Origin of the sequence: Luteimicrobium sp. NPDC057192, assembly GCF_042670205.1 — a bacterium.
Lineage (GTDB): Bacteria > Actinomycetota > Actinomycetes > Actinomycetales > Cellulomonadaceae > Luteimicrobium.
This window is the reverse complement of the sequence record NZ_JBHUWD010000025.1, coordinates 1-55,651: the sequence shown is the minus strand read 5'-3', so window position 1 is coordinate 55,651 and position 55,651 is coordinate 1. Positions and strand designations below refer to the sequence as shown.

Sequence of the window (55,651 nt, the reverse complement as noted above, 5' to 3'; positions counted from 1 at the left end):
ACCGGGATCGGCCGGGTCGGGCGGCTGGCCGAGCCTGCGCCGTTGCGCGTGCTCGCCGAGCGCGTCGCGGCGGCGCTGCCCGCCACCGCCCAGGGCGTCCGGGTGTCGGGCGACCTGGACGCGGTGGTCGAGCGGGTCGCCGTCGTCGGGGGAGCGGGCGACTCGCTGTTCGACGCGGTGCGCTCGTCGGGCGCCGACGTCTACGTGACCGCGGACCTGCGTCACCACCCGGCGTCCGAGCTGCGCGAGCGCGCCGAGCACGAGGCACGCGCCGCGGGTGCGGGCGCGGCGCGCCCCTTCCTCGTCGACGTCGCGCACTTCGCGTCGGAGTGGCCGTGGCTCGAGCACGCCGCGCACGACCTCGTCCGCCTGGTCGGCGAGACCGCCGACGCCCCGCACGCGGGTAAGTTGGACGTGCGCGTCAGCACGCGCCCGACGGACCCGTGGACCGCCCGGTTCCCGTCGCCCTGATCTGTCCCGAAAGGACCGTTGTGGCCACTGCTCCTGCGTCCGACCAGCTCCGCCTCCTCGACGTCCAGGCCCTCGACACGCGCCTCCAGCAGCTCGCGCACCGCCGGTCGTCGTCGCCTGCGATCGCCAAGGTCTCCGAGGTGGACGGCCGGCTCGCCGACGTGCACACCTCGCTCGTCCAGTCCCGGACGGCCGCCGAGGACCTGCGCCGCGAGGTCGCGAAGGCCGAGCAGGACGTCGAGCAGGTCCGCACGCGCGCCGCCCGCGACCAGCAGCGCCTCGACTCCGGTGCCGTGGGCGCGAAGGACGCGCAGGCGCTCGTCGCGGAGCTCGCGAGCCTCGCGCGGCGCCAGGGGGCGCTCGAGGAGGTCGAGCTCGACGTCATGGAGCGGCTCGAGGCGCACGAGTCGGCGCTCGCCGAGCTCGAGTCCGCGCACGCGCAGCTCGTCGCCGAGAAGGAGCAGGCCGAGTCGGAGCGCGACGCGGAGCTGGGGGACATCGACGGCACCGTCTCGGAGGTCCGCGCGGAGCGCGAGAAGGCGGCCGACGGGATCGACGCCGGGCTCCTCGCGCTGTACGACCGTGTCCGCGCGCAGGCCGGCGGCCTCGGCGCGGCGGCGCTGCGCGGGCGGCGCTGCGAGGGCTGCCGCCTCGAGCTCAACCCGGGCGACCTGCGAGCCATCGCCACGAAGGGCCCCGACGAGATCGTGCGCTGCGAGGAGTGCGGCCGGATCCTCGTCCGCGTGGAACCCGCCGGGCAGGCCGCGTGAGCGCCGCGGTGGGGGACGCCGAGCAGCCTGCGGTTCGGCGTCCCTCGGGCGTGACCGTCCGCTTCGACGACGCCGAGCCGCTCACCGTGGTGCTCGTGCGGCACGGAGTGACCGAGATGACCGTGGCGGGAGCGTTCTCGGGCTCGGGCGAGCCGGGGCCGTCGCTCACGGCCGCGGGCCGGGTGCAGGCGGCGCAGGCCGCGGATCTCGTGCACCGGATCGGCCGGACGGCGTGGACCGACCTGCCGCGCGCCTCGGCCGTCGTCGCGTCCCCGATCGTCCGCACGCAGGAGACCGCGGCCGCCGTCGGACGCCGGCTCGGCGTGCCCGTGAGGACGGACGCACGCTTCGCGGAGATCCACTTCGGCGACTACGAGGGCCTGCGCTTCCCGGAGGTCGAGGAGCGCGAGCCGGGCTGGCTCCGACGGTTCTACCAGGGCGGTGACGTCGCTGCGCCGGGCGGCGAGTCGCTCGCGGGCGTCGGCGAGCGCGTCTGGGACGGCCTGCGCGCGCTCCGCGACGAGGGCACGGGCCGGACCGTCGCCGTCGTCACGCACGCCATGGCGGTGCGAGCCGCGGTCGGGCGGGCGTTCGGGTCGCCGCCCGCGCAGTGGACGAAGATCCGGATCACCCCGGCCTCCGTGACGATCCTGCGCCTCTGGCCCGACGACGAGACCGAGGTGACCGTCGTGGGGTGCCCGCCCGACCTCTGATCAGCACCCTGTCAGAAGCTCGCGGCAGCAGAGTGCCGTGAGGTTCTGACAAGCCTCGTGGTGGGGCGTGCTGTCAGAAGCTGGCGGCAGCGGAGTGCCGTGAGGTTCTGCAGGTCAGGGGGCGTCGACGACGACGAGCTCGAGGGTCGCCGTCCCGGCCCTGCGGCCGGGTACAAGCTCCGCGGCGACGATCCGCCGCCGGTCCACCGTCGTCCCGACGAGCTCGCGGGCGGCGTCGAGGAGGTCCTCGGGCGTCGTCGGGGGCTCGCCCTCGCGTCGCAGCAGATGGCCGACGAGCACGCCGCGTGTGTGCTTCGCGTGGTGCGACACGACCGTGCGCTTGCCGGCGTGCTCGCGGAGCACGGTGACGGGCACGTGCGCCGCGGACGTCGGCGGCTTCCACGCGGCCGCGTACGTCGCGGAGCGGCAGTCGACGACGACGTCGCCCTCCGCCCGCGCGTCGAGCGCCTTCGCGAGCGGCTCGCGCCAGGACCGGGCGAGCGGCCCGACGCCGGGCAGGTCCACGCCCATCGACAGCCGGTACGCCGGGATGAGGTCGGACGGCGTCACGACGCCCCAGAGCGCGCTCACGACGCGGACGTCGTCGAGGCGGGTGCGCAGGCGCTCCGCCACGTCCGCAGCGGCGCCGTTCGTGCCGGCGGACGTGGCGTCGTCGTGCGCGGAGGCGAGCCCCGCGGCCGCGTACAGGACCCCCGTGTAGACGTGGGCGGCGGGGGCGGCGCGCTGTTCGCGGACGGTCGCGCCGCGGCGCACCTCCTCGGCCAGTGACGCCCCGACGTGCAGGACGTCGAGTGCGTCCGGCCGGGCGCTGACCTCCGCCAGCGCGTCCAGCACGCGTTCGCGGTGCTCCGTCAGCTCCGGCGAGGTGAGCGCGGCGAGGTCGACGGCGTCGCCCGCGACGGGCGCGGTCTTCCCCTCGGACGGTGGGAGCAGGACGAGCACCCGGCAAGCCTAGGTGGTGGGTGGCGCCGGGCAGCAATCAGGGCACCTACGCTGGGCCCGTGACCTCGAGCGAGCAGCGACCCGACCCGGTGGGACGACACCGCCGTCGTCCGGGCGAACCGTTCGCGCCCGCCGAACGCACGCGCCGTCGTGATGCGGCGCGCCGAGAGCTCGTCGAGCCCTGGCGTGCGCTGTGGCGTCTCGTCCGTCGGCGTGGTCGAGACTCCTGACCTCCCGCTCGGCTAGGGTCGCTCGATGGCCCAGGTGAAGGTGTACGGACGGCGCTCCGCGTGGGCGCACCGCCGCGACGAGCTCTCGGACGCGCTGCACGACGCTCTCGTGCGCACGTGGCAGCTGCCCGCCGAGAAGCGGTTCCACCGGTTCCTGTGGCTCGACGACGCCGACCTCGTGGCGCCGCGCGGCGATGCCTACCTCGTCGTCGAGGTCGTGTGCTTCACCGGTCGCAGCGACGAAGCCAAGCGCGCGCTCGTCCGCGCGCTGTTCGACGACGTCGCCCCGCGGTTCGACCTGCCGACCGACGACCTCGAGGTGGTGATCCTCGAGTCGCCCCAGGTCAACTGGGGGATCCGCGGCCGGGCGGGCGACGAGCTGGCGCTCAGCTACCGCGTCGACGTCTGACCTCGCGTACGCGCCCCAGCCTTCGTGAGTGCGTAGTTCTTGCGCGACACGCCCGGCGTGCCGCGCAAGAACTACGCACTCACGGGAGGGGCTGGCGAGCCGGTAGGCTGGACAGGCGGACGAGTCGGTCGGACGGCCGCGTCACCGCCCCGGCGGTGCCGAGGAACGTCCGGGCTCCGAAGGGCAAGGTGGTGGGTAACGCCCACCCGGGGTGACCCGCGGGACAGTGCCACAGAAAGCAGACCGCCACGCACGGCTTCGGCCGCGCGAGGTAAGGGTGAAACGGTGGTGTAAGAGACCACCAGCGTGCCGGGTGACCGGTGCGGCTCGGTAAACCCCACCTGGAGCAAGGTCAGACAGACTGTGTTTGAGGGCGGCCCGCTCGATTCTCTGGCGAGAAGCACAGTCGGGTAGACCGCTGGAGGCGCACGGCAACGTGCGTCCTAGATGGATGGCCGTCGCCCGCGCGGGGGCAACCGCGCGCGGGGACAGAACCCGGCGTACAGACCGACTCGTCCGCACCCCTCCTCCCCGGGCGCCGCCGACGCCCTGCATCGTCTCCCTCACGGTCGGGCCGGCTCCGGGCGGCGCCCCGGGCTCGTCCGGGCTAGCCTCGTCCTCGTGCGCCGACGGGGCGCGCGGGCCAGGAACGGCCCGCGGCGGGCGCACGTCCCACGAGCGGGTACGACAGAGGTAGGTCTTCGGTGGTCGGAACAGGCGGAACTGCGGCGGGGACGATCTCCGTGGTCGAGGAACCGGGACGCACGGTGGTGCTGCTCGCCGGCGAGATCGACGTGGCGTTGCGCGCGCACGCGAGCCTGGCGCTGTCGACGGCGCTGCGACGCGACCTCCCCGTCGTGGTCGACGCCGCCGGGGTGACGTTCGCCGACTCCGGTGGCATCGCGTTCCTGATCCAGTTCCGCGCCCTGGGGAGCGAGGGTCTCGACGTCACCTTCCGCGCGCTGCCGCCGGCGATCGTCGACGTCCTGGACATCCTCGGCGTGCGCGACGAGTTCGCCTGCGCCGCCTGACCCCGCAGCAGCAGGCCGCGGGCGCCCATGTTGCCAGCGTGTTCCCAGGCCCGCGTCAGGTTGCCCCCATGTGACGCGAGGACGCTCATCTGTGTCGGGACGGTAAAGAATCCGCCACGGTGATTACACATCAGGCCGCATCTGGGTTAGCCTCGTCGCACGCACCGGTCAGGGCGTGGGATCAGGGGACTCACGGCCGGTGGACGCAACGAGGCGTCGTGCACAGGGAGTGAGGTCGGGTCTGCGTGGTCGGAACGAGCGGCGTGGTGGCGACAGGGGCGATCGCCCTGGTCGAGGAGCCGGAGCGGACGATCGTCGCGCTGAAGGGCGAGATCGACGTCGCCCTGCGTGCTGAGGCGAGCGCGGCGCTCGCGAACACTCTCGAGCGTGACCTCCCGGTCGTCATCGACGCGTCCGAGGTCACGTTCGCGGACTCGACGGGTATCGCGTTCCTCGTGCAGTTCGTGACCATCGGTCATGACGAGGGTCTGGACGTGACGCTGCGCAACCCGCCGCAGGTCATCGTCGAGGTCCTCGACATGCTCGGCGTGCGCGACCTCTTCGTCCGCGCGGTCTGAGCCGGTCCGTCCGAGGCGGGCCGGGCGCGGCCCGGCATCCCGCCGAGCCGCGCCGACGCGACGCCCGGCCGGACTACGCCTGCGGCTCCTCCTGGGAGGCGAGCCATGCGGCGCCCACGATTCCGGCGCGGTTGCGGAGCGCCGCGGGGACGATCGGGGCGCGCAGGTGCAGCAGGGGCAGGAACTTCTCCCAGCTCTTCGACACCCCACCGCCGACCACGATGAGGTCGGGGGAGAGCAGGTTCTCCACCACGGAGAAGTAGCGCTGCAGCCGGACCGACCACTCCTCGTAGCTGAGCCCCTCGCGCTCGCGAGCCAGGGTGGATGCGCGGGACTCGGCGTCGTGCCCGTCGATCTCGAGGTGGCCGAGCTCGGTGTTGGGCAGCAGTATCCCGTCGACGAACAGAGCCGACCCGATGCCGGTGCCGAGCGGTGCGACGAGCACCACGCCCTCGGTGCTGCGGGCGGCGCCGAAGTGCAGCTCGCCGTAACCCGCGGCGTCGGCGTCGTTGACGGCGGCCACGGTGCGGCCCGTCGCCTCGTGCATGACCGTCACGAGGTTGGTGCCGGTCCACGACTCGTCGAGGTTGGCGATGAAGGTCACCACGCCGTGCTTGATCGGCCCGGGGAACGCGACGCCGACGGGGGCGTCCGGAAGGTCGAAGGAGTCGACGATCTTCGCGACGATCTCGGCGACGGCGTCCGGGGTCGAGTTCTCGGGCGTCGGGATGCGGACGCGGTCGGCGGCGAACTCGCCGGTCGACAGGTCGACGGGCGCACCCTTGATGCCGGTGCCGCCGACGTCGATGCCGATCGCGATCTCGGGAGTCTTGTTCGTGGGGCTCATGGCAGGGTCAGGATCTCCGCTCCGGTGTCGGTGACGACGAGGGTGTGCTCGAACTGCGCGGTGCGCGACCGGTCGGCGGTGACGACGGTCCAGCCGTCGTCCCAGGCCTCCCAGGCGTAGGTGCCGAGGGTGAGCATCGGCTCGATGGTGAAGACCATGCCCGCCTCGATGACCGTCGAGTAGTCGGGCGCGGCGTCGTAGTGAGGGATCACGAGCCCGGAGTGGAACGACTCGCCGACGCCGTGCCCGGTGTAGTCACGGACGACCCCGTACCCGAACCGTGCCGCGTACTTCTCGATGACCCGCCCGATCACGTTGACCTCGCGCCCGGGAGCCACCGCCTTGATGCCGCGGGCGAGCGCCTCGCGCGTGCGCTCGACGAGGAGCCGCGAGTCGTCGTCGACGTCGCCCACGAGGAAGGTCGCGTTGGTGTCGCCGTGGACACCCCCGACGAAGGCCGTGATGTCGACGTTGACGATGTCGCCGTCGAGCAGCTCGGTGGTGTCGGGGATCCCGTGGCAGATGACCTCGTTGACCGACGTGCACAGCGACTTGGGGAACCCGCGGTAACCGAGCGTCGACGGGTACGCGCCGTGGTCGAGAACGAACTCGTGGCCCACGCGGTCGAGCTCGTCCGTCGTGACGCCGGGCGCAACGTGCCGCCCGACCTCCTCCAGGGCGCGCGCGGCGATGCGGCTCGCCGTCCGGATCCGCTCGATCGTCTCCGGCGTCTTGATCTCGCTGCCCTGGAACGGCTGCGGCGCGGGCCGGCCGACGTACTCCGGCCGGGCGACGGAGGCGGGGACGGCTCGAGGCGGCCCGACCGTCCCGGGGACGAGCGGGTCGGTGGTCGTGGCCCGCGACGTCGCGGGGCGTGGGACGGACGACGTCGCAGCAGGCGGGACGGGCATGTCCCCGAGTGTACGGACGCACGTGCCGCGCTCGCGTGCCGACGTCGGTGCGGCAGGGCAGAATCCACCCATGAGCACCGACGCCGAGTACTACTTCAACACCCAGACCGGCGAGGTGGAGGAGGGCAAGCCGTCGTCCTGGACCCACCGGATGGGCCCCTACGCCACGCGCGAGGAGGCCGCCCACGCGCTCGAGCGCGCCAAGGAGCGCAACGAGACGTGGGACGGCCAGGACGCCAAGCAGCCGGGCGCGTTCGACGACGAGGACGACTGAGGGACGTCAGCTCTCGAACGAGTGCTCGGCCTGCGGGAAGGCGCCCGAGGTCACCTCGTCGACGTACGACGCCGCGGCGGCGGCCAGCGCCGCACCGACCTGCCCGAACCGCTTGGCGAAGCGCGGCGACCAGTCGCCCATGCCCGCCATGTCGGTCCACACGAGCACCTGGCCGTCGACGTCGGGCCCGGCGCCGATACCGATCGTCGGGATCGCGAGGATCTCCGTGACGCGCGCGGCCACGGGCGCCGGAACCATCTCGAGCACGACGGCGCTCGCTCCGGACTCGGCGAGCGCGAGCGCGTCGTCGCACAGCACGTCGGCCGCCTCGTCGCCCCGGCCCTGGACGCGGTGTCCGCCGAGGATGTTCTCGGACTGCGGCGTGAAGCCCAGGTGCCCGATCACGGGGATGCCGGAGTCCGTGAGGAGCTTGACGTGCGCGGCGACCCGGCGGCCGCCCTCGAGCTTCACGGCGTCGGCCCCGGTCTCCTTCATGAGGCGCACGGCGGTCGCGAACGCGTGCTGCGGGGAGTCCTCGTACGAGCCGAAGGGCAGGTCGACGACGACGAACGCCCGCTTCGCGGTGCGAGCCACGGCGCGGGCCGGGGGGATCATCTCGTCGACCGTCACGGGGATCGTGTTCGCGTGCCCGAGCATGTTGTCGCCGATCGAGTCGCCGACGAGCAGCATGTCGACGCCCGCCGCGTCGAAGACGCGGGCCACGACCGCGTCGTACGCGGTGAGCATCGTGAGCTTGCGGCCCTGCGCCTTGGCCTCGGCGAGGTGCTGCACGCGCACACGCTTGCGGGCGGGCGCGCCGCCGGCCTGAGAGGTGGACGCTGCGGGCTGGGTCATGACGGGCTTCCTTCCTGGGGCTCGCGCCAGCGGGACGTGATCGGCAGACGCCGGTCCCGGCCGAACGCGAGTGCGGTGACCTTGGTGCCGAGGGGGTACTGACGGCGCTTCCACTCCGCGCGGTCGACGAGCGTGACGACCTTGTCCACGACCTCGGGGTCGAAGCCCCGGGCGAGCAGCTCGGCCCGCCCCTCGGCGTGCTCGATGTACGCGTCGAGGACCTCGTCGAGGACGTCGTACGGCGGCAGGGAGTCCTGGTCGAGCTGGCCGGGGCGCAGCTCCGCGGACGGCGGCTTGGTGATGGACGACTCGGGGATGGGCGGGATCTCGCCCGCGTCGATCGCGTGGTTGTTGCGCCACCGCGCGAGACGCCAGACCTGGGACTTGTCGACGTCCTTGATGGGGGCGTACCCGCCGATCGAGCCGGCGTCGTAGATGGTCGCGTACCCGGTCGCGAGCTCGGACTTGTTCCCGGGCGCGATCACGAGATGGCCCTCGCGGTTGGAGATGGCCATGAGGAGCACCCCGCGGACGCGCGCCTGCAGGTTCTCCTCCGCGACGCCCTCGAGGTGGAGCTCGCCCTGGAACGCCTCGACCATCGGCGCGATCGGTTGGACGCGGTAGTCGGCGCCGAGGCGCGCGGCGAGGTCCGCGGCGTCGTCCTTGCTGTGCTCGGACGAGTACGCCGACGGCATCGACACCCCGACGACGTTCTCGCCACCGATCGCGTCCGCGGCGATGGCCGCGGTGAGGGCCGAGTCGATGCCTCCCGACACGCCGAGGACGACGGACCGGAACCCGTTCTTGCGCACGTAGCCGGCCAGCCCGGCGACGCAGGCCCGGTAGACCTCCTCGTCGGGGTCGAGCGGGGGAGCGACCTCGCCGCGGGCCAGCACCTCGCCGCGGGCGGGCAGGTCCCACACGAGCAGATGCTCCACGAACTGGGGTGCGAGGGAGAGCGGGGAGTCCGAGCCGGGCGCGACGACGAACGAGCCGCCGTCGAACACCAGGTCGTCCTGGCCGCCGACCTGGTTGACGTACAGCAGCGGCGCGCCGACCTCGGACGCGCGCCGCGCCGCGAGCTCGGTGCGCTGGTGGCCCTTGCCCTCCTCGAACGGCGACGCGTTGACGACGAGCAGCGCGTCGAGGTCCTCGCCCGCGAGCTGGGCAACAGGTCCGCCGTCCTGCCAGATGTCCTCGCAGACGACAAGCCCGACGCGGCGGCCGTCGACGTCGAGCACGCACGTGCTGTCGCCGGGCGTGAAGACGCGGAACTCGTCGAACACCCCGTAGTTGGGCAGGTGGTGCTTGTCGTAGGAGGCGACCACGCGGCCGTCGCGCAGGGCGATCGCCCGGTTGGTGGGGCGCGACGGCGACCCGAGGGCCGTCATCGGGCGCTCCTTGATCGGACGCGCCCCGACCGTCCCGACGACGACCGTCACGTCCCCGAGGCCCTCCTCGGCGAGCGTCCGGGCGAGGTCGTCGCCCGCCTGGTACGCGGCGCGCCGGAACGACGCCCGCAGCGCGAGGTCCTCGATCGGGTAGCCCGTCAGGGTCATCTCGGGGAAGGCGACGAGGCGGGCGCCCCGGGCGGCCGCCTCGCGGGTCCGTGCGAGGACGGTCGCGGCGTTCCCTGCGACGTCGCCGACGCACGTGTCCACCTGGGCGAGCGCGATCCGCAGCGGCGGGGTCGTGGGCTCCATGGGGCCAGCCTAGGAGGTCCTACGAGGCTGTCCGGGACACTCGGCCCGCCACGCCCGCGGGAAGGGGGAGCGAAGGTGTCCACAACGGGCCTCCGCGTCGGGCAGGATGGGGGCATGGACAGGCAACAGGAGTTCGTGCTGCGCACCGTCGAGGAGCGCGACATCCGGTTCATCCGGCTGTGGTTCACCGACGTGCTCGGGATGCTCAAGTCGGTCGCGGTCGCGCCCGCGGAGCTCGAGTCGGCGTTCTCCGAGGGCATCGGCTTCGACGGCAGCTCGATCGAGGGCTTCACGCGCGTCTACGAGGCCGACATGATCGCCAAGCCCGACCCGACGACCTTCCAGGTCCTGCCCTGGCGCGGCGAGCAGCAGGGCACCGCCCGGATGTTCTGCGACATCCTCACCCCCGACGGCGAGCCCTCGCTCGCCGACTCGCGTTACGTCCTCAAGCGGGCGCTCGAGCGTGCGAGCGACAAGGGCTTCACGTTCTACACGCACCCCGAGGTCGAGTTCTACCTGTTCCAGGCCCTCGACCTCGGCCCCGACGAGCGGACCCCGCGCCTCGTCCCCGTCGACCGCGGCGGCTACTTCGACCACGTGCCGCGCGGGTCGGCGCACGACTTCCGCCGCGCCGCCATCACCATGCTCGAGTCGATGGGCATCTCGGTCGAGTTCTCCCACCACGAGGCAGGCCCCGGCCAGAACGAGATCGACCTGCGCTACGCGGACGCCCTCACGACCGCCGACAACCTCATGACGTTCCGGACCGTCGTCAAGGAGGTGGCGCTCGAGCAGGGCGTGTACGCCTCGTTCATGCCGAAGCCGCTCGCCGACCAGCCCGGCTCGGGCATGCACACCCACATGTCCCTGTTCGAGGGTGACCGCAACGCGTTCCACGAGCCGGGCTCGCAGTACGAGCTGAGCAAGGTCGCGCGCCAGTTCATCGCGGGGCTCCTGCACCACGCGGCCGAGATCACGGCCGTCACGAACCAGTACGTCAACTCGTACAAGCGCTTGTGGGGCGGCTCCGAGGCCCCGAGCTTCGTGAGCTGGGGCCACAACAACCGCTCGGCGCTCGTCCGCGTGCCCATGTACAAGCCGGGCAAGGGCAACTCGAGCCGCATCGAGTACCGCGCGCTCGACTCCGCCGCGAACCCCTACCTCTCCTTCGCGCTCCTGCTCGCCGCCGGCCTCAAGGGCATCGAGGAGGGTTACGAGCTGCCCGAGGAGACGTCCGACGACGTCTGGGAGCTGACGCCCACCGAGCGGCGCGCGCTCGACATCCGCCCCCTGCCGCAGGACCTCGACGAGGCGATCGGGATCATGGAGCGGTCCGAGCTCGTCGCCGAGACGCTGGGCGAGCACGTCTTCGACTACGTGCTCCGCAACAAGCGCGAGGAGTGGACGGCGTACCGCACGCAGGTCACGCCGTTCGAGCTGGAGCGCTTCTTCTCGATCCTGTGACCCCGCCCGTGACCCGCCGCCCCCAGACCCTCGTCGGGCGTCTGACGCGCCTCGGCTTCACGGACGTCGCCCGGGCGGAGTCGTTCGTGGGCGACCCGGCGCTCGCGGCCGTCGTCGGGCAGCTCGACGCCACGTCGCCGCTGCTCGACGCGCTGGGCGCGGTCGCCGACCCGGACCTCGCGCTCCTCGCGCTCGTCCGGCTGGCGGAGGCGGCGCAGCGGTGCGCGCCGGACGCCGACGGTGCGCCCCTCGCGTTCCTGCGGCGCGTGCTGACGGCGGTGTTCGACGACGACGGCGTCCCTGCGGTGGGGTCCCCGCGCGGCCGGTCTCGACCTGGACCTGAGGGTCAAGGGCGCGCCGGAGGGGTCCCTGACGCCGACCCTCGACCTGAGGTCGAGGGTCAGCCCGCCGTGCCCGTCGTCGTCGTCCGGCAGCGGCTGCTCGCGGTGCTGGGCGCGTCCGCGGCCCTGGGCGACGAGCTCGTGCGGCACCCCGAGCTCCTCGAGGTGCTCGCCGACCCGGAGCCCGCCCTCGGCCGCGCCGCGGCTGAGGTGCGCGCCGAGCTGCTTACCGCGGTCGGCGCGGACCCCGGGGCACGTGTCCCGGTGGCCGGTGTCGCCGGGAGCGAGGGCGTCGACGCCCTGCGCCACACCTACCGCGCGCGGCTGCTGCGGATCGCCGCCGCCGACCTGTGCTGCGGTGAGCCCCTGACCCGGCTGCCCGGCGTCGCGGCGGCCCTCGCGGACCTGGCGTCCGCCGCGCTCGAGGCAGCCCTCGCCGTCTCGCGGGCCGAGCTCGACGACCACGGTTCCGGCGTGCGTCTCGCCGTCATCGGCATGGGCAAGACCGGCGGACGCGAGCTCAACTACGTGTCCGACGTCGACGTCGTCTACGTCGTCGAACCCGAGCCGGGGTACGACGAGGAGTACGCGACGCGCGTCGGCACGCGCCTCGCGACCGGCCTCACCCGTGCCTGCGGCGCGCCGTCGGGGGAGCCGCCGCTGTGGGCCGTCGACGCGGCGCTGCGCCCCGAGGGCAAGCAGGGGCCTCTCGTCCGGACGCTCGCGAGCCACCTCGCCTACTACGAGCGGTGGGCCAAGACCTGGGAGTTCCAGGCGCTGCTCAAGGCGCGCCCCGTCGCGGGCGACGTGGAGCTCGGCCGCGCGTACCGCGAGGCCGTCGACCCGTTCGTGTGGCGGGCGGTCGAGCGGGAGAACTTCGTCGAGGACTCGCAGGCCATGCGTCGCCGGGTCGAGGACCACGTCCCCCCGGCGGAGGCCGACCGCCAGATCAAGCTCGGCAAGGGCGGCCTGCGCGACGTCGAGTTCACCGTCCAGCTCCTGCAGCTCGTCCACGGCCGCGCGGACGAGTCGATCCGCAGCCCCAACACGCTCACCGCGCTCGCCGCCCTGTCCGACGCCGGGTACGTCGGACGCGCGCACGCGGCGCGGCTCGCGGTCTGCTACCGGTTCCTGCGCGCGCTCGAGCACCGCGTCCAGCTCTACCGGCTGCGCCGCACGCACCTCATGCCCACCTCCGACGCCGACCTGCGGCGGCTGGCCCGGTCGCTCGGCATGCACGCCGGCGGCGACGACGGCATGGTCGAGCGCTGGCGCGCGACCCGCCGCGAGGTGCGCACGCTGCACGAGGAGCTCTTCTACCGCCCGCTGCTCCCCGCGACGGCCCAGCTGTCGGAGGAGGAGGCGAGCCTCGCGCCCGACGCGGCCCGCGCGCGCCTCGCGGCGATCGGCTACCGCGACCCCGCCGGCGCGATGCGCCACATCCAGGCGCTCACGGACGGCGTGAGCCGCCGGGCGGCCATCCAGCGTCAGCTCCTGCCCGTCATGCTCGGCTGGTTCGCCGAAGGAGCCGACCCGGACCGCGGGCTCCTCGCGTTCCGCAAGCTGTCCGACGAGCTGGGCACGACCCCCTGGTACCTCAAGCTCCTGCGCGACTCCGGCTTCGCGGCGCGGCGGCTCGCGACCCTGCTCGCGAACTCCCAGTACGTCGCGGACGCGCTCGCGCGCTCACCCGAGTCCGTCGCGTGGCTCGACGACGACGCCGACCTCGCGCCGCGCGACCTCGGCCGGCTCGACGCCGAGGTCGACGCCGTGCTCACGCGCGCGGACCGGACCCAGCCGGCCACCACGACGCTGCGGGCCGTGCGGCGGCGTGAGCTCGCGCGGACCGCCGCGGCCGAGCTCCTCGGCCTCACCGGCACCGTCCGTGCGATGGAGGCGATCTCGGCCGCTGCAGACGTCGTCCTCGTGGGGGCGCTGCGGATCGCGGCGTTCGACGCCCGCGCCGAGCTCGGCTACGGCCCGGCCGCGGAGGACTCGCCGACCCGGCTGCTCGTCGTCGGGATGGGTCGGCTCGGCGGCCGGGAGATGGGCTACGGGTCCGACGCCGACGTGCTGTTCGTGCACGACCCGCTGCCCGGCGTCGACCCGGGCGCGGCCCAGGCGTTCGCGCTGTCCGTCGCGACGCGGCTCCGGACCATCTGCTCCGCGCTGGGCGGCGAACCCGCGCTCGCCGTCGACGCCGACCTGCGGCCGGAGGGCCGCAGCGGTCCCCTGGTGCGGACCCTCGCCTCGTACGCCGAGTACTACGGCCGCTGGTCGTCGCCGTGGGAGGCGCAGGCGCTCCTGCGGGCTCGCCCCGTCGCGGGCGACCAGGGCCTCGCGGAGCGGTTCGGCGAGCTCGTCGACCCGCTCCGGTATCCCGACGGTGGGATCGACCTGGCAACGGTCCGCGAGATCCGCCGGATCAAGGCCCGGGTCGAGGCGGAGCGCCTGCCCCGCGGCGTCGAGCCGACCCGGCACCTCAAGCTCGGGCGCGGCGGCATCTCGGACGTCGAGTGGACGGCGCAGCTCCTCCAGCTCGAGCACGCCCACCGTGTGCCCGGGCTGCGCACGACGGAGACGGTCGAGGCGCTCCGGGCCGCGGCCGGCGCCGGGCTCGTCGATCCCGGCGACGTGGAGGAGCTCGCCGAGGCGTGGCTCCTCGCGTCCCGGCTGCGGGCGGCCAACGTGCTCTGGTCCGGCCGCTCGACCGGCCAGGCCGTCGACGTCCTGCCGCACGTCAGCCACGACCTGTCGGGCCTCGCCGCGGTCCTCCGGTTCGACGGGTCGGGCGTCGACCTCGAGGATCACTACCTGCGGACGGCGCGCCGGGCGCGGGCCGTCGTCGACCGCGTGTTCTACGGCGAGGACTGAGTGCTCCGGTCGCGACGGGGTCGCACCGTGGCCGGACGCACCGACGGCGCCCTCCCCGAGGGGAGAGCGCCGTCGGCACTCGTACTGCGACGTACCGATCAGACGTCGTAGTACAGCTCGAACTCGTGCGGGGTCGGCCGCAGACGGACCGGGTCGATCTCGTGGGCGCGCTTGTACGCGATCCACGTCTCGATGAGGTCCGGCGTGAAGACGTCACCCTGCGTGAGGAAGTCGTGGTCGGCCTCGAGGCGGTCCAGCACGGCGTCGAGCGAGCCGGGGACCTGCTGGATCTGCGCGTGCTCCTCGGGGGGCAGCTCGTACAGGTCCTTGTCGACGGGCTCCGGCGGCTCGATCCGGTTCTGGATGCCGTCGATGCCCGCCATGAGCATCGCAGCGAACGCCAGGTACGGGTTGCTCGACGGGTCCGGCACGCGGAACTCCACGCGCTTCGCCTTGGGCGAGCTGCCCGTGACGGGGATGCGGATGCACGCGGAGCGGTTGCGCGCCGAGTACACGAGGTTGACCGGGGCCTCGTAGCCCGGGACGAGGCGGCGGTAGGAGTTCACCGACGGGTTCGTGAACGCCAGGAGCGACGGCGCGTGCTTGAGCAGGCCGCCGATGTACCAGCGCGCGAGGTCCGAGAGGCCGCCGTAGCCCTTCTCGTCGAAGAACAGCGGCTCGCCGTCCTTCCAGAGGGACTGGTGCGAGTGCATGCCCGAGCCGTTGTCGCCGAAGATCGGCTTCGGCATGAAGGTCGCCGTCTTGCCGGCGTTCCACGCGACGTTCTTGATGACGTACTTGAACTTCATCAGGTCGTCGGCCGCGTGCTGCAGCGTGTTGAAGCGGTAGTTGATCTCCTGCTGGCCCGCGGTGCCCACCTCGTGGTGCGCGCGCTCCACCTGCAGGCCCACCTGGTCGAGCATGGCGACCATGTCGTCACGCAGGTCGGCCATCTGGTCGTTGGGGGAGACGGGGAAGTAGCCGCCCTTGTAGCGCGTCTTGTAGCCGAGGTTCCCGCCCTCCTCGTCGCGGCCGGTGTTCCACGCGGCCTCCTGCGAGTCGAGGGAGTAGAACGACTCGTGCTGGTTCGTGGAGAACCGCACGTCGTCGAAGATGTAGAACTCGGCCTCGGGGGCGAAGAACGCGGTGTCCGCGATTCCGGTCGAGCGGAGGTACGCCTCCGCCTTGGCGGCGATGTTGCGCGGGTCGCGCGAGTAGGCCTCGTCCGTGAACGGGTCGACGATCGAGAAGTTGACGACGAGCGTCTTGTGCTTCCGGAACGGGTCGACGAACGCGGTCTCGACGTCGGGGATGAGCTTCATGTCCGACTCGTGGATGGCCTGGAAGCCACGGATCGACGAGCCGTCGAACATCATGCCGTCGGTGAACGCGGCGTCCTCGAACTCCGAGATCGGGATGTTGAAGTGCTGCTGGACGCCCGGCAGGTCGCAGAAACGCACGTCGACGAACTCGACATCCTGCTCCCGCGTGAAGGCGATCGCCTCTTCCGCGCTCTTGAACATGCGATGAACTCCTTGATCGGTGGAGCCCCGTCTCGGGGCGTCTCGAACCTAGGGCGAGGCGGTTTCGCCGCCGTGTAGGTCGTGTTTCAGGCACGTTACGCGTGCGTCCACCGTGTGACGAGTTCGTCTCACGATGGTGACGGACAGGCGTCCCGACGGCGTCCTGTGCTCAGGCGGCCCCCGTACCCTGGTCCCGTGGTGTCACGCGACGAGATCGGCTCCTGGCTCGAGGGCACGCCCGGCGGCCCGTCCACCCGCGGCGCGCGGCTCGGCCTGCCCCCGGACGGCCCTGGCTCGCTCGCGCCCCTCGGCCGCCGGATCCTCGCGCTGATCATCGACTGGGCGCTGTGCTGGGCCGTGAGCGCGGGCTTCTTCGGCGGCAACTCGTGGGCCACGCTCCTGATCTTCCTCGGTGAGAACGTCGTCCTCGTCGGGACGGCCGGGTTCACCGTCGGGCACCGTGTGCTCGGTCTCCGCGTCCGGCGCCTGGTGGCCGACGCGCCCGACGTGCCCCCCGGTCCGCTGCGCGCCCTCGTGCGGTCGGTCCTCGTGTGCCTGGTCATCCCCGCCGTCGTGTGGGACGGCGACGGCCGTGGCCTGCACGACCGCGCCGCCGGGACGGCGATCGTCCGACGCTGAGCGCCGCGCCGTCAGGGAACGTGCGCCGAGGTAGCGCTTCTCGCTCGAGGTAGCGCGGAGTCCCTGCTACCTCGAGCGAACAGTGCTACGTCAGGAGGGCGCGTTGGCGCCCGCACCGTCGTCAGGCGCCGTGCTGCACGAGCCGTGACGCGACGAAGCCCCGTGCCCGACGACGTCGGGCACGGGGCTTCTGCGCGTCCGCGGTCAGCGGCCGCGCAGGCTCTTGCGGTCCGGGCGGACGCGCGTCGGGTCGATGCCCTTGGGGATCGGGAGCTTCGCGCCGCCGAGCGCGCGCAGGCGCTTCGAGACCTCGGCGACCTCCGCCTTCGTGAGCGTCGGCTTCATCTTCTGGACCGTCTTCACGAGCTTGCGGAGCGGGACCTGGCCCTCGCCGTTGCCGCACTCGAGCGTGGTGATCGGGACGCCGGCGACGACGCGCGCCGTGCGCTTGCGCTCGGCCTCGAGCAGCCGGGTCGCGCGGCCCGACGGGGCCTCGCCGACCAGCAGCACGCCCGCGCGCCCGACGCCGCGGAACACGAGGTCCTGGCTGCGGGCCTCGAACGCGACGGGCTCCTCGTCGAAGCTCCAGCCGCCGCGGCGGACCGACCCGAGCGCGGCGCGCGTGGCGCCCGGCTTGCCCTCGATCTGCTGGTAGGCCGCGGCCTCCGCGCGACGCGTCAGCACGAACATGCCGCCGAGCAGGCCGAACGGTACGCCGACGATGAGCCCGGAGATCCAGTGCCCGCCGAACAGGAAGCCGATCAGTGTCGCGACGGCGGCGACGCCGACGAACACGCCGAGGACCCACCACGTGACCGCGGGGTCGCTGCGACGCGTCATCGTGTACGCGGACCACACCTGGTGGTACCAGCGCTGCTTCTTCTGCTGGGGCGCGCTCGCCGTCTCGGTGCCGGCGCCCTTCGAGGTGTCCTTGGTGCGGGCCATAATCCGGCAGTCTACCGGGGCGCGGGACGAGCGAGGCGCCGTCGCCGGGTGACGACGGCGCCTCGCTCGACGGCCGGCGGACGGGCCCGGCCGCGCCTCAGCGCGCGAGCAGCGACGCGGCCTCCTGGCGCGACGTCGTCGGCTCCGCGAGGTGCGCGAGCGCGGCGGGGATCGTCTCGCCGCGGCGCGTCATCGCCTGCCCCCACAGGCGGCCGGCGCGGTACGACGAGCGCACCAGCGGGCCGGACATGACCCCGAGGAACCCGATCCGCTCGGCCTCGTCCGACAGCTCCACGAACTCCTCCGGCTTGACCCAGCGGTCGATCGGGTGGTGGCGCAGCGACGGGCGCAGGTACTGGGTGATCGTGATGAGGTCGCAGCCGGCGTCGTGCAGGTCCTGGAGGGCCGACTTCGCCTCGTCGATCGTCTCGCCCATGCCGAGGATGAGGTTCGACTTGGTCACGAGCCCGGCCTCGCGCGCCTGCGTGAGCACGGACAGCGACCGGTCGTAGCGGAAGCCGGGGCGGATCTGCTTGAAGATGCGGGGGACGGTCTCGAGGTTGTGCGCGAGGACCTCGGGGCGCGACCCGAAGACCTCGTCGAGCAGCTCGGGGATCGCGTTGAAGTCCGGGATGAGGAGCTCGACGCCCGTGCCGGGGTTCATCGCGTGGATCTGGCGGACGGTCTCCGCGTACAGCCAGGCGCCGCCGTCGGCCAGGTCGTCGCGCGCGACGCCCGTGACGGTCGAGTAGCGCAGCCCCATCGCCTGGACCGACTCGGCGACGCGACGTGGCTCGTCAGCGTCGAAGTCGGCGGGCTTGCCCGTGTCGATCTGGCAGAAGTCGCAGCGCCGCGTGCACTGGTCGCCACCGATGAGGAACGTCGCTTCGCGGTCCTCCCAGCACTCGAAGATGTTGGGACAGCCCGCTTCCTCGCACACCGTGTGCAGTCCCTCCGAGCGCACCAGGCCCTTGAGCTCGGTGTACTCGGGACCCATCGTGGCGCGCGTCTTGATCCAGGACGGCTTCTTCTCGATGGGGGTCGCGGCGTTGCGGGCCTCGATGCGCAGCATGCGACGGCCCTCGGGTGCGATGGTCACGCTGTCTCCCAGGTGGTGGTCGCCGGCCCCGGTCGGGGGCGGCATGGGGTGTCGTTCAGCCTACGGCAGCGCGGGCGCGCCGGTCCCGCGGAGCGCGGGCGTCTCGGGGCTGGGCGTGGAGGCCGTCGGCGGGTCCGCCACGACCGTGGCGAGCGCCCGGGTGAGGGAGCGCTCGAGCAGGGGGAGGACGTCCTGGATCGTCACCGTGCGGCCGAGCTCGGCCGACAGCGACGTCACGTCGGCGTCGGTGATGCCGCACGGCACGATCCGGCCGTACTCCCCGAGGTCCGGGTTGCAGTTGAGGGCGAGCCCGTGCATGGTCACGCCCTTCGCGACGCGCACGCCGATCGCGCAGACCTTGCGCTCGCGCCGCGCGCCGTCGGCGGCGAACCAGACCCCCGACCGCCCCTCGACGCGGACGGTCGCGAGCCCGAGCTCGGCGCACACGTCGATCACGGCCTGCTCGAGGCACCGCACATAGGCGACCACGTCGATCGGGGCACGCAGCCGCACGATGGGATACGCGACGAGCTGGCCCGGGCCGTGCCACGTGACCTTGCCGCCGCGGTCCACGTCGACGACGGGTGTGCCGTCGTCGGGACGCTCGTCGCGGTGGGTGCGCCGCCCGGCCGTGTAGACGGGCTCGTGCTCGACCAGGAGCACGGTGTCCTGACGTTCGCCCGCCGCGACCTCGGCATGGATGCTGCGCTGCAGCTCCCACGTCGGCTGATAGGGGGAGTGGACCGTGCCGAGCCCGAGCGGAGCGAAGCGCATGCGACCCAGGCTAGCCCCCGTCCGAGGATGCTCCGGCAGGCGTCCGCCCTCGCTGTGGACAACCGACGTACGAGCACCCGGTTTCCTGTTCGATGGGCCCATGACAGGTCCGAGCGAACCCGCCGGACGCCGGCCGGACGACACGGGCGCCGTCGTCGACGTCCCGGGCGGGCCGGTGCGCGAGGCGCTCCAGGCCGCCGGGTACACCGGGGCCGCGCGCGCCGGCCGCGCCTGGGCGGTCCGCGCTCCCGACGGCGCCCCCTGCACCCTCCACGTCCTTCGCCGCGCCGCGTTGCCGGCAGGGACCGACGAGCGGCTCGCACGGCTGCGGACCGTCGAGCACGCGCACCTGGCTCGCGTCGCGACCGTCGTCGAAGCCGGGGGCGAGGTCGCCGTCGTGCTGCGGGGCCCGTCGGGCACGACCCTGCGGGACGTGCTCGCCCGGCGGGGTGCGCTGCGGGCCGGCGAGGCCGTGACGATCGTCACAGGGCTCGGGCACGCCCTCGGCGCGCTGCACGGGGCCGGGCTCACGCAGGGGAGCCTCACTCCGGACGACGTGGTCGTCGACGACGACGGCGGGGCCCACCTGCGCCCGACCGTGCGGGCGCCCGACGCGGCCTCGTCGCCCGCCGGGGACGTGCGGGCGCTCGCAGCCCTCGCCCGAGGCGTCGTCGCGGACGGCGCCGACCCGGCGGACGGACCCTCCGCGGACCCGTCGCACGTCCCCGACGCCCGGCGCGCCACCGAGGTCGCGGCCCTCGCCGCGCTCCTCGACGGCGCCGCGAGCGGTACCGCGCCCGACGCGCCCCGCACCGCCGAGGAGCTCGCGCAGCGTGCCGCCGTCACCGTCACGCCCGAGCCGGTCACCGTCCCCGACCTGGGCGCGCTCGCCGCCGTCGCCTTCGGCCGGTCGGCCAGGCCGCGTGAGGTGGTCACCTCGTCGAGCAGCCCGCAGACCGACGCGGCCGACGGCGCCGCGCGCGGTGCGGGGCGCGAGCCGGACGGGTCGTCGGGTCAGGTCGCTCGCACGGGACAGCCGGTCGAGCCCGTCGCCGGCGACGCGGCGGTCCGCGCGTCAGGACCGGGGCCGGGGGAGGCGGCACCACCCCGTCCGGTCCGGGGCGTCGTGCGCCGGCCGGTCTCCGAGGTGCCGCGGCGGCGCGTGGTCCCGCCTCGCACCGCCGACCCGCTCGAGGACACCCTCGTCCGTGCCCGCGCGCTCGCCGCCCCCGGCAGGCCGCGACGCGCTCACGTCGACGCCGGAGGTCGCCGGGAGCGTGCCGCCGCACGCCTGCGCCGCCGGCGGACCCGCACCGTGGCGGCGGGAGCCGCGGCGGGGGTCGTGCTGGTCACGGGAACGCTGCTCGTCCTGCGGCCCTGGGCGCCGGACGCCGGGCCGGCCGGGCAGGGGCGCGGCGTCGAGGCGGCCGGCCCCGCGACCGCGGCCGCCCCGACCGACGCCACGCTCGAGCGCGACCGGCCCGACCTCGCGGCGCGCGAGCTGACCGAGCGGCGGGGCGCGATGCTCGCCGGCGCGACGGCGAGCGACGCGGTCACGCTGGCGGGATCGCCGGCCCGCGCCGCCGACGACGCCCTGGTCGCGCGGGTCGCTGAGCGCGGGGTGATCGTCAGTGCGCCGCCCGTCGACGTCGCGAGGACCACCGTGACGGCGTCGGGGGAGACGGCCGCCACGGTCGACGTGACCTACGCGATCGGCGCGTACACGCTGCGCGCGAAGGACGGGTCCCAGACCACCGTGCCGGCGGCCGCCGAGCGCACCGACAGGCTCGCCCTGGCGTGGACCGCGCACGGCTGGCGCGTACGCGTCGTCGAGGCCGGCTGACCGGGCGTCGACCGCCCCGCGTCCGCGCGCGACGGGTCAGGGCCGGACGGCGTCGCCGCCGTCGACCAGCCACGCGACGGCGTCGTCGAGCCGTGCGTGGTCCCAGTGGAAACCGTCCGCCTCCAGGACTCGCGGCACGAGCCGCGCGGACGCGAGGACGTCGCCCGCGAAGCCCCCGAGCGCGAGCCGTAGCGCCGGTGCCGGCACGCGCAGGACCGCCGGTCGGTGCAGGGCGCGAGCCAGGGCACGGACGAGCTCCGCGTTGCGGACCGGGTCGGGCGTCGCGAGGTTCACGGGTCCGTGGACGCCGGACGCCGCCAGGTGGCGGATCGCGCGCACGTGGTCATGGAGGGTGATCCAGCTCCAGTACGCGCGTCCGTCGCCGAGCGGCCCGCCGAGCCCGAGGCGCAGGAGCGGAAGCAGGCGTCCGAGCGCACCGCCCGCCGGGGTGAGCACGAGCGACGTGCGGAGGAGGACGACCCGCACCCCGGCGTCCCGGGCGGGATCCGTGGCGGCCTCCCAGTCCGTCACGAGGTCGGCGAGGAAGCCGTCGCCCCGGTGGGCGGTCTCCGGGAGCGGTTCGTCGCCGCGGTCGCCGTAGACGCCCATCGCCGACGCCTGGACGAGCGCCGGGGCGCCGGGGCCGCGCCTCGCGAGCTCGCGGGCCAGCAGGCCTGTCCCGGCGAGCCGCGAGCTCCGGAGGACCGCGCGGTACCGCTGGGTCCAGCGCCGCTCCCCGATGCCCGCGCCGCCGAGGTTCACGACGACGTCGACGTCGTCGAGCGCGTCCGGTGCCAGGACACCGCGGTCGGGATCCCACGGCACCGGGGTGACACCGTCGCGCCGGTCGCGGTCTGCGGTGCCGGGCCGGACCAGGCGGCGCACCCGGACGCCGTCGGCGACCAGCGACGTCACGAGGCGGGCACCGATCAGGCCGCCTGCGCCGGCGACGACGACCGTGCGGACGCGGGGGTCTTCCATACCTGTCGACGCTAGCCCATGACCTTCGGCGCGGTTGTCAGAACCTCACGGCGGTATACGGCGGTGAGGTTCTGGCAGACGGGGACGACGACGGCGCCCCCGTCCGTGGACGAGGGCGCCGTCGTGCGGTCAGCGCCGGAGGCCGGTCAGGGCCTCGGGGAGCGGAGCCGTCAGAGGCCGACCTCGGCCTCGAAGGCGCCCTCCTCGATGCGGGCCTTGATGGCGGTGAGGAACCGCGCCGCGTCCGCGCCGTCGACGAGACGGTGGTCGTAGGACAGGAAGATGTAGCAGAGCGACCGGATACCGATCACGTCGTTCCCGTCCGCGTCCTTGATCACCGCAGGGCGCTTGACGATCGTGCCCGTGCCGAGGATCGCGGACGTGCCGCCCGGGACGATCGGCGTGTCGATGAGCGCGCCGCCCGACCCGGTGTTCGTGATCGTGAAGGTCGCGCCGGTGAGCTCGTCGGGGCCGACCTTGTTGTCACGGGTCCGGCCGGCGAGGTCGACGATCTTCCGCGCGATCCCGCCGATGTTGAGGTCGCCCGCGTCCTTGATGACCGGGACGACGAGGCCGCGCGGCGTGTCGACCGCGATGCCCACGTTCTCGTGCGCCGGGTAGGTGATGGTCTCGCCGTCGAACGACGCGTTGACCTTCGGGTACGCCTTGAGCGCCTCGATCGCCGCGAGGGTGAAGAACGGCAGGAACGTGAGGTTCGCGCCCTCGCGCGCCTTGAAGCCCTCCTTCGCCCGGGCGCGGAGCGCCGCGACCTTCGTCACGTCGACCTCGACGACCGTGGTCAGCTGCGCCTGCGTCTGCAGGGCCTCGACCATGCGCTCCGCCACGATCTTGCGCAGGCGGGTCGCCTTCTCGGTGGTCCCGCGCAGCGGCGAGGTCTCGAGCGCCGTCTTCGGCGCGGCGGCCGGGGTCGGCGCCGCTGCAGCGGCAGGAGCGGGCGCCGCGGCAGCCTCCTCGGCCTTGCGGGCGGCCTCGAGGACGTCCTCCTTGCGGATGCGCCCACCCACGCCGGTGCCGGTGACCGCCGACAGGTCCACGCCCTTGTCCGCGGCGAGCTTGCGCACCAGCGGCGTGAGGTAGGACTTGCCACCGGTCGCGGGCGCAGCGGCGGGAGCCGGTGCCGGGGCCGCCGCAGGGGCCGGCGTCGCGGGCGCGGCGGGCTCCTGGACGGACGCAGGCTCGGGCGCGGGGGCCGGTGCGGGTTCCGCAGCCGGGGCGGGCGCGGGCTCGGGCGCGGCGGCAGGCTCAGGGGCGGCGGCGGGCGCCGGGGCCTCGGGAGCGGCAGCACCCGAGCCGACGACGGCGAGCACGGCACCGACCTCGACGGTCTCGTCCTCCTGGACGAGGATCTGCTGCAGCGTGCCGGCGACGGGGGACGGGATCTCGGTGTCGACCTTGTCGGTCGAGACCTCGAGCAGCGGCTCGTCGACCTCGACGGCGTCGCCGACCTGCTTGAGCCAGCGGGTCACGGTGCCCTCGGTGACGGACTCGCCGAGCGCGGGGAGCTTGATCTCCTCGCCGCCACCCTGCGGCGCGGCCGGGGCCGCCGCCGGAGCGGGCTCGGGCTCGGCGGGCGCCTCCGGCGCGGGGGCAGGGGCGGACTCGGGCTGGGCGGGGGCCGGCTCGGGCTCGGGCTCGGCGGCCGCCGCGGGCGCCTCGTCGGCGGCGGGGGCCGCGGCACCGGCACCGGAGCCGTCGCCGATCACGGCGAGGACGGCGCCGACCTCGACGGTCTCGTCCTCCTGGACGAGGATCTGCTCGAGCTTGCCCGCGACGGGGGACGGGATCTCGGTGTCGACCTTGTCGGTCGAGACCTCGAGCAGGGGCTCGTCGACGGCGATGTCGTCGCCGACCTGCTTGAGCCAGCGCGTGACGGTGCCCTCGGTGACGGACTCGCCGAGAGCCGGCATCTGCACGTTTTCGGACATGACCTGGGGGTCTCCTTCGATTGTGTCGTCAGTTGTGGGCGTGCAGAGGCTTGCCGGCCAGGGCGAGGTGTGCCTCGCCCAGGGCTTCGTTCTGCGTGGGATGGGCGTGGACCAGGGCGGCGACGTCCTCGGGATGCGCCTCCCAGTTCACGATGAGCTGGGCCTCGCCGACGAGCTCGCCGACGCGGGCCCCGACGAGGTGGACGCCGACGACGGGGCCGTCCTTGCGGCGCACGAGCTTGACGAAGCCCTGCGTCGCGAGGATCTTGCTCCGGCCGTTGCCGGCGAGGTTGTAGTCGAGCGTCTCGACGGTCTCGGCGCCGAACCGGTCACGGGCGGCGGCCTCGGTGAGCCCGACGGACGCGATCTCCGGGTCCGAGTAGGTGACGCGCGGGATGCCGGACTCGTCGATCGGGGCGGGGTCGAGGCCGGCGATCTGCTCGGCGACGTAGATGCCCTGCGCGAAGCCGCGGTGCGCGAGCTGGAGGCCCGGCACGATGTCACCCGTCGCGTACACGTTGCCGACGCCCGTGCGGAGCCGCTCGTCGACGAGCACGAACCCGCGGTCGAGCCGCACGCCCTGCTCCTCGAACCCGAGCCCCGCGGTCCGGGGGCCGCGCCCGACGGCGACGAGGAGGACCTCGGCGTCGAGCGCCTTGCCGGACTCGAGCGTCATGCGGACGCCGGAGTCGGTCTCGGCGAGGGAGGCGAAGCGGTCGCCGAGCGTGAAGCCGATCCCGCGCTTGCGGAACGCCCGCTCGAGCGCCTTGGAGACGGCCTCGTCCTCGGCGGGAACCAGGTGGTCGAGCGCCTCGACGACGTGCACGTCGGCCCCGAACGAGCGCCACACGGACGCGAACTCGACGCCGATCACGCCGCCGCCGAGGACGAGCGCGGACCGGGGGACGTAGTCGAGCTCGAGCGCCTGCTCGGACGTGATGACGCGGCCGCCGATCTCGATGCCCGGCAGCGTGCGGGAGTAGGAGCCGGTCGCGAGGACGACGTTGCGCCCGGTGTAGCGCTCGCCGTCGACCTCGACGGTGTCGGGGGAGACGAGCGTGCCGTGGCCCGCGACGAGCGTGATGCCGCGCGACGAGACGAGACCCTGCAGGCCCTTGTAGAGGCCCGCGACGACGCCGTCCTTGTACGACGCGAGGGCGGCCATGTCGATGCCGTCGAACGTGGCGCGCACGCCGAACGCCTCGGACTCGCGGGCGGCGTCGGCGACCTCGGCCGCGTGCAGCAGCGCCTTGGTGGGGATGCAGCCGCGGTGCAGGCAGGTGCCGCCGAGCTTGTCCTCCTCGACCAGGGCGACCGTGAGGCCCAGCTGCGCGGCTCGCAGCGCCGTCGCGTACCCGCCGCTCCCGCCGCCCAGCACGACGACGTCGAACGTGCGGGTCTCGGCCACGTGCTCCTCCTGCGATGTTCGTCCGACGGGTCAAGGCCCGGGCGTGCGGGCTCCAGGCCCACCGACCCATCTTGGCACCAACGCCCCGCGTGCCCCAATCGGCGCAGGTGTGAGCGTGCTCGCACCCGGGTTGCACCCCGGCGGCCCGGCTACGCTACGCGCATGTCCCGGCTGCGCCGCCTGTTCTCCCGACCGTCCGGCTCGTCGTCGCGCCCCGCGGCCGGCGGTCCGCCCTCCCAGGCCGACGCGCGCCGCGCCACGACCGAGCACTTCCGGACGTTCGTCACCACGCGGGTCGGCGTCGAGGCTTACCTCGAGCCCGCGACGGGCGACATGCCGTCGACGCTCCTCCTCATCGCCACGACGGGGGAGTGGACGCGCCGCCGCGTGCCCGACGAGAAGGCCGCGCGGGGCCTCGCGGACGAGCTCGGCATCCCCCTGTACGACGTGCGCCGCACGGGCTACCCGCAGCGCATGCGGGAGTGGAACACGCGCCGTCGTCGCGGCGAGGCCTGAGGCGAGACGCGACGGGCCGGGCCACGGCGGCCGCCGCGGCCCGGCCCGCGCGGCGCGGTGGTCAGCCGCGGTTCCCGCGCGACTCGACCAGCTCGAGGAGCGTGCGCACCGCGACGCCCGTGCCGCCGACGGGCGTGTAGCCGAACGCCGACGACTCGTTGAACGCGGGCCCGGCGATGTCGAGGTGCGCCCACGGCGTCTGGCCGACGAAGTCCTTGAGGAACAGGCCCGCGACGAGCATCCCGCCGTGGCGCTCGCCGATGTTCGCGATGTCCGCGACCTTCGACGCGAGCGACTCGCGCAGCTCCGCCGGCAGAGGCATCGGCCAGAACTGCTCGCCCGCGCGCCCCGCCGCGGCCACGACCTCGTCACGGACGTCGTCGGACCCCATGACCGCGGACACGCGCGCCCCCAGCGCGACCATCTGCGCGCCCGTGAGCGTCGCGACGTCGAGGACGACGTCCGGTCCCTCCTCGAGCGCCGCGACGAGGCCGTCCGCGAGGACGAGCCGGCCCTCGGCGTCGGTGTTGAGCACCTCGACCGTCTTGCCGCCGCGGATCGTGATGACGTCGCTCGGCCGCTGCGCGGTGCCCGACGGCATGTTCTCGGCGAGGCACAGCCACCCGGTCACGGCGACCGGCAGCTTGAGCCGGGCCGCGGCCAGGACCGTCCCCAGCACCGCGGCGGCGCCCGCCATGTCGGACTTCATCGCGACCATCGAGGTCGGCGGCTTGAGCGAGATGCCGCCCGAGTCGAACGTGATGCCCTTGCCGACGAGCGCGACCTTCGCGGCCGGCTTCGACGGCGACCACGCGACCTTGACGAGGCGCGGGCCGCGCACCGAGCCCTGGCCGACGGCGACCAGGCCGCCGTAGCCACCCGAGGCGAGCGCCTTGTCGTCGAGCACGGTCACCTTGACGCCCGTGCCCTTGGCCGCGTCCTTTGCGGCGCCCGCGAAGGCCTCGGGGTACAGGTCGTTCGGTGCGGCGTTGACGAGGTCGCGGACCAGGTGCACCGACGTGGCGAGCACGCGCGCCCGCTCGACGGCGTCGCGCGCGGCCTTCGCGTCCGGCACGACGACCTGCACCGCGCCGACGGCGGCCGGCTTCTCGGGGTCGGTCGTGTAGCGGTCGAACGCGTACGCGCCGAGCGCGGAGCCCTCGAGCACGGCCGACACGGCGGCGTCGGACGCGACGGGCAGCGCGACGGCGACCGACGCCGTCCCCGCGAGGGTGCGGACCGCGGCGCCCGCGCCACGGCGCAGGGCCTCGGCGTCGTCAGGGTCGGAGCCCAGCCCCGTCACGACGACCACGCGCGCCGCGACGCCGTCGGGCGCGGGGAAGCGGTGGACGTCGTCGGGCGCGCCGGTGATGCCGAGCGCGGGGGCGAGCGAGGCGAGCCGGGTCGCGGCTGCGGCCGGCAGGGCGTCCGCGAGGACGCGCGGCCCGAGCTCGGTACGGACGGCGCCGACGACGAGGGCGTCGACGTCGAGGGAGGCGGGGGAGGTGCTGGTCACGGTGAGGTCGGTCACCCGGCGATGCTAACGCCCAGCCGTCGGCCGGGCTCCGGGGCGGATCGGGCACGCCCGGTAGGCTGCGGGGCGTGACCCTCCCCCTCACCGTGCTCGTGGTCGCCGCGAGCCTGGCGCTCGCCGCGTGGGCGGGATGGTTCGTGTACCGGGACCGCCCGGTGGTCCTGCGCCAGCTCTGGGGCGCATCGGTCGTCGAGGGGCTGCTCGTCGTCGAGGCGGTCGTCGCGGGCGTCCTGCTCACCGGCTCCGAGAGCGTGAGCAGCCCGGGCCTGTTCTGGGGGTACGTCGCGGCCTCGCTGCTCGTGCTCCCGTTCGCGGCCGCGGTCGCGTTCGCCGAGCGCACCCGCTGGAGCTCCGTGGTGCTGCTGCTCGCCGCCGTGACGGTCGCGTTCCTGCAGCTGCGCATGACCCAGGTCTGGGCGGGCTGACGTGCCCCGCCTCGAGCCGACCGACACCGAGGAGACCGCCGTGACCGCCGAGCACCACGACCCGACGCACGACGAGGCGCCGCCCACCCGGGCCGGGTTCGGGCGCGTGCTCGTGGCCGTGTACGGGATCCTGGCGCTCGCGGCGACGGGACGCGCGAGCTACGAGCTCGCGACGAAGTTCTCGGACGCGCCCGTCGCGTACCTGCTGTCCCTGCTGGCCGCCGTCGTGTACGTGCTCGCGACCGTCGCCCTGTGGCGCGGCGGGGCCTGGCGCGGCGTCGCCTGGGTGTCCTGTTCGGTCGAGCTCGTGGGGGTCCTGGCCGTCGGGATCGCGTCCCTCGCCGACCCCGACGCGTTCCCCGCGTCGACCGTGTGGTCGAGCTTCGGGTCCGGGTACGGCTACATCCCGCTGGTCCTGCCGTTCGTCGGTCTGTGGTGGCTGTGGCACACGCGCCCGCGTGCTGCCCGGGAAGGAATGTCTGCGTGAAGGTCTACGACGCCCTGTTCCAGGGCTTCTTCCGGCACCTCGACCCCGAGCGCGCCCACCACCTCGCGTTCCCGGTGATCCGTGCGGTAGGCGTCGTGCCCGGCGTGCGGACGGTCGTGCGCCGTACGCTCGCGCCCTTCGCGGAGAGCACGACGCGCGGTCCGGGCTCCGTGCAGGCCCTCGGTCGCTCGTTCCCCGCCCCGCTGGGGCTCGCGGGCGGGTTCGACAAGGACGCGCTCGCCGTCCGCGGTCTCGCGACGATCGGGTTCGCGTTCGTGGAGATCGGCACCGTCACGGCCCACGCGCAACCCGGCAACGACAAGCCGCGTCTGTTCCGCGTGCTCGACCAGCGCGCCATCCGCAACCGGATGGGCTTCAACAACCGGGGCGCCGCCGCTGCGGCCGAGCGACTGCGCAAGCTGCGCACGACCTCGGGCGGGCGTGCCGTCGTCGTCGGGGCGAACATCGGCAAGACGAAGGTCACACCCGCCGAGGATGCCGCCGCCGACTACGCGACGAGCGCCGGGCTGCTCGCGCCGCACGCCGACTACCTCGTGGTCAACGTGTCGTCGCCGAACACCCCCGGGCTGCGTGACCTGCAGTCCGTGGAGTCCCTTCGCCCCATCCTCGTCGCCGTCCGCGAGGCCGCGGACGCCGCGACCGCCGGCTCGCGCGCGCCGCGGGTCCCGCTGCTCGTGAAGATCGCGCCCGACCTCGCGGACGACGACGTCGACGCCGTCGCGGACCTCGTCCTCGAGCTCGGGCTGGACGGCGTGGTCGCGGTCAACACGACGATCTCGCACGACCTCGGCCCCGGTGGGCTCTCGGGGCCGCCGCTGCTGCCGCGCGGGCTCGACGTCGTGAGGCGGCTGCGCGCGCGGCTCGGCCAGGGACCGGTCATCATCGGCGTGGGCGGCATCACCACCGTGGACGACGCGCGGGCGTACCTCGAGGCGGGCGCCGACCTGCTCCAGGGCTACACGGCGTTCATCTACGAGGGTCCGTTCTGGGCGTCGCGGATCAACCGCGCGCTGACGTCGGCCGAGCCGGCACGCTGAGGGGGAGGACGTAGATGATCAGGCCGCAGTGGACCTGGCGGTTCGTCGACGGCGACGGGCGCGAGCTCGCCGACCCGGTGAGCCCGCTGTTCACCAACCAGTACGACGCAGAGCAGTGGCTCGGGGAGACGTGGCGCACGCTCGCCGAGCAGGGTGTCGCGTCGGCGACCGTGCTGCACGAGGGTGAAGCGGCGGCGCCGGTCGTCCCGCTGCGCGTGGGCTGACCGGCTCGACCGGACTGGACCGCCGCGCTCCGGGCGGGCGCGGCGGACGGACGTCACTCCGGGTAGACGCCGTGCTTGGCGTGCACCGGCTTCGGCATCCGCGACCGGCGGAGCTGGAACGCGCGCATGACCGAGTAGAACGCGGTGCCCTTGGGGACCTCGCCGAACTTGGTGCGGATGCGCTTCTTGAGCCCGAACCACATGATCACGGCGTCGACGACGGCGACCAGCACGAGCGCGTAGAGCGCGACGAGGATGACGAACGAGGTCGCGGTGTTGCGGCCGGTCGTGACGATCATCACGACGAAGAACACGAGCGCGACCGGCAGGAAGTACTCGGCGATGTTCCAGCGCGCGTCCACGTAGTCGCGCGCGTAGCGGCGGACGGGGCCCTTGTCCTTGGCGGGCAGGTAGCGCTCGTCGCCCGCCTTCATGGCCTGGTACTGGCGGGCGCGCGCCTCGCGCTGCGCCGTCTTCGCGTCGCGACCGGCGGCACGGCGGTCGGTCGGGACGAGCGGGCGCTTGTTCGCGGCCTCGGAGTCCTTGCGCTTGGGCGTCGCGCGACCCTTGCCGTCGACGGGCAGCGGCTCGGGCGCCGGGGTCGGCTCGGGGGTCTCGGACTGCTTGTTGCGAAGGAGGGCCACGGGTCGAGGATAGTCGAGGCTCCTGGGCGTTCCCTGCGCGCCCGCCATGTCGCGTGCCGACGTCAGCGGGGGGCGACGTCCACGGCGCGCGCCCAGGCGGCGACGTCGTCGGGCAGCTCGGGCTCCTCGACCGCGCGGCCGTGCAGGGACGCGAGGAAGGCGATCACGTCGGGCGCGGGGACGCGGGTGCCGTCGCGGTGCAGGAACCGCCCGGCGACGAGACCGCGAGCACTCAGGTCGTCGCCCCGCCAGAACGACTGCTCCATGTAGACGACGCGGTCGTCCCAGCCGAGCACACGGGTGCGGATCTCGAACCGCTCTCCGAGCTTGAGCGAGCGCCGGTACTTCATTGTCGACGCGGCGACGACGGCGTACCAGCCGCGCTCCTTGAGCGCGCCGAGGGCGTCGATGTCCGCCATGTAGTTCGTACGCGCGACGTCCATCATCTGGAGGTACGTGCCGTTGTTGACGTGCCAGTAGTAGTCGAGGTCGCCCGGGTGGACGCGCATCCGGGTGATCGACGGGCCGAGGACGGGGACGGACGGGTCGGCCTGGCGCGGGCGCACGGCGGCGAGCGCGAGCTGGATCTGGCGGGTCACCCGGCCAGGCTACTACCCGAGACTCGAGGTCTCGGGTAGTTCTCGGCCTCGTCGATCTCGGCGCCCGGTCAGATGCCGGGGAGCGCGAGCATCTGGTCGAGCGCCACGCGCGCCCAGTGGGCGTCGTCGGCGTCCACCACGATCCGGTTCACGACACGGCCCTCGACGAGCTGCTCCATCGCCCACACGAGGTGCGGCAGGTCGATCCGGTTCATGGTCGAGCAGAAGCACACCGTGGAGTCGAGGTAGTGGACCTGGAGCTCCGGGTGCTGGGCCGCGAGGCGGCGCACCAGGTTGAGCTCCGTGCCGATCGCCCACGACGACCCGGGCTCCGCGGCGTCGAGCGCCTTGATGATGAACTCGGTCGAGCCCACCTCGTCCGCTGCCGTGACGACCTCGTGCTTGCACTCGGGGTGGACCATGACGGTCACGTCCGGCACGGCCGCGCGGATCGCCTCGACGTTGCCGGCCGAGAAGCGGCCGTGCACGGAGCAGTGCCCGCGCCACAGGATCACGCGGGCCGCCGCGAGCTCGGCCTCGGTCAGGCCGCCGTCGGGCTTGCGCGGGTCGTAGACGACGCACGCCTCGAGCGGGATGCCCAGCCGCAGCACGGCGGTGTTGCGGCCCAGGTGCTGGTCGGGGAGGAAGAGGATCTTGCCCGAGCCGTCGCCCGCGCCCTGTGCGGCGCCCGCGGCGTCGGCCTGCTCGAACGCCCAGCGCAGCGCGACCTCGGCGTTCGACGACGTGCAGACCGTGCCGCCGTGTCGCCCCGTGAACGCCTTGATCGCGGCCGACGAGTTCATGTAGGTCACCGGGACCGTACGGCCCGCGAGCCCGAGGTCCTCGAGGACGTCCCACGCCTCGTCGACCTGGTCGATCGCGGCCATGTCCGCCATCGAGCAGCCCGCCGCGAGGTCCGGCAGGACGACCTGCTGGGCGTCCGAGGTCAGGATGTCGGCGGACTCCGCCATGAAGTGGACGCCGCAGAAGAGCACGAACTCCGCGTCCGGACGAGCAGCGGCCTCGCGCGCGAGCTTGAAGGAGTCGCCCGTGACGTCCGCGAAGCGGATCACCTCGTCGCGCTGGTAGTGGTGCCCGAGCACGAACGCCCGGTCCCCGAGCGCGGCGCGCGCGGCGACGGCCCGCTCGACGAGGTCGGGGTCGGAGGCGGCCGGGAGCGCCCCGGCACACTCGACGCCCCGCTCGGAGGCGAGGTCGCGACCCTGGCCCAGGAGGAGCAGGGGAGAGGGGGCGGGCTCCTGGAAGCCGGCTCCGCCGAACGTCTCGAGCAGCGTGGTCACGGGTCGATCATCGCACGGTGCCGGAGGCCGCTCGCGGGCCCGTCCGTCGGTCGGCCCGCACGCCGCGCGGGCCGTCGCCGGGGCGTACGCTGATTGGGACGGCGCCCCCGCGGCGTCGTCGGACCTGGGCCGGGACGACCGGCTCGGGCGTCCGTCGGAGGTGCCCGGCTCGGCCGGGAACAGGATCGCGCCACGCGCGGTTGACGCTGGCGGAGGCGCCTGAGCACGCGACCGAGTCGGCGCCAAGACCCGGGGCCCTGCCCCTCGCGACCAGCGGAGAACCAACATGAGCGAGACGACCGAGACCGCCACCCACGGCGTGGCCCTGACCGACGTCGCCGCGGACAAGGTCCGCAGCCTCCTCGAGCAGGAGGGCCGTGACGACCTGCGCCTGCGCGTCGCCGTCCAGCCCGGCGGCTGCTCCGGCCTCATCTACCAGCTCTACTTCGACGAGCGCGTGCTCGACGGCGACGCGCTGCGCGACTACGACGGCGTCGAGGTCGTCGTGGACCGCATGAGCGTCCCCTACCTCGAGGGCGCGACGATCGACTTCGCGGACACGATCGAGAAGCAGGGCTTCACGATCGACAACCCGAACGCCGGCAGCTCCTGCGCGTGCGGCGGCTCGTTCAGCTGACCCACGCCGCCCGGCGCGCCGGGCATACGGCTCAGGCCGCCGGCACCTGGCCTCTCACCTCGACAGTGAGGGACCAGGTGCCGGCGGCCTCGTCGTATCCGGACCCGACGAAGGCGTGACCGCGCATCCGCGCCCACGCCGGCACGTCGTGCTCGGCCGCGGGGTCGGTGGCCAGGACCGTCAGGCGGGAGCCGGGCGGGACGTCGCGGGCCGCGGCGGCGAGCCGGATCACCGGGAGGGGGCAGCGCAGCCCGCGCGCGTCCACGACGGTCGCGTCGTCGGTCACAGCGCCTGCGCCCCGAGCATCGCCCGCACCCGCGCGACGGCGCCGGGCAGCACGTCGAGGAACCGGTCGACGTCGTCTGTCGTGACCTCGCGATCGAGGCCGAGCCGCACGTTCCCGTGCGTCAGGACCCCCATGGCCGCGAGCACGTGGGACGGCTCGAGCGAGCTCGAGGTGCACGCCGAGCCCGACCCGACCGCGAACCCCGCGCGGTCGAGCTCGGTGACGAGCGCCTCGCCGTCCACGTAGAGGCACGAGAACGTCACGACGTGGGGGAGACGGAGGTCCGGGTCGCCGACGACCTCGACGTCGGGCACCTCCGCCGCGACCCGCGCGCGCACCCGGTCGACGAGCGCGCGACGCCGGCGGTCCGCCTCGGCGCGGTCCGCCAGCACCGCCTCGAGGGACGCCGCGGCCGCGAACGCCGCCGGCACGGACGGGCCGCCGGGAAAGTACCGGTCCTCGTCCTCGGGCGCGACCGGGCGCCAGCGCACGCCACGTCGCACGACGAGCACGCCCGCGCCGGGGACGGAGCCCCAGTCGCGCGGGTCGAGCGCGAGCAGGTCCCACGCAGGGCCGACGTCCACGTGCCCGACGCTCGCGCCGCCGTCGACGAGGAGCGGCACGCCCCGCGCGGTCGTGGCGGCGTGCGCCGCCTCCGCGGGTTGGAGCGTGCCGACCTCGCCGTTCGCGTGCTGCAGCGCGGCGAGCGCCGTGGGGTCCTCGTCGAGCGCCGCCGTGAACGCGTCGGGGTCCACCGCGCCCGTGCGCGCCACGGGCACGCGCACGACGTCGAGCCCGGCGTGCTCGCCCGCGTGCAGCACCGCAGCCCGCTCGACGGCGCTCGCGACGGCGCGGGTTCCGGCACGGCGCCGTCCGGCCGCGGTTCCCAGCACCGCCGCGTGGAGCGCTGCCGTGTGCGACGGCGCCACGTGGACCTCCTCGGTGCGCGCGCCGACGGCCGCCGCGAGGGCCTCGCGGGTCCCGTCGAGGAGCGCGCGAGCCCGCCGGCCCTCGGTGCTCAGGCGCCGCGGGTCGGCCCAGCCGTCGTCGAGCGCCTGCTCGAACGCGCGTCGCGCGACCGGGTGGACCCGGGCCGCGCCGGAGGCGTCGAGCCACGCGCGCGCGGGGGCCGCCGCGGGCGCGTCCGTCGTCGTCAGGGGTGCGGGGGACGGGGTGGGATCGGTCACAACGACCACCCTAGACGCGCCGATCGATCTGACAGATCGGAGGGGTTCGCCAGCAAGGAGGGGCTCTTCCGCGGAATCAGGCGGGCCGGGCACGGAGCCGCCCGATCTGCGCTGATCGTCCGGGGCGGCGCGGGCGCGGACCCGGGGGAACGCGCGCTAGGCTTCGTGTGTCGAGAACGAAGGTCTTGCGGAGGACTCGTGGAGCCACGGGTCAGCCCTGACGTGACGTGAAAGGCCCCCCTTGCACCCGCACACCCCCCGCCGCCGCCGGCGGCAGCTCGTCGTCGGAGCGGCCGTCGCCGTCTCGGTCGCGCTGCTCGCGTCCGGCTGCTCGAGCGACAAAGTGAAGCGCGGCTTCCTGCCCGGCTACGAGGACGGACAGGTCACCGACCAGACCGCCCGGATCACCCACCTCTGGAACGGTTCCTGGATCGCGGCGCTCGTCGTCGGCCTGATCACATGGGGCCTGATGATCTGGTGCATCGCCGCGTACCGGAAGCGCAAGGGCGACGAGGCCCTGCCGATCCAGACCCGCTACCACATGCCCCTCGAGATCATGTACACGGTCGTGCCGATCGTCATGGTCCTCGTGCTGTTCTTTTACACGAACCGCGACGTCACCGAGATCAAGAAGGTCAGCGGCAACCCCGACGTCACCATCGGCGTCGTCGGCAAGCAGTGGAGCTGGGACTTCAACTACGTGAACGAGGACGTCCACGAGGTGGGCGTCATGGCGCAGGACGTCGGCTCGCTCACCAAGGACGACCTCGTCGACGGCGCCAAGGGCACGGACAAGGCCATGCCGACCCTGTACCTGCCGGTCGGCAAGACGATCAAGTTCGACCTGACGACGCGCGACGTCGCCCACTCGTTCTGGGTGCCCGCCTTCCTCTACAAGGAGGACGTGATCCCGGGTCACCCCAACGCGTTCGAGCTCAAGCCGCTCCGCGAGGGGACGTACGCCGGCAAGTGCGCCGAGCTCTGCGGCGAGTGGCACTCGAGCATGCTCTTCAACGTCAAGGTCGTCTCCGAGCAGGAGTACCAGCAGCACATCGAGGACCTGCGCGCCAAGGGCCAGACGGGTCTGCTGTCGGACGCCTACGACCGCTCGCAGAACGACGGCGAGACGGCGGGCAACATGCCGGCCACGGAAGGTGAGGGTCAGTGATGGTGGCGCAAGCCGAGACGATCCCGGGTCTGCGGACCGGACGTCAGACGCTCGGGCGGACCGTGGTCAAGTGGGTGACCTCGACCGACCACAAGACGATCGGGTACCTGTACCTCATCAGCTCGTTCGTGTTCTTCCTCGTCGGCGGCGTCATGGCGCTGCTGATCCGCGCGGAGCTCTTCGAGCCCGGGCTGCAGGTCGTGCAGAGCCGCGAGCAGTACAACCAGCTCTTCACGATGCACGGCACGATCATGCTGCTGATGTTCGCGACGCCGCTGTTCGCGGGCTTCACGAACGTCATCATGCCGCTGCAGATCGGCGCCCCCGACGTCGCGTTCCCGCGCCTCAACATGGTCGCGTACTGGTTCTACCTGTTCGGCTCGCTCATCGCGGTCGGTGGCTTCCTCACCCCGCAGGGTGCCGCGTCGTTCGGCTGGACGGCCTACGCGCCGCTGTCGGACACGACGTTCTCACCAGGCGTCGGCGGCGACATGTGGGTGTTCGGGCTGGCACTCAGCGGTTTCGGCACGATCCTCGGTGCGGTCAACTTCATCACCACGATCATGACCATGCGCGCTCCTGGCATGACCATGTTCCGCATGCCGATCTTCACGTGGAACGCGCTCATCACGAGCATCCTCGTGCTCATGGCGTTCCCGCCCCTGGCGGCGGCGCTCCTCGGCCTCGGCGCGGACCGTCGGCTCGGCGCACAGATCTTCAACCCGGACAACGGGGGAGCGGTGCTCTGGCAGCACCTGTTCTGGTTCTTCGGGCACCCCGAGGTGTACATCATCGCGCTGCCGTTCTTCGGCATCATCTCGGAGATCCTGCCGGTCTTCAGCCGCAAGCCGATCTTCGGCTACAAGGGCCTCGTGTACGCGACGATCTCGATCGCGGCGCTCTCGGTGACGGTGTGGGCGCACCACATGTACGTCACGGGCGCGGTCCTGCTGCCCTTCTTCTCGATCATGACGATGTTCATCGCGGTCCCGACCGGCGTGAAGTTCTTCAACTGGATCGGCACGATGTGGCGCGGCAAGCTCACGTTCGACACACCGATGCTGTGGTCGATCGGGTTCCTCGTCACGTTCCTCTTCGGTGGCCTGACCGGTGTCATCCTCGCGAGCCCGGCCCTGGACTTCCAGCTCTCCGACTCGTACTTCGTCGTGGCGCACTTCCACTACGTGGTCTTCGGCACCGTCGTGTTCGCGATGTTCGCGGGCTTCTACTTCTGGTGGCCCAAGATGACGGGCCGGATGCTCGACGAGCGCCTCGGCAAGGTCCACTTCTGGCTCCTCTTCGTCGGCTTCCACACGACGTTCCTCGTGCAGCACTGGCTGGGCGTCGACGGGATGCCCCGCCGCTACGCGGACTACTCGCCGGAGGACGGCTTCACCTGGATGAACCAGGTATCCACCATCGGCTCCTTCATCCTCGCGGCGTCGATGATCCCGTTCGTGTGGAACGTCTACACCACCTGGCGCAACGCGCCGAAGGTGACCGTCGACGACCCCTGGGGCTACGGCATGTCGCTCGAGTGGGCGACGTCGTGCCCGCCGCCGCGGCACAACTTCACGTCGCTCCCGCGCATCCGCTCGGAGCGCCCGGCATTCGACCTGCACCACCCCGAGGTCGCTGCGATGGACCACCCGGACGTGCACCCGTCCCCGCTCGCCCACGTGATGGGCGAGGCGGACCGGCGCGGGCACACCGAGGCGGTCGTCGAGCGCCTCGAGGGACGACCTGAGCACGGGACCGGCCGGACGGAGGACACCAAGTGAAGCTCGAGTCCAGGATCTTCGGGCTCCTGGCCCCCTTCTTCGCCGCCGTCGGCGTCCTCTACGGGCTCTGGAGCCACTGGGAGCCCGTCGGCTCGGTCGGCCTCTTCCTGGTCGCCGCCCTGGCAGGCATGATCGCGGCCTTCCTCGCGCTCACGGCCCGCCGCATCGACCCGCGGCCCGAGGACAACCCGTACGGCGAGATCGACGAGGGTGCCGGCGACCAGGGTGTGTACGCGCCGTGGAGCTGGTGGCCGCTCGCGATCGCCTTCCCGGCTGCGCTGACCTTCCTCGGTCTGGCCGTCGGCTGGTGGCTCGTCGGGATCGGCATCGCGCTCGGCGTGGTCGGTCTGATCGGCTGGGTCTTCGAGTACTCCCGCGGGCAGCACGCGCACTGACGCGGCGTCCTAGACAGCACGGCCGGGCCCGTCTCCTCCCGGGGAGACGGGCCCGGCCCGTGCTGTCTCTGTCGTCGGGCGTGGTCAGGACCGGACCGCGAACGGCCCGTCGAGGGCTGCCCACTGCAGCAGCATGATCGTCTTGCCGTCGGCGATGCGGCCGTCGCGGGTCATCGCGAGCGCGTCCTCGAACGCGAGCTCGAGCACCTCGATGTCCTCGCCCTCGTCCTCGACGCCGCCGCCCGCGGTGGTCCGGTCGGCGGGCGCGTACGGCGCCGCGTAGAAGTGCACGCGCTCGGTCACCGAGCCCGGGCTCATGTAGACGTCGAACACGTGCGTGAGCGCTCCGACCGTGACGCCCAGCTCTTCGCCGGCCTCACGACGGATGGCCGTCTCGGGGTCGTCGTCGTCGAGGAGGCCGGCTGCCGCCTCGATCAGCATCCCGTCGGGGTGGTCGTTGACGTACACGGGGTAGCGGAACTGCCGCGTGAGGAGCACCGTCCCGCGCTCGGCGTCGTACAGGAGGATCGTGGCGCCGTTGCCGCGGTCGTAGGTCTCGCGCTGCTGGGTGGTCCAGCGTCCGTCCCGGCGTCGGTAGTCGAAGGTCGTGCGCCGCAGGACGTGCCAGCCGTCCGACGTGACCTCGACGTCGCGCACGACGACGTCGGGGTTTCGGTCGAGCTCGCGGCCCTCGGCGTCCAGGCCGGTGCGGCCGCGGGAGTCGGGGACGGCCGTGCCAGGGCGCGGCGCGGCGGGAAGCGGGTGAGGGGCAGCGGGTGCGGGGCGTGTCATGCCCCTAGACTATCGGTAAGAACGTGCATGACTACGGAGAAACGTGAAAGCCGCCTCGGGCGGCAGACCCGACGGAGGCACACCGTGCTCGCAGCCGAACGACGCGACCTGCTCGTCGCCCGACTCCGCCGCGACGGAAAGCTCGTCGCCAAGGAGCTCGCGGCGGAGCTGGGGCTCTCGGAGGACAGCATCCGGCGCGACCTGCGAGAGCTCGCCGCTCTCGGGCTGTGCCAGCGGGTGTACGGGGGAGCGGTGCCCGCCTCGCCGGCGTTGGGCGACTACGCAGCGCGTGCGCAGGTCGAGCCCGGCAGCAAGCGGGCGGTCGCGGCCCGCGCCGTGGACCTCGTCCGCCCCGGTGGTGTCGTCATCCTGGACGGCGGCACCACGACGCTCGCAGTGGCGCGAGCGCTCCCGCAGACGCTCGAGTGCACGGTGGTCACGCACAGCCCGACCGTCGCCGTCGAGCTCCTCACTCATCCCGGGGTCGAGGTGCTGCTGATCGGCGGGCGGCTGTTCAAGCACTCCGCGGTGACGTGCGGCGCGGCGGCTGCGGAGGCAGCGGCGGCGGTGTCCGCGGACGTGTTCCTCCTCGGGGTGACCGGTGTGCACCCGGACGCCGGGCTGACGACCGGCGACGCTGACGAGGCGGCGATGAAGCGAGCCCTGGCGGCCCGCGCCGCTGAGACGTACGTGCTGGCGAGCGCCGAGAAGCTCGGCGCGGCCTCCCCGTACGCGGTGCTGCCGCTCGAGGACGTGGCCGGCGTCGTCACGGACGGGCGTGAGCACGCCGTGGCCACCGAGCTGGCTGCTCGCGGCGTGCCCGTCCTCGCCGGTGGCGGTAGCCGGGTGTGAGGTCCTGACACGGCGCACTGGCGCCCAGCCCGTCAGAAGCTCACGGCGCAGACCGCCCTGCGGTTCTGACAGGTGCGCGAGTCCTGAGGGACGGCACGGCGAAGGGCCGTACCCGTCGAACGGGTACGGCCCTTCGGAGCGCGTCGACGGTGGACGTCAGGCGGGGACGATGAGTCCCGCGGTCTGCGTCCGCGCGCGCTGGAGGCGAGCGTCGGCGTCGGCCCAGTTCACGATGTTCCACCAGGCCGTGACGTAGTCGGCGCGCACGTTCTGGTAGTCCAGGTAGTACGCGTGCTCCCAGACGTCCAGGAGGACGAGCGGGACCAGGCCCAGCGCGATGTTGCCCTGCTGGTCGTACAGCTGGACGATGATCAGCTTCTGGCCGATCGAGTCCCAGGCCAGGATCGCCCAGCCGGAGCCCTGCACGCCGGCCGCGGTCGCGGCGAAGTGCTTCTTGAACGCCTCGAACGAGCCGAAGTCCTGGTCGATCGCCGCGGCGAGCTCGCCGGTCGGCTCGCCGCCGCCCTCGGGGGAGAGGTTCTGCCAGAAGGCGGAGTGGTTGACGTGGCCGCCGAGGTTGAACGCGAGGTTCTTCTCGTGCAGGTTCACGGCGGCGAGGTCGCCCGACTCACGGGCTTCGGCGAGCTTGTCGAGGGCCGTGTTGGCGCCCGTCACGTACGCGGCGTGGTGCTTGTCGTGGTGGAGCTCCATGATGCGCCCGGAGATGTGCGGTTCGAGCGCTGCGTAGTCGTAGGGGAGCTCGGGGAGCGTGTAGACAGCCATGCGTAACTACCTCCTGGATGTGGTGAGGCCCGCCCGCACGGTTCCCCGGCGTGATGCCGGGGACGCGTGCGAACGGGCCATGTACCTACCTTGCGACGAACTCAGTGGGACTGCTCGGTGGCGTCCACGGAGTGGTCCGGTGCAACGAGGGCGTGGTCCTCGCCTCCCGGCAGGGCGTCGTGCTCGCCGTGCGAGTGCGACGCCGCGAGCTCCGCGGGGGTCACCGGCTCGATGCGGTCCTCGTAGAAGAACCGGGAGAGCTTGGCCCAGCGCTTCGCCTTCTTGTAGGACTTGTCCTTCGTGCCCTTCGGGCCCGTGGGGGCGGGCAGCTCGAGGGGCCGGTGGGCGGTGTAGCTGACCCGCACCCAGCGCTCCTGCTCGTCGAGCGGGCGGTGCACCTCGATGTACTCGCCGGACGCGAAGCGCACGATCCGGCCGGTCTCGTGCCCGTGGAGGACGAGCTCGCGGTCCTTGCGCTGCAGGCCCAGGCAGATGCGCTTCGTGATCCAGAAGGCGAACCACGGCCCGACGAAGATGAACACCCGGAAGAACCAGGTGATCGCGTTGATCGACAGGTGGAAGTGCGTCGCGATGAGGTCGTTCGACCCGGCGAAGGCGAGGATGACGAAGAACGCCAGGAACGCCATGCCGATGCCGGTACGGGTCGGACGGTTGCGCGGCCGGTCGAGCACGTGGTGCTCGCGGTTGTCGCCCGTGACCTTGGCCTCGAGGAACGGGTACGCCGCGAAGCCCATGAGGAGCAGCACGGGGAGCACCGCGGGCACGAGGACGTTGAACGACCACGTGAAGTCGCCCCACGAGACGAACTCCGCCTGCCCCGGCATGAGTCGGAGCGACCCTTCCAGGAACAGCATGTACCAGTCGGGCTGGGCTCCCGCGGACACCGGTGACGGGTCGAAGGGGCCGTAGTTCCAGACCGTGTTGATCGCCATCGTCGCGCCCATGAGCGACAGCACCGCGAACACCACGAAGAAGAAGCCGCCGGCCTTCGCCGTGTACACGGGGAAGAGCGGGAAGCCCACGACGTTGCCGTCCTTGCGGCCGCCACCCGGGTACTGGGTGTGCTTGTGCACGACGACGAACATCAGGTGCAGCGCGACGAGCGCGAGGATGATCGCTGGGATCAGCAGGATGTGGAGCGTGAAGAGTCTCGGGATGATCTGCTCGCCCGGGAAGTCGCCTCCGAAGATGAAGTACGACATGTACGAGCCGATCACCGGGATCGACTTGACGACGCCGTTGGCGATCGCGAGGCCGTTGCCCGACAGGACGTCGTCGGGGAGCGAGTAGCCGGTGAAGCCGGCGAGCAGGCCCGTGAGCAGCAGCGTGAAGCCGATGAGCCAGTTGAACTCGCGCGGGCGGCGGAACGCACCCGTGAAGAACACACGCATCATGTGCGTCACGATCGACGCCATGAAGACCAGCGCGGCCCAGTGGTGGATCTGGCGCATCAGCAGGCCGCCGCGCACCTCGAACGACAGGCGCAGCGTCGACGCGAACGCGTCGGACATGAGGAGCCCGTGCATCGTCGCGGGCTCGCCCTCGTACGTGCTGAGCGTCATGCTCGGCACGAAGAACATCGTGAGGAACGTGCCCGTGATGAGCAGGACGATGAACGAGTAGAGCGCGATCTCACCGAGGAGGAAGGACCAGTGGTCCGGGAAGATCTTCCGCGCGAACTCCTTGACCGCGTGGCCGATGCCGGTGCGGTTGTCCAGGTAGTCCGACGTGCGCCCGATCGGAGTCGTCGGCTCCGTCGCGGACGGGCGGGTAGGGGTAGAGGTCGTCACCGCAGTCGCTCCCAGAAGCTCGGGCCGATGGGCTCGTCGAAGCCGTCCTGCGCCACGAGGTAGCCCTCGGAGTCGACGGTGATCGGCAGCTGCGGCAGGGGCCGCTTGGCGGGGCCGAACACGACCTTCGCGCCGTCGGCGACGTCGAACGTCGACTGGTGGCACGGGCACAGGAGGTGGTGGGTCTGCTGCTCGTAGAGAGCGACGGGGCAGCCCACGTGGGTGCAGATCTTGGAGAACGCGATGATGCCGTCGTAGGTCCAGTTCTCACGGCCCTTGGCGAACGGCTTGAAGTCGCGCGGGTCGAGCCGGACCATCAGCACGAGCGCCTTGGCCTTCTCGGTGATCCACTCGCCGGTCTGGCGGAACTCCTCGCTGACCTCCGGGATGACGTGGACGGCCGAGCCGATGGTCACGTCGGACGCCTTGATCGGGCGGCCCGTGGGGTCGTAGGTGAGGCGGGTGCCCTTCTTCCAGAGCGTGGTGCGGAAGGTGCCGACGTTCCAGTCGCCACCGACCGAGCTGATCAGCGGGACGGCGATCGTCAGCGGGAAGAGCGCGAGCGCCGAGATCACGACGCCCTTGAGGACGCCGCGGCGCCCGATGCCCGAGTCCTTGATGCCCTCGGCGAGCTTCTGGACGGCGACCTCGCGGACGTCGTCAGGGCTGCGCGTGGCGTGACGGTCCTCGGCGACCTCGTGGTCCGACATGAGCGTCTTGGCCCAGTGGATCGCGCCGACGCCGATGCCGGCGAGCGCGAAGAAGATCGCGAGGCCCAGGACCATCGTCGAGGTCCGGACGCCACCGACGGTGCCGTCGGGGCGGACCGCGAAGTAGGCCCACAGGGCGACGATGGTACCGATGACGGAGATCGTGAAGAGGACCACGACCTGGCGCTCGGCGCGCTTGTCGGCCTTCGGGTCGATGTCCGCCTGGCGGTGCTGGTGCTCGGGGATCCCGGGGTCCGGGAAGCGCTCGAGGTCGCCGTCCTGGTGCGGGACGGTCACGTCGGTCGTCTTGCTGCTCACGAGGACTTCGCTCCGATCCACACGGCGGCGCCGATCAGGAGACCGAGGCCGACGACCCACGCCCAGATGCCCTCGGAGACCGGGCCGAGCGAGCCGAGGCTCGCGCCGCCCGCGCTGCCGTGGCGCTGGGCCTCGAGGAACGCGATGACGTCGCGCTTCTCGTCCGGGGTGATGTTGGCGTCGTTGAACACCGGCATCGACTGCGGGCCGGTGAGCATCGCCTGGTAGATGTTGCGCGGCGACGTGCGCTCGAGCGAGGGCGCGAACTTGCCCTGGGAGAGCGCGCCGCCCTGGCCGACGGCGTTGTGGCACATCGCGCAGTTGGTGCGGAAGATCTGGGCGCCGTTGGCGGGGTTGCCCTTGGCGCCGTCGACCTGCTCGTCCGTCGGGATCGCCGGGCCGGCGCCGAGCGACGCGACGTACGCGGCGAGCTGGGACGTCTGCTCTTCGGTCATCTGACGCGGCTTGGCCTGGGCCTGCGGGCCGTCCATGGCCATCGGCATGCGGCCGGTCGAGACCTGGAAGTCGACCGCGGCCGCGCCGACGCCGATGAGCGACGGGGCGTTGTCGGTGCCCTGGGCGTCGAGCCCGTGGCACGTGGCGCAGTTGGCCTGGAACAGCTTCTTACCGGTCTCGATGTCCTGCGTGCTGGCGGAGTCCGCCCGCGCCTGGCTCGGCGCGAGGACGGCGTAGACGCCGCCAGTGACCAGCAGCGCCAGCAGCAGCAGCACGACCGGCGCGAACCGGTGGTGCCTGCGGGCGGCGAGTGCCTTCACGGGTGATCCTCGTCTCGCGGTGGGGGGATGTGGTTCGGGTGTGTGGTGCGTCAGCGCAGGAGGTAGATGACGCTGAAGAGCGCCACCCACACCACGTCGACGAAGTGCCAGTAGTACGACGTGACGATCGCGGAGGTCGCTTCGTGGTGTCCGAACCGCTTGGCGGAGAATGTCCGGCCGAGCAGGAACAGGAACGCGAGGAGACCACCGAGCACGTGGAGGCCGTGGAAGCCGGTCGCCAGGTAGAACACCGAGCCGTACGCGTTCGAGTGGATCGACAGACCCTGCTCGACGAGCTCCGAGTACTCGGTGACCTGGCCGGCGATGAAGATCGCGCCCATCACGTAGGTGACGGCGATCCACTCGACCATGCCCCACTGGCCGACCTGCCACAGCTTGCCGGTGCGCCGCGGGCGGAACCGCTCGGCGGCGTACGTGCCGAGCTGGCAGGTGAACGACGAGAGCACGAGGATCGTCGTGTTGCCGGCGGAGAACCAGACGTTGAGCTTGTCGGCCTGCGCCGACCACTCGCTGGCCGGCATGACCGAGCGAGCGGTGAAGTACATCGCGAAGAGACCCGCGAAGAACATCAGCTCGCTGGAGAGCCAGACGATGGTCCCGACCTGAACCGGGTTGGGCCGGTTGACGGTCACGTGGGTGTGGGGGGTAGCCGTTGCGGTCGACACGGCTTCATTATGGCCGACGGGGGCGTGGTTTGGTTCACGAAGCGGCCGCACGGGCGCGGTCGAATCTCACACTTCCTTGACATTCTGCGCTTCACCTTCCCACCTCATGACGGAAGTCGCGAAGGTGTCACCAAACGGGTGGCGCCCGACGCCGACCGGATGCCGGGACGCGAGGACCCGCGGACGCTCGCGCTGGCATCATGAGGGGCGCGGCCCCCGGGCCGTCCCAGTCCTGCGACCAGCTGTGCGAGGAGACGTTGTGACGACCCGACCCACGGTGCCCGCGACCGCGGGCGCGCCGACCTGGCCCGCCCTGCTCCAGGCGCTCGTCGACCACCGCGACCTCGGGGCGCACGAGACGGCCTGGGTCATGGACCAGGTGATGTCGGGCGAGGTCTCCGCGGCGCGCCTCGCGAGCTTCCTCGTGGCGCTGCGGGTCAAGGGTGAGACGGTCGACGAGCTCGCCGGCCTCGCCGACGCGATGCTCGCGCACGCGCGCCGCTTCGAGGCGCCCGCGCCGTCGGTCGACATCGTCGGGACGGGCGGCGACCGCGCGCACACGGTGAACGTGTCCACGATGGCGGCGATCGTCGTGGCGGGGGCGGGCGTGCGCGTCGTCAAGCACGGCAACCGGGCCGCGACGTCGTCGTCGGGCTCGGCGGACGTCCTGGAGGCCCTGGGCGTGCGGCTCGACCTCGACGTGCCGCGCGTGGCCGAGCTCGCGACCGAGGTCGGGATCACGTTCTGCTTCGCGCAGGCGTTCCACCCGTCGTTCCGGCACGCGGCCGCGGCGCGCGGCGAGCTGCCGATCCCGACGGCGTTCAACTTCCTCGGCCCGCTGACCAACCCGGCGCAGCCGCGCGCCACCGCGATCGGCGTCGCCGACGAGCGGATGGCACCCCTCGTGGCGGGGGTCCTCGCCTCGCGGGGAACGTCGGCGCTCGTGTTCCGCGGCGAGGACGGGCTCGACGAGCTCGCGGCGACCGCGCCGTCGCGCGTCTGGCTGGTCGACGGCGGCGAGGTGCGCGAGCACGTGCTCGACGCCGCGACGGACCTCGGTCTGACGGCCATCACGGTCGCGGACCTGCGCGGTGCGAGCGCCGAGCACAACGCGGGCGTGGCACGGCGCGTGCTCGGCGGCGAGCAGGGCCCGGTCCGCGAGACCGTCCTGCTCAACGCCGCCGCGGCGCTCGTGGCGGACGGGTCGCTGCCCGGGACGGCGGAGGGCAGCCTCGTCGACCGGCTGCGCGCCGGTATGGACGCCGCGGCCACGAGCGTCGACTCGGGCGCGGCGGCGCAGCTCCTCGAGCGCTGGGTCGCCGCCTCGCGGCGCTAGCGGCCGCCTCGCGGCGCTAGCGGCCGCCGCGCCCGACGGTCAGTCCTCGAGCCCGATCTCGAACGCCTGCTCGAGGTCGACCTGCGAGTACGCGCGGAACGCGAGCAGCGTCTCGGTCCGCACGACGCCCGACACCTTGCTGATGCCGTCCGCGATCACGTCGGCGAGCTTGTCGTGGTCGCGCACGCGGACGATCGCGACGAGGTCCGCGCGCCCGGTCACCGAGTAGACCTCGCTGACCCCGGCGAGCCCGGCGACCGATTCGGCGACCTCGGGAATGACGTCCGGGGCGGTGTCGATGAGGACGATCGCGGTCAGCATGGGGCGGGGCTCCTCGGCTAGGGGCGGGACGTCGACACGGACGCCTGCAGGTCGGACGGCTGGTTGCCGTCGCCCAGATCGTAGGCCGACACGACGTGCGACGCCCGAGCGAGGTGCTGCGCGCGGCCGCCCAGGTGGACGGGCAGCGCGAGAGGGTCGGTGACCTCGACGATCCGGACGTCCGGCGCGTCGAGCCACCCCAGCACCAGCTCGGCCTCGTGCGGGTGCGCCGCCGGGGCCGGTGGGACGGGTGGCTCGACGTGCTCCGCGGTCGCCACGAGCGCGCGCACGGCGGCCACGGCGTCCTCGTCGGGCGCGGTGCGCGTCGTGGCGGCCAGGCGTGCGTGCCGGACGACGGCGAGCTCCCAGCCACCGCCCGCGGGCCGGGCGGCGACGAGCTGGCGGCAGGCCGCGAGCGCGCGCAGCCGGGCGCCCCGCTCGACTCCCGTGCAGAACGCCTCGAGCCGCTCGGCGACGTGCTGCGCCTGCTCGTAGCGCTCCTGCGCGGCCAGCGACGCCATGCGCCGCGCGAGCGCCTCGACGACGGGCGACGGGTCCTCGAGCAGGGCGCGGCGCACGTCGTCGACCGTGCGGGCGTAGGGCGCGGCGGCGTCCGGGTCGACGCAGGGCGCGGCACACCGGCCGAGGTCCGCGAGCACGCACGACGACGCCCCGGCGGCGGGGACGAGCGGCAGGCGGCGGGTGCAGGTGCGCAGCGCGAAGGTGTCGGTGACCGCCTCGGCGGCGGCCTGCGCCTGCGTCTGCGACGCGAACGGCCCGACGTGCGCGGCGACCGTCCCGTCGGGCTCGGCGCGCACGTCGCGCACGACCGACAGGCGTGGGTGGGGCTCCGCGGTCAGCCGCAGCCACGGCATCCGCTCGGGGTGCTTGGACCGGCGGTTGTACCGGGGCTCGTGCTCGGCGATGAGGCGCAGCTCGCGGACGGACGCCTCGAACGCCGTCCCGCAGACCACGACCGACACGCTCGCCGCGAGGCGGACCATCTCGGCCATGCGGCGCCGCTTCTCGCCCGCCGTGAAGTACTGGCGCACGCGCGAGCGCAGGTTGCTCGACGTGCCCACGTACAGGACCTCGCCGTCCGGCGCGTGGAAGAGGTAGACGCCGGGCGCCTGGGGGAGGCCGTCGGCGAGGTGGCGCTTGCGCCGGACCTCGGGCGGCACGGGGTCGGTCGCGTTCGCGAGGTCCTCGAGGTGCGTCACCCCGAACGCGGCGTGGCGCTCGAGCAGCGCGTGGAGCACGTCGACCGTCGCGCGGGCGTCGGCCAGCGCCCGGTGCTCGGGCGTGACCCGGGCGTGGAAGAGCTGCGCCAGCGTCGACAGCTTGTGGTTGGGGGCCTCGTCGCGGGTCACCACTCGGCGGGCGAGCGCGACCGTGTCGACCACGGGGTAGCCGGGCCACTCGTACGCGCACGTCCGGGCGGCGGCGCGCAGGAACCCGACGTCGAACGGGGCGTTGTGCGCGACGAGCACCGACCCGTGCGCGAACTCGAGGAAGCTCGGGAGGACGAGGTCGATGGTCGGGGCGGTGGCGACCATCGCGCTCGTGATGCCGGTGAGGCGGGCGATGAACGCGGGGATCGGCCGGCCCGGGTCGACGAGCGACTGGAACTCGCCGAGCACTTCGCCGCCGCGGACCTTGACCGCCCCGATCTCGGTGATGCCGCCCTCGCGGGCCGACGCCCCGGTGGTCTCGAGGTCCACGACGACGAACGTCACCTCGTGCAGCGGGGTGCCCAGCTCGTCCAGCGTGGGCTGGTAGGCGACGGACGGCTGCGGAGCCTGGCCGGACGCGGCGGGGGAGCGGGTGGTGCGTGCGGTGCCTGCCGTGCCGGTCGTGCTCATGGCCGCGACGCTAGGTCCGGCCACCGACACGCTCCTCAGAAGCCGTGCTTGCCCGCGTCCGCGTAGAGCGCGTCGACCTCGCCCGCGAAGTCGTCGAGCACGAGGAACCGCTTGACCCCGAGCTTGTTGGACAGGTACCCGTTCTCGACGGTGAAGTCGGTCGTCAGCACGCGGAACTTCCGGATCGACTCGGCGCGCGAGACGGCCTGGTTCGCCCGGTCGACGGCCTGCTGGAGCGCCGCGAGGACGTCGGGGTCCGTCGCCGCCTGCTCCACGGTCAGCTCGGGCTTGCCGTGCACGGCGAGCCAGCCGGGCAGGGCCTCGGCGTCGAGCGTGATCAGGGCACCGATGAACGGGCGCGCGTCCCCGACGACGACGCACTGCGAGACGAGTGCGTGCGCGCGCACCCGGTCCTCCAGCACGGCGGGGGCGACGTTCTTGCCGCCGGCGGTGACGATGATCTCCTTCTTGCGGCCCGTGATCGTCAGCATCCCGTCGGCGTCGAGCGCGCCGAGGTCGCCGGTGCGGAACCAGCCGTCGTCGAAGGCCTCGCGGGTCGCGTCGGGGTTGTCGTGGTACCCCCGGAAGACGCCCGGACCGCGCACGAGGACCTCGCCGTCGTCGGCGATGCGCACGGCCGAGCCGGGCAGCGGTGGCCCGACGGTCCCGATCACGACGTGGCCCGGCACGTTGACCGTCACGGGCGCCGTCGTCTCGGTGAGCCCGTAGCCCTCGAGGACCGTGACCCCGACCGAGCGGAAGAAGTGGCCGAGCCGCTCCCCGAGCGGCGCGCCGCCCGAGATCGCCCACTGGGTGTTGCCGCCGAGCGCGTCGCGCAGCCGGCGCAGGACGAGCGCGTCCGCGATCCGGTGCCGTGCGCGCAGGACCGGGCCGGGACCGCGGCGCGAGTCGAGCGCCCGCGACCACCGGATCCCCGACGCGACCGCCCAGTGGAAGAACTTCACGCGGCCCTGCTCGGCGGCGCGCTGCTCGCTCGAGTTGTAGACCTTCTCGAACACGCGCGGCACGGCGAGCAGGAACGTCGGGCGGAACGAGGCCAGGTCGTCGAGGAGCGTCGCGGTGCTCGACGCGTGCGCCAGCACCGAGCCCGCGGGCACCACCACGACCGAGATGAAGCGCGCGAACACGTGGGCCATCGGCATGAACAGCAGGGTCCGTGAGCTCCCCGCCAGCACCTCGTGCATCTTCGCGATCGCGTTCGCGCACAGGTCGACGAAGTTCCCGTGGGTGAGCTCGACCCCCTTCGGGTTCCCCGTGGTGCCCGAGGTGTAGATGACCGTCGCCACGTCGGCGAGCGTCGCGAGCGACCGGCGGCGCGCGATCTCCGCGTCGTCCACCCGCGCCCCGGCCGCCTCGAGCGTGCCGAGCGCGTCCTGCGACAGCGCCAGGACGTCGTCGAGCGTGGGCACCTCGGAGCGGAACGCCGCGACCGCGGCCGCCATCGCGTCGTCCTCGACCACGAGCAGGCGGACGTGCGCGTCCTCGCACGACCACCGCACCTGCTCGGCGCTCGACGTCTCGTACAGCGGCACCGGCACCAGGGCGGCGGCCCAGCACGCCCAGTCCAGGACCGACCACTCGAGGCTCGTGTGCGCCATGATCCCGACGTGGTCGCCCGGCTGCAGCCCCCGCGCCACCAGCCCCTTCGCGACCCGCACGACCCGCGCGTCGAAGTCGCGAGCCGTCACCGGGCGCCAGCCGCCCTCGCCGTCGCGCTCCTCGAACAGCGCGCCGTCAGGCCGCTGCGCCACGCGCTGGGCCAAGAACGCGTTGAGGTTGGACCCCGGGTCGACGTCGACCATGCGGGGCGTGCTGGACTCGGGCATGCGGCTCCCATCGCTGGACGCCCGGGCCGGTCGGCGGGCGTGCGCTCGCGGTCACGAGACGTCCGGAAGTCTACTGGCCGGGCGGCCGCGTACCTCGGACCGTGGACCGGCTCGTCGGCGGGGGCCGCCGGGTTATAGCCTGCACGCGGCGTCGCCGCCGCACCCGGCGACCGCGCCGGGCCGGCGACGTGCCGGGGCCCGCCCGGGGACCCCGACGCCACCACCCGTCCAGCACCGGCCGGCCCGACCGGTCGCCACCCCCGAGAACAGCTGAGGACACCATGTACGCAGTCGGCGTCGACATCGGAGGCACCAAGATCGCGGCGGGCGTCGTGGACGAGGACGGCGCGATCGTCGCCAAGACGCGCCGCACCACCTCGCCCGACGACGTCGCGAGCATCGATCGCGCGATCGCGGAGGTGTACGAGGAGTTCCGCGCCGACTACGAGGTCGGCGCCATCGGCGTCGCCGCCGCCGGGTTCGTGAGCAACGACCGCACGTCCGTGCTCTTCGCCCCCAACATCGCCTGGCGCGACTACCCGCTCGGCGAGAACGTCCGCGCGCTCCTCCAGGACGACGTGCGCGTCGTCGTCGAGAACGACGCGAACGCCGCCGGCTGGGGCGAGTTCCGGTTCGGCTCCGCCAAGGACGCCGACGACATGCTCATGCTCACCCTCGGCACCGGGCTCGGCGGCGCGATCGTCGTCGACGGGCGCCTCGTGCGCGGCCGCTGGGGCTTCGCCGCCGAGATCGGCCACATGCGCGTCGTGCCCGGCGGCTACCTGTGCGGCTGCGGGCACCGCGGCTGCTGGGAGCAGTACGCGTGCGGCTCCGCGCTCGTGCGCGACGCGCGCGCCGCGGCCGCCGCCCAGCCCGAGCGGGCCGCGGCCCTGCTGGCGCTCGCGGGCGGGGACGCGGGGGCGATCAGCGGCCCGCACGTGACCGCGGCCGCGCAGGCCGGCGACGCGCTGGCGCGCGAGCTGTTCGCCGAGCTCGGTCGCTGGGTGGGGGAGGGTTCGGCGTCGGTCGCGGCGCTCCTCGACCCCGAGCTCATCGTCCTCGGCGGCGGGGTCGCCGACGCGGGCGACCTGCTGTTCCCGTCGGTGCGGGCCGGCTTCGAGAACGCGCTGTCCGCCCGCGGGCACCGGCCCGAGGCGCGGATCGTCGCGGCAGCCCTGGGCAACGACGCGGGCATGGTGGGCGCCGCGGACCTCGCGCGCGTGGAGTGACCTGGCGCGTGGAATGACCTGCGCCGGCCGGGGTGTCGTCAGACGACGGCGCCCGGGTCGTCGTCGTCCTCGTCGCGGCGGTGCGGCATCCGCCAGATCAGCGTGCCCAGCCCGGCGAGGAACGCAGCCCCGGCGATCTGGCCGACGAGCACCGGGAACGGCCGCACCACGACCAGCAGGACCAGGACGAGGAGCGGCGCGAGCGCGACGAGCGCCCACGCGAGGTTGAGCAGCGGGTCGTGGCTCAGCACGGGCGGCGGGTCGGGCGGCACGAAGTGCGACTCCTGCTCCTCGAGAGCCTCGACCTCCGGGCCGGCGGGCCAGTCGCGCGGGCCCTGCGGGCGGACCCAGGGTGCGACGTCGATCGTGCGGGCCGGCGGGCCTGCGGCGTCGTCGGGGGAGCCGGGTGCGGGAAGGTCGGTCGCGGCCGGGCCCTCCGGCGGGACGGCGCGCGCGGACTCGGTGCCCGACACGGGCGCCTCGAGGTCGGCCACGAGCGACTTCCACTGCTCGTCGGCCCACGCGTCCGTCCACGACGACTCGTCGGGGCGTGACGCGCCTGACCCGGCCCCCGTGCCGGGGTCGCCGGGCGTGCCCGGCTCGCGTGCGCCGTCGTCGGGCACGGGCCCCGCGTTGGGATCGACCATGGAAACCACTCTAGAGTCTTGAGCAAACGCCGGGGGAGGACCGCGGCTCCTGGGGAGGCGAGACGGTGTTCTACTGGCTGATGAAGATGATCGTGGGGCCGGTGCTGCGGCTCGCGTTCAGGCCGTGGTCGCGGGGCGCCGAGCACGTGCCGCACGAGGGCCCCGCCATCCTCGCGAGCAACCACCTGGCCGTCATCGACTCGTTCGTCCTGCCGCTCACCGTGCCCCGCAAGGTCCAGTTCCTCGGCAAGTCCGACTACTTCACCGGGTCCGGGCTCAAGGGCCGGCTCACGGCCGGCTTCATGAAGGGCGTCGGGACGGTCCCCGTGGACCGCAGCGGCGGGCGCGCGTCGGAGGCGGCGCTGCGGACCGGGCTCCGGCTGCTGTCCGAGGACGAGCTCCTCGGCATCTACCCCGAGGGCACCCGCAGCCCCGACGGCCGCCTCTACCGCGGCAAGACCGGCGTCGCGCGCCTCGCGCTCGAGTCCGGGGCACCCGTGATCCCCGTCGCCATGATCGGCTCCGACGTGGCGCAGCCCCTCGGCACGACGATCCCGCGGCCCAAGCGGATCGGCGTCGTCTACGGCGAGCCCCTCGACTTCAGCCGCTACAAGGGCATGGAGGAGGACCGCTTCATCCTGCGGTCCGTGACCGACGAGATCACGTACGCGATCATGTCGCTGTCCGGCCAGGAGTACGTCGACATCTACGCGGCCACGGCGAAGGCGCGCCTCGCCCAGGGCGTGCCCATCGAGGCCGACGGCGCCACCCAGGTGGGCGCTCCCGGCGGCCGTCCCATCCCGGACGTCGTCCTGCCCGCGCCGCCCGCCGACGAGGACGAGGCCGGCGACAAGGACGAGGACGCGGAACCGTCCGAGGGCGACCGTCCCTCGGACGACGGGCCGCAGGCCCCGCGGTCGTCAGTAGACTGACCGCGACCCGGGCCGGCGGCCGTCCCGGACCTGGTCGGCCGCAGGCACGTCGCGGCCGGGAGCGTCCGGCACGTGCGTGCTCCACTCGCAGCATCGCCCGCGCACCTTCGCGCGAGCAGCACCGACCCCAGTACCACCGGTGCGAGGGCGACCACCCTCGCGCCCCAACGAGAGGTTGATCGCATGTCGGTCCGTCGCGTCGCCCTGCTCACCGCGGGGGGCTTCGCCCCGTGCCTGTCCTCGGCCGTCGGTGGCCTCATCGAGCGTTACACCGAGCTCGACCCCGAGATCGAGATCATCGCCTACCAGTACGGCTACCACGGCCTGCTGACCGGCACGAAGGTCGTCGTCGACGCCGAGACCCGCGCCAAGGCCGGGATCCTGCACCGCTTCGGCGGCTCGCCGATCGGCAACTCGCGCGTCAAGCTCACCAACGCCGCCGACTGCGTCAAGCGCGGCCTCGTCCAGGAGGGCCAGGACCCGCTCAAGGTCGCGGCCGAGCAGCTCAAGGCCGACGGCGTCGACGTCCTGCACACCATCGGTGGCGACGACACCAACACGACCGCCGCCGACCTCGCGGCCTACCTCGAGGAGAACGGCTACCACCTCACGGTCGTCGGGCTCCCCAAGACGATCGACAACGACGTCGTGCCGATCAAGCAGTCGCTCGGCGCGTGGACCGCCGCCGAGGAGGCCGCCGGCTTCGCCGCGAACGTCATCGGCGAGCACCGCAGCGGGCCCCGCATGCTCATCGTCCACGAGGTCATGGGCCGCCACTGCGGCTGGCTGACCGCCGCCGCCGCCCAGAAGTACCGCGAGTGGCTCGACCTGCAGGAGTGGGTCCCGTCGATCGGCCTCAGCAAGGAGCGCTGGGACGTGCACGCCGTGTTCCTGCCCGAGCTGGCGCTCGACATCGAGGCCGAGGCCGAGCGACTCAAGGGCATCATGGACGAGCAGGGCAACGTCAACATCTTCCTGTCCGAGGGCGCGGGCATGCACGAGATCGTCGCGCAGCTCGAGGCCGCGGGGGAGACCGTCGAGCGCGACCCGTTCGGGCACGTCAAGCTCGACACCATCAACCCGGGCCAGTGGTTCGCCAAGCAGTTCGCCGAGAAGCTCGGCGCCGAGAAGGTCATGGTCCAGAAGTCCGGCTACTACTCGCGCGCCGCGGCCGCGAACGCCGAGGACCTGCGCCTCATCAAGTCCATGACCGACCTGGCCGTCGAGTGCGCGCTGCGCGGCGACTCGGGCGTCATCGGCCACGACGAGGAGGACGGCGACCGCCTCAAGGCCATCGCGTTCCCGCGGATCGCCGGCGGCAAGCCGTTCGACGTGTCGCAGCAGTGGTTCGGCGAGCTCCTCGCCGGCATCGGCCAGCCCCTGGTCACGGCACAGGCATGAGCGTCGGCGTGCTCCCCGGCGTCGGGCTCGAGTCCCTCGACGCCTACCGCGCCAAGGTCGCGCTCCAGCAGCCGACGTGGCCCGACGCCGGGGCGCTCGCCGCAGCCACCGACGAGCTCGCCGCCGCGGCGCCCCTCGTGGTGCCCGCCGCGGCCGACCGGGCGCGCGAGCGCCTCGCAGCCGCCGCGCGCGGCGAGGCGTTCCTCCTCCAGGGCGGCGACTGCGCCGAGTCGTTCGCCGAGGCGGGCGCCCTGCGCATCCGCAACAAGGTCCGCACGCTCCTCCAGATGGCCGTCGTGCTCCAGTACGGCGCGTCGATGCCCGTCATCAAGATGGGCCGGATGGCGGGCCAGTACGCCAAGCCCCGCAGCTCGGACACCGAGACCCGCGACGGCGTCACCCTGCCCGCGTACCGCGGCGACATGGTCAACGCGTTCGAGTTCACGCCCGACGCGCGCGTGCCCGACCCGGCGCGACTCGTGCAGGCGTACCGGATCTCCGGCGCCACCATCAACGTGGTGCAAGCGCTCGCGGAGGGCGGTTTCGCGGACCTGCGCCGCGTCCACGAGTGGAACCAGGGGTTCATGCGCAACCCCGCCTACGCGCGGTACGAGTCGACCGCCGCCGAGATCGACCGGGCCATCCGGTTCATGGCCGCGTGCGGCGCCGACTTCGAGGCGCTGCGGACGGTCGAGATGTTCGTGGCCCACGAGGCGCTGCTCCTGGACTACGAGCGCGCGCTGTCCCGCGTCGACCCGCGCACCGGCGCCGCCTACGACACGTCCGGGCACTTCCTCTGGATCGGGGAGCGCACCCGCCAGCTCGACGGCGCCCACGTGGACTTCCTGTCCCGCGTCGCCAACCCCGTCGGGGTCAAGCTCGGCCCGACGACGCAGCCCGAGGACGCGATCGCCCTCATCGACAAGCTCAACCCCGACGGCGTCGCCGGCCGCCTGACCTTCGTCGCCCGCATGGGCGCCGGGAAGGTCCGCGAGGCGCTGCCCCCGCTCGTCGACGCCGTCCGCGCCGACGGGCGGCCCGTCGTCTGGGTCACCGACCCCATGCACGGCAACACCATCACCAGCGCGTCCGGGTACAAGACGCGCCGGTTCGCCGACGTCCTCGACGAGGTGTCCGGGTTCTTCGAGGTGCACCGTGCGCTCGGGACCGTCCCCGGCGGGCTCCACGTCGAGCTCACCGGCGACGACGTCACCGAGGTCCTCGGCGGGAGCGAGGAGATCGACGACGCCGGGCTCGCGCGGAGGTACGAGACGCTCGTCGACCCGCGGCTCAACCACCAGCAGTCGCTGGAGCTGGCGTTCCAGGTCGTGGAGATGCTGCGGCGCTGAGCGGGAACGCTCGTCCACCATGGAGCGGATATTACCGCCTTGATGTCGATCACACCCGACGCGCCGAAGCTATTTGTCGGCACCACGAACAGCGATGTCCGCGCGCTATTTGTTGAAGATTTCACTATCGCCGTGGCGGGGATTCCGGCCGCTCGGTTGGTGTGG

At 73.2% G+C, this 55,651-nt stretch carries 54 protein-coding genes and 1 other RNA gene (1 of these 55 cut by a window edge); 27 read left to right on the top strand and 28 right to left on the bottom strand.

Going from position 1 to position 55,651, the window contains the following annotated elements:
* The 3 genes in view from ACFT5B_RS12715 to ACFT5B_RS12705 are tightly spaced (at most 20 nt apart) and all read left to right on the top strand, a layout consistent with a single transcriptional unit that may run on beyond the window.
* Positions 1–471 carry the 3' portion of a Nif3-like dinuclear metal center hexameric protein gene (locus ACFT5B_RS12715; RefSeq protein WP_386798754.1) on the top strand. Its footprint begins 444 nt before the window's first position, so the window shows 471 of its 915 coding nt (coding positions 445–915); its start codon lies beyond the left edge, outside the window; its stop codon occupies positions 469–471.
* Positions 472–491: 20 nt separating this feature from the next.
* Positions 492–1,241 (top strand): zinc ribbon domain-containing protein, encoded by a 750-nt coding sequence (locus ACFT5B_RS12710; RefSeq protein ID WP_386798753.1) that lies wholly within the window; start codon positions 492–494, stop codon positions 1,239–1,241.
* Positions 1,238–1,954 (top strand): histidine phosphatase family protein, encoded by a 717-nt coding sequence (locus ACFT5B_RS12705; RefSeq protein ID WP_386798751.1) that lies wholly within the window; start codon positions 1,238–1,240, stop codon positions 1,952–1,954. Before ACFT5B_RS12710 ends, ACFT5B_RS12705 begins: the two co-directional genes overlap by 4 nt.
* Positions 1,955–2,068: 114 nt before the next feature.
* Here the strand turns inward: ACFT5B_RS12705 and ACFT5B_RS12700 are convergent, their stop codons facing one another.
* On the bottom strand, positions 2,069–2,917 hold the full coding sequence (locus ACFT5B_RS12700) for a YaaA family protein (RefSeq protein ID WP_386798749.1): 849 nt from the start codon (positions 2,915–2,917) through the stop codon (positions 2,069–2,071).
* A 255-nt stretch (positions 2,918–3,172) separates the two neighbouring features.
* On the opposite strand from ACFT5B_RS12700, the gene ACFT5B_RS12695 reads away from it, so the two are divergent.
* The 4 genes from ACFT5B_RS12695 (at position 3,173) to ACFT5B_RS12680 (ending at position 5,165) form a co-directional block, all read left to right on the top strand.
* Positions 3,173–3,556: a tautomerase family protein gene (locus ACFT5B_RS12695; RefSeq protein WP_386798746.1), complete on the top strand. Its 384-nt coding sequence runs from the start codon at positions 3,173–3,175 to the stop codon at positions 3,554–3,556.
* Positions 3,557–3,676: 120 nt separating this feature from the next.
* Positions 3,677–4,075, top strand: an RNA gene (gene rnpB, locus ACFT5B_RS12690) — RNase P RNA component class A.
* Between the two features lie 224 nt (positions 4,076–4,299).
* A complete protein-coding gene (locus ACFT5B_RS12685; RefSeq protein WP_386798744.1) occupies positions 4,300–4,587 on the top strand; it encodes an STAS domain-containing protein in 288 nt (95 codons plus the stop codon).
* Between the two features lie 263 nt (positions 4,588–4,850).
* Complete coding sequence (locus tag ACFT5B_RS12680) at positions 4,851–5,165, top strand: lipid asymmetry maintenance protein MlaB (protein WP_386798742.1); 315 nt, start codon at positions 4,851–4,853, stop codon at positions 5,163–5,165.
* 73 nt (positions 5,166–5,238) lie between these two features.
* On the opposite strand, the gene ppgK is transcribed toward ACFT5B_RS12680, so the two are convergent.
* Complete coding sequence (gene ppgK, locus ACFT5B_RS12675) at positions 5,239–6,012, bottom strand: polyphosphate--glucose phosphotransferase (RefSeq protein WP_386798740.1); 774 nt, start codon at positions 6,010–6,012, stop codon at positions 5,239–5,241.
* Entirely contained in the window at positions 6,009–6,923 is a 915-nt protein-coding gene (gene map / locus ACFT5B_RS12670) for a type I methionyl aminopeptidase (protein ID WP_386798738.1), read from the bottom strand. The genes ppgK and map overlap by 4 nt, the downstream gene beginning before the upstream one ends.
* A gap of 70 nt (positions 6,924–6,993) precedes the next feature.
* On the opposite strand from map, the gene ACFT5B_RS12665 reads away from it, so the two are divergent.
* Positions 6,994–7,197 (top strand): SPOR domain-containing protein, encoded by a 204-nt coding sequence (locus ACFT5B_RS12665; RefSeq protein WP_386798736.1) that lies wholly within the window; start codon positions 6,994–6,996, stop codon positions 7,195–7,197.
* 6 nt (positions 7,198–7,203) lie between these two features.
* Here the strand turns inward: ACFT5B_RS12665 and panB are convergent, their stop codons facing one another.
* Both panB and ACFT5B_RS12655 read right to left on the bottom strand, forming a co-directional pair.
* Positions 7,204–8,052 carry a 3-methyl-2-oxobutanoate hydroxymethyltransferase gene (panB, locus tag ACFT5B_RS12660; RefSeq protein ID WP_386798734.1) on the bottom strand — a complete coding sequence of 283 codons (849 nt, stop codon included), beginning with the start codon at positions 8,050–8,052 and terminating at the stop codon, positions 7,204–7,206.
* Positions 8,049–9,755: an NAD+ synthase gene (locus tag ACFT5B_RS12655; RefSeq protein WP_386798732.1), complete on the bottom strand. Its 1,707-nt coding sequence runs from the start codon at positions 9,753–9,755 to the stop codon at positions 8,049–8,051. Before ACFT5B_RS12655 ends, panB begins: the two co-directional genes overlap by 4 nt.
* Positions 9,756–9,869: 114 nt before the next feature.
* Here ACFT5B_RS12655 and glnA (ACFT5B_RS12650) point away from each other — a divergent pair, with 114 nt between their 5' ends.
* Together glnA (ACFT5B_RS12650) and ACFT5B_RS12645 are read left to right on the top strand one after the other, a co-directional pair.
* Positions 9,870–11,219, top strand: coding sequence for a type I glutamate--ammonia ligase (gene glnA / locus ACFT5B_RS12650; protein ID WP_386798730.1), 1,350 nt, complete (start codon positions 9,870–9,872; stop codon positions 11,217–11,219).
* Complete coding sequence (locus tag ACFT5B_RS12645; RefSeq protein WP_386798728.1) at positions 11,216–14,434, top strand: bifunctional [glutamine synthetase] adenylyltransferase/[glutamine synthetase]-adenylyl-L-tyrosine phosphorylase; 3,219 nt, start codon at positions 11,216–11,218, stop codon at positions 14,432–14,434. The genes glnA (ACFT5B_RS12650) and ACFT5B_RS12645 overlap by 4 nt, the downstream gene beginning before the upstream one ends.
* A gap of 98 nt (positions 14,435–14,532) precedes the next feature.
* Here ACFT5B_RS12645 and glnA (ACFT5B_RS12640) read toward each other — a convergent pair whose 3' ends face one another.
* Positions 14,533–15,957 (bottom strand): type I glutamate--ammonia ligase, encoded by a 1,425-nt coding sequence (gene glnA / locus ACFT5B_RS12640; protein ID WP_386798726.1) that lies wholly within the window; start codon positions 15,955–15,957, stop codon positions 14,533–14,535.
* Between the two features lie 195 nt (positions 15,958–16,152).
* Here glnA (ACFT5B_RS12640) and ACFT5B_RS12635 point away from each other — a divergent pair, with 195 nt between their 5' ends.
* Positions 16,153–16,596 carry an RDD family protein gene (locus tag ACFT5B_RS12635; RefSeq protein WP_386798724.1) on the top strand — a complete coding sequence of 148 codons (444 nt, stop codon included), beginning with the start codon at positions 16,153–16,155 and terminating at the stop codon, positions 16,594–16,596.
* Between the two features lie 204 nt (positions 16,597–16,800).
* Here ACFT5B_RS12635 and ACFT5B_RS12630 read toward each other — a convergent pair whose 3' ends face one another.
* The 3 genes from ACFT5B_RS12630 to lipB all read right to left on the bottom strand — a co-directional run bounded on the left by ACFT5B_RS12630 (position 16,801) and on the right by lipB (position 19,414).
* The gene (locus tag ACFT5B_RS12630; protein ID WP_386798722.1) at positions 16,801–17,541 is read right to left on the bottom strand and encodes a DUF4191 domain-containing protein; all 741 of its coding nucleotides are present in this window, start codon (positions 17,539–17,541) and stop codon (positions 16,801–16,803) included.
* 97 nt (positions 17,542–17,638) lie between these two features.
* A complete protein-coding gene (gene lipA / locus ACFT5B_RS12625; protein ID WP_386798720.1) occupies positions 17,639–18,640 on the bottom strand; it encodes a lipoyl synthase in 1,002 nt (333 codons plus the stop codon).
* A 60-nt stretch (positions 18,641–18,700) separates the two neighbouring features.
* Entirely contained in the window at positions 18,701–19,414 is a 714-nt protein-coding gene (gene lipB, locus ACFT5B_RS12620; RefSeq protein WP_386798717.1) for a lipoyl(octanoyl) transferase LipB, read from the bottom strand.
* 100 nt (positions 19,415–19,514) lie between these two features.
* Here lipB and ACFT5B_RS12615 point away from each other — a divergent pair, with 100 nt between their 5' ends.
* On the top strand, positions 19,515–21,257 hold the full coding sequence (locus ACFT5B_RS12615; protein ID WP_386798715.1) for a hypothetical protein: 1,743 nt from the start codon (positions 19,515–19,517) through the stop codon (positions 21,255–21,257).
* Between the two features lie 36 nt (positions 21,258–21,293).
* Here the strand turns inward: ACFT5B_RS12615 and ACFT5B_RS12610 are convergent, their stop codons facing one another.
* The 3 genes from ACFT5B_RS12610 to lpdA all read right to left on the bottom strand — a co-directional run bounded on the left by ACFT5B_RS12610 (position 21,294) and on the right by lpdA (position 25,592).
* Positions 21,294–22,238, bottom strand: coding sequence for a TIGR01777 family oxidoreductase (locus tag ACFT5B_RS12610; RefSeq protein ID WP_386798713.1), 945 nt, complete (start codon positions 22,236–22,238; stop codon positions 21,294–21,296).
* A 170-nt stretch (positions 22,239–22,408) separates the two neighbouring features.
* Positions 22,409–24,184, bottom strand: a complete 1,776-nt coding sequence (gene sucB / locus ACFT5B_RS12605; RefSeq protein ID WP_386798711.1) for a 2-oxoglutarate dehydrogenase, E2 component, dihydrolipoamide succinyltransferase — start codon at positions 24,182–24,184, stop codon at positions 22,409–22,411.
* 28 nt (positions 24,185–24,212) lie between these two features.
* Entirely contained in the window at positions 24,213–25,592 is a 1,380-nt protein-coding gene (lpdA, locus tag ACFT5B_RS12600) for a dihydrolipoyl dehydrogenase (RefSeq protein WP_386798709.1), read from the bottom strand.
* 162 nt (positions 25,593–25,754) lie between these two features.
* On the opposite strand from lpdA, the gene ACFT5B_RS12595 reads away from it, so the two are divergent.
* The gene (locus ACFT5B_RS12595) at positions 25,755–26,108 is read left to right on the top strand and encodes an oxidoreductase (protein ID WP_386798707.1); all 354 of its coding nucleotides are present in this window, start codon (positions 25,755–25,757) and stop codon (positions 26,106–26,108) included.
* Positions 26,109–26,169: 61 nt separating this feature from the next.
* On the opposite strand, the gene ACFT5B_RS12590 is transcribed toward ACFT5B_RS12595, so the two are convergent.
* The gene (locus ACFT5B_RS12590; protein ID WP_386798705.1) at positions 26,170–27,639 is read right to left on the bottom strand and encodes a leucyl aminopeptidase; all 1,470 of its coding nucleotides are present in this window, start codon (positions 27,637–27,639) and stop codon (positions 26,170–26,172) included.
* A 71-nt stretch (positions 27,640–27,710) separates the two neighbouring features.
* Between ACFT5B_RS12590 and ACFT5B_RS12585 the strand changes: the two genes are divergently transcribed.
* The 4 genes from ACFT5B_RS12585 to ACFT5B_RS12570 are packed head-to-tail and all read left to right on the top strand — an operon-like array spanning position 27,711 to position 29,836.
* The gene (locus tag ACFT5B_RS12585; RefSeq protein ID WP_386798703.1) at positions 27,711–28,067 is read left to right on the top strand and encodes a hypothetical protein; all 357 of its coding nucleotides are present in this window, start codon (positions 27,711–27,713) and stop codon (positions 28,065–28,067) included.
* Positions 28,068–28,107: 40 nt separating this feature from the next.
* The gene (locus tag ACFT5B_RS12580) at positions 28,108–28,554 is read left to right on the top strand and encodes a hypothetical protein (protein ID WP_386798701.1); all 447 of its coding nucleotides are present in this window, start codon (positions 28,108–28,110) and stop codon (positions 28,552–28,554) included.
* Positions 28,551–29,612, top strand: a complete 1,062-nt coding sequence (locus ACFT5B_RS12575; RefSeq protein WP_386798699.1) for a quinone-dependent dihydroorotate dehydrogenase — start codon at positions 28,551–28,553, stop codon at positions 29,610–29,612. Before ACFT5B_RS12580 ends, ACFT5B_RS12575 begins: the two co-directional genes overlap by 4 nt.
* Positions 29,613–29,626: 14 nt before the next feature.
* On the top strand, positions 29,627–29,836 hold the full coding sequence (locus tag ACFT5B_RS12570) for a hypothetical protein (RefSeq protein WP_386798697.1): 210 nt from the start codon (positions 29,627–29,629) through the stop codon (positions 29,834–29,836).
* A gap of 53 nt (positions 29,837–29,889) precedes the next feature.
* On the opposite strand, the gene ACFT5B_RS12565 is transcribed toward ACFT5B_RS12570, so the two are convergent.
* From ACFT5B_RS12565 to nadA, 3 genes are all read right to left on the bottom strand, one after another.
* Positions 29,890–30,480: a DUF3043 domain-containing protein gene (locus ACFT5B_RS12565; protein ID WP_386798695.1), complete on the bottom strand. Its 591-nt coding sequence runs from the start codon at positions 30,478–30,480 to the stop codon at positions 29,890–29,892.
* Between the two features lie 62 nt (positions 30,481–30,542).
* Positions 30,543–31,079, bottom strand: coding sequence for an acyl-CoA thioesterase (locus ACFT5B_RS12560; RefSeq protein ID WP_386798693.1), 537 nt, complete (start codon positions 31,077–31,079; stop codon positions 30,543–30,545).
* A gap of 68 nt (positions 31,080–31,147) precedes the next feature.
* The gene (gene nadA / locus ACFT5B_RS12555; protein WP_386798691.1) at positions 31,148–32,380 is read right to left on the bottom strand and encodes a quinolinate synthase NadA; all 1,233 of its coding nucleotides are present in this window, start codon (positions 32,378–32,380) and stop codon (positions 31,148–31,150) included.
* A gap of 286 nt (positions 32,381–32,666) precedes the next feature.
* On the opposite strand from nadA, the gene erpA reads away from it, so the two are divergent.
* Entirely contained in the window at positions 32,667–33,017 is a 351-nt protein-coding gene (gene erpA, locus ACFT5B_RS12550; RefSeq protein ID WP_386798690.1) for an iron-sulfur cluster insertion protein ErpA, read from the top strand.
* 31 nt (positions 33,018–33,048) lie between these two features.
* Here erpA and ACFT5B_RS12545 read toward each other — a convergent pair whose 3' ends face one another.
* Complete coding sequence (locus tag ACFT5B_RS12545; protein WP_386798688.1) at positions 33,049–33,303, bottom strand: sulfurtransferase TusA family protein; 255 nt, start codon at positions 33,301–33,303, stop codon at positions 33,049–33,051.
* Complete coding sequence (locus ACFT5B_RS12540; protein WP_386798686.1) at positions 33,300–34,490, bottom strand: cysteine desulfurase family protein; 1,191 nt, start codon at positions 34,488–34,490, stop codon at positions 33,300–33,302. Before ACFT5B_RS12540 ends, ACFT5B_RS12545 begins: the two co-directional genes overlap by 4 nt.
* 241 nt (positions 34,491–34,731) lie before the next feature.
* Here ACFT5B_RS12540 and coxB point away from each other — a divergent pair, with 241 nt between their 5' ends.
* Genes coxB through ACFT5B_RS12525 form a run of 3 tightly spaced genes read left to right on the top strand, consistent with a single transcriptional unit; the run spans position 34,732 to position 37,834 of the window.
* On the top strand, positions 34,732–35,658 hold the full coding sequence (gene coxB / locus ACFT5B_RS12535) for a cytochrome c oxidase subunit II (RefSeq protein WP_386798684.1): 927 nt from the start codon (positions 34,732–34,734) through the stop codon (positions 35,656–35,658).
* Positions 35,658–37,439 carry a cytochrome c oxidase subunit I gene (gene ctaD, locus ACFT5B_RS12530; RefSeq protein ID WP_386798682.1) on the top strand — a complete coding sequence of 594 codons (1,782 nt, stop codon included), beginning with the start codon at positions 35,658–35,660 and terminating at the stop codon, positions 37,437–37,439. The genes coxB and ctaD overlap by 1 nt, the downstream gene beginning before the upstream one ends.
* Positions 37,436–37,834, top strand: coding sequence for a cytochrome c oxidase subunit 4 (locus ACFT5B_RS12525; RefSeq protein ID WP_386798680.1), 399 nt, complete (start codon positions 37,436–37,438; stop codon positions 37,832–37,834). The genes ctaD and ACFT5B_RS12525 overlap by 4 nt, the downstream gene beginning before the upstream one ends.
* Positions 37,835–37,918: 84 nt before the next feature.
* Here the strand turns inward: ACFT5B_RS12525 and ACFT5B_RS12520 are convergent, their stop codons facing one another.
* Positions 37,919–38,626, bottom strand: a complete 708-nt coding sequence (locus ACFT5B_RS12520; protein ID WP_386798678.1) for an NUDIX domain-containing protein — start codon at positions 38,624–38,626, stop codon at positions 37,919–37,921.
* Positions 38,627–38,710: 84 nt separating this feature from the next.
* Between ACFT5B_RS12520 and ACFT5B_RS12515 the strand changes: the two genes are divergently transcribed.
* Complete coding sequence (locus tag ACFT5B_RS12515; protein WP_386798676.1) at positions 38,711–39,478, top strand: DeoR/GlpR family DNA-binding transcription regulator; 768 nt, start codon at positions 38,711–38,713, stop codon at positions 39,476–39,478.
* A gap of 156 nt (positions 39,479–39,634) precedes the next feature.
* Here the strand turns inward: ACFT5B_RS12515 and ACFT5B_RS12510 are convergent, their stop codons facing one another.
* From ACFT5B_RS12510 to ACFT5B_RS12490, 5 genes are all read right to left on the bottom strand, one after another.
* A complete protein-coding gene (locus tag ACFT5B_RS12510; protein WP_386798674.1) occupies positions 39,635–40,261 on the bottom strand; it encodes a superoxide dismutase in 627 nt (208 codons plus the stop codon).
* 101 nt (positions 40,262–40,362) lie between these two features.
* Positions 40,363–42,072 (bottom strand): cytochrome bc complex cytochrome b subunit, encoded by a 1,710-nt coding sequence (locus ACFT5B_RS12505; RefSeq protein ID WP_386798671.1) that lies wholly within the window; start codon positions 42,070–42,072, stop codon positions 40,363–40,365.
* Entirely contained in the window at positions 42,069–43,100 is a 1,032-nt protein-coding gene (locus ACFT5B_RS12500) for a Rieske 2Fe-2S domain-containing protein (protein ID WP_386798669.1), read from the bottom strand. Before ACFT5B_RS12500 ends, ACFT5B_RS12505 begins: the two co-directional genes overlap by 4 nt.
* Positions 43,097–43,876, bottom strand: a complete 780-nt coding sequence (locus ACFT5B_RS12495) for a c-type cytochrome (protein ID WP_386798667.1) — start codon at positions 43,874–43,876, stop codon at positions 43,097–43,099. The genes ACFT5B_RS12500 and ACFT5B_RS12495 overlap by 4 nt, the downstream gene beginning before the upstream one ends.
* A 50-nt stretch (positions 43,877–43,926) precedes the next feature.
* The gene (locus ACFT5B_RS12490; protein ID WP_386798665.1) at positions 43,927–44,562 is read right to left on the bottom strand and encodes a heme-copper oxidase subunit III; all 636 of its coding nucleotides are present in this window, start codon (positions 44,560–44,562) and stop codon (positions 43,927–43,929) included.
* 259 nt (positions 44,563–44,821) lie between these two features.
* On the opposite strand from ACFT5B_RS12490, the gene trpD reads away from it, so the two are divergent.
* A complete protein-coding gene (gene trpD, locus ACFT5B_RS12485; RefSeq protein WP_386798663.1) occupies positions 44,822–45,898 on the top strand; it encodes an anthranilate phosphoribosyltransferase in 1,077 nt (358 codons plus the stop codon).
* A 39-nt stretch (positions 45,899–45,937) separates the two neighbouring features.
* On the opposite strand, the gene ACFT5B_RS12480 is transcribed toward trpD, so the two are convergent.
* From ACFT5B_RS12480 to ACFT5B_RS12470, 3 genes are read right to left on the bottom strand one after another with little or no spacing between them, the layout of a single operon-like run.
* Positions 45,938–46,219 carry an Lrp/AsnC family transcriptional regulator gene (locus ACFT5B_RS12480; RefSeq protein WP_386798661.1) on the bottom strand — a complete coding sequence of 94 codons (282 nt, stop codon included), beginning with the start codon at positions 46,217–46,219 and terminating at the stop codon, positions 45,938–45,940.
* A gap of 17 nt (positions 46,220–46,236) precedes the next feature.
* Positions 46,237–48,081: a DEDD exonuclease domain-containing protein gene (locus tag ACFT5B_RS12475; RefSeq protein ID WP_386798659.1), complete on the bottom strand. Its 1,845-nt coding sequence runs from the start codon at positions 48,079–48,081 to the stop codon at positions 46,237–46,239.
* Between the two features lie 35 nt (positions 48,082–48,116).
* Positions 48,117–49,928 carry an AMP-dependent synthetase/ligase gene (locus ACFT5B_RS12470; RefSeq protein ID WP_386798657.1) on the bottom strand — a complete coding sequence of 604 codons (1,812 nt, stop codon included), beginning with the start codon at positions 49,926–49,928 and terminating at the stop codon, positions 48,117–48,119.
* 281 nt (positions 49,929–50,209) lie between these two features.
* Here ACFT5B_RS12470 and ACFT5B_RS12465 point away from each other — a divergent pair, with 281 nt between their 5' ends.
* Positions 50,210–51,157 carry an ROK family glucokinase gene (locus tag ACFT5B_RS12465; protein WP_386798654.1) on the top strand — a complete coding sequence of 316 codons (948 nt, stop codon included), beginning with the start codon at positions 50,210–50,212 and terminating at the stop codon, positions 51,155–51,157.
* 38 nt (positions 51,158–51,195) lie between these two features.
* On the opposite strand, the gene ACFT5B_RS12460 is transcribed toward ACFT5B_RS12465, so the two are convergent.
* Entirely contained in the window at positions 51,196–51,804 is a 609-nt protein-coding gene (locus ACFT5B_RS12460; protein WP_386798652.1) for a hypothetical protein, read from the bottom strand.
* Between the two features lie 65 nt (positions 51,805–51,869).
* On the opposite strand from ACFT5B_RS12460, the gene ACFT5B_RS12455 reads away from it, so the two are divergent.
* From ACFT5B_RS12455 to ACFT5B_RS12445, 3 genes are all read left to right on the top strand, one after another.
* Entirely contained in the window at positions 51,870–52,736 is an 867-nt protein-coding gene (locus ACFT5B_RS12455) for a lysophospholipid acyltransferase family protein (protein WP_386798650.1), read from the top strand.
* Between the two features lie 183 nt (positions 52,737–52,919).
* Positions 52,920–54,137, top strand: coding sequence for a pyrophosphate--fructose-6-phosphate 1-phosphotransferase (locus tag ACFT5B_RS12450; protein ID WP_386798648.1), 1,218 nt, complete (start codon positions 52,920–52,922; stop codon positions 54,135–54,137).
* Positions 54,134–55,486 (top strand): class II 3-deoxy-7-phosphoheptulonate synthase, encoded by a 1,353-nt coding sequence (locus ACFT5B_RS12445; protein ID WP_386798646.1) that lies wholly within the window; start codon positions 54,134–54,136, stop codon positions 55,484–55,486. Before ACFT5B_RS12450 ends, ACFT5B_RS12445 begins: the two co-directional genes overlap by 4 nt.
* The last annotated feature ends 165 nt before the right edge of the window (positions 55,487–55,651 follow it).

What these genes read in the sequence shown, in the direction of transcription:
- ACFT5B_RS12610 (WP_386798713.1), bottom strand. Translation starts at nt 22,238, where the DNA reads ATGGAAGACCCCCGCGTCCGCACGGTCGTCGTCGCCGGCGCAGGCGGC.
- map (WP_386798738.1), bottom strand. Translation starts at nt 6,923, where the DNA reads ATGCCCGTCCCGCCTGCTGCGACGTCGTCCGTCCCACGCCCCGCGACG.
- ACFT5B_RS12570 (WP_386798697.1), top strand. Translation starts at nt 29,627, where the DNA reads ATGATCAGGCCGCAGTGGACCTGGCGGTTCGTCGACGGCGACGGGCGC.
- ACFT5B_RS12445 (WP_386798646.1), top strand. Translation starts at nt 54,134, where the DNA reads ATGAGCGTCGGCGTGCTCCCCGGCGTCGGGCTCGAGTCCCTCGACGCC.
- ACFT5B_RS12465 (WP_386798654.1), top strand. Translation starts at nt 50,210, where the DNA reads ATGTACGCAGTCGGCGTCGACATCGGAGGCACCAAGATCGCGGCGGGC.
- ACFT5B_RS12460 (WP_386798652.1), bottom strand. Translation starts at nt 51,804, where the DNA reads ATGGTCGATCCCAACGCGGGGCCCGTGCCCGACGACGGCGCACGCGAG.
- panB (WP_386798734.1), bottom strand. Translation starts at nt 8,052, where the DNA reads ATGACCCAGCCCGCAGCGTCCACCTCTCAGGCCGGCGGCGCGCCCGCC.
- ACFT5B_RS12630 (WP_386798722.1), bottom strand. Translation starts at nt 17,541, where the DNA reads ATGGCCCGCACCAAGGACACCTCGAAGGGCGCCGGCACCGAGACGGCG.
- ACFT5B_RS12475 (WP_386798659.1), bottom strand. Translation starts at nt 48,081, where the DNA reads ATGAGCACGACCGGCACGGCAGGCACCGCACGCACCACCCGCTCCCCC.
- ACFT5B_RS12470 (WP_386798657.1), bottom strand. Translation starts at nt 49,928, where the DNA reads ATGCCCGAGTCCAGCACGCCCCGCATGGTCGACGTCGACCCGGGGTCC.
- ACFT5B_RS12655 (WP_386798732.1), bottom strand. Translation starts at nt 9,755, where the DNA reads ATGGAGCCCACGACCCCGCCGCTGCGGATCGCGCTCGCCCAGGTGGAC.
- ACFT5B_RS12615 (WP_386798715.1), top strand. Translation starts at nt 19,515, where the DNA reads ATGACAGGTCCGAGCGAACCCGCCGGACGCCGGCCGGACGACACGGGC.
- ACFT5B_RS12450 (WP_386798648.1), top strand. Translation starts at nt 52,920, where the DNA reads ATGTCGGTCCGTCGCGTCGCCCTGCTCACCGCGGGGGGCTTCGCCCCG.
- erpA (WP_386798690.1), top strand. Translation starts at nt 32,667, where the DNA reads ATGAGCGAGACGACCGAGACCGCCACCCACGGCGTGGCCCTGACCGAC.
- ctaD (WP_386798682.1), top strand. Translation starts at nt 35,658, where the DNA reads ATGGTGGCGCAAGCCGAGACGATCCCGGGTCTGCGGACCGGACGTCAG.
- lipB (WP_386798717.1), bottom strand. Translation starts at nt 19,414, where the DNA reads ATGCGCTTCGCTCCGCTCGGGCTCGGCACGGTCCACTCCCCCTATCAG.
- ACFT5B_RS12595 (WP_386798707.1), top strand. Translation starts at nt 25,755, where the DNA reads ATGTCCCGGCTGCGCCGCCTGTTCTCCCGACCGTCCGGCTCGTCGTCG.
- glnA (WP_386798726.1), bottom strand. Translation starts at nt 15,957, where the DNA reads ATGTTCAAGAGCGCGGAAGAGGCGATCGCCTTCACGCGGGAGCAGGAT.
- ACFT5B_RS12665 (WP_386798736.1), top strand. Translation starts at nt 6,994, where the DNA reads ATGAGCACCGACGCCGAGTACTACTTCAACACCCAGACCGGCGAGGTG.
- ACFT5B_RS12480 (WP_386798661.1), bottom strand. Translation starts at nt 46,219, where the DNA reads ATGCTGACCGCGATCGTCCTCATCGACACCGCCCCGGACGTCATTCCC.
- glnA (WP_386798730.1), top strand. Translation starts at nt 9,870, where the DNA reads ATGGACAGGCAACAGGAGTTCGTGCTGCGCACCGTCGAGGAGCGCGAC.
- ACFT5B_RS12695 (WP_386798746.1), top strand. Translation starts at nt 3,173, where the DNA reads ATGGCCCAGGTGAAGGTGTACGGACGGCGCTCCGCGTGGGCGCACCGC.
- sucB (WP_386798711.1), bottom strand. Translation starts at nt 24,184, where the DNA reads ATGTCCGAAAACGTGCAGATGCCGGCTCTCGGCGAGTCCGTCACCGAG.
- ppgK (WP_386798740.1), bottom strand. Translation starts at nt 6,012, where the DNA reads ATGAGCCCCACGAACAAGACTCCCGAGATCGCGATCGGCATCGACGTC.
- ACFT5B_RS12520 (WP_386798678.1), bottom strand. Translation starts at nt 38,626, where the DNA reads ATGACACGCCCCGCACCCGCTGCCCCTCACCCGCTTCCCGCCGCGCCG.
- ACFT5B_RS12510 (WP_386798674.1), bottom strand. Translation starts at nt 40,261, where the DNA reads ATGGCTGTCTACACGCTCCCCGAGCTCCCCTACGACTACGCAGCGCTC.